Source organism: Thermococcus sp. MV11 (assembly GCF_012027285.1).
Lineage (GTDB): Archaea > Methanobacteriota_B > Thermococci > Thermococcales > Thermococcaceae > Thermococcus > Thermococcus cleftensis.
Genome location: NZ_SNUD01000002.1, coordinates 1 through 54,520, shown reverse-complemented (window position 1 = coordinate 54,520; position 54,520 = coordinate 1). Strand labels below are relative to the sequence as shown.

Here is a 54,520-nt window from a genome sequence, read left to right as displayed (position 1 = left end):
AAGTTCCTCGGTGGAAAGTTCTGAGGTGAGAAAGATGAGGGTCATTCAGACTGCTGGTAAGAGGAAGACGGCCATCGCGAGGGCCACCATAAGGGAAGGAAAGGGCAGAGTCAGGATCAACCACAGGCCGGTCGAGATCATTGAGCCGGAGATAGCGCGCTTCACCATAATGGAGCCGCTCGTCCTCGCTGGCGAGGAGATAGTCAGCAAGGTGGACATAGACGTCAAGGTCGAGGGCGGTGGCTTCATGGGTCAGGCCGAGGCCGCTAGGGTTGCCATAGCCAGGGCCCTCGTCGAGTGGACCAACGACATGAACCTCAAGGAAAAGTTTATGAAGTACGACAGAACCATGCTCGTTGGGGACAGCAGGAGAACCGAGCCGCACAAGCCCAACCGCTCCACCAAGGGTCCGAGGGCCAAGAGGCAGAAGTCCTACCGCTGACCGCTTTCCTTTAATATTCGAGAAGGTGATACGGGTGATAGTTCCCGTCAGGTGCTTCACGTGTGGGAAGGTCATAGGTGACAAGTACTACGAGTTCAAGGCCCGAGTTGAGAAGGGCGAGGACCCCGAGAAGGTCCTTGACGACCTCGGGATTGAGAGGTACTGCTGCAGGAGGACCCTCCTCAGCCACGTCGAACTCATCGATCACGCGATGCAGTACAGAGTGTATTAAAAACCGCACTTCTCGGGGGGCCGTGGGGTAGCTTGGTCTATCCTCCCGGCTTGGGGTGCCGGAGACCCGGGTTCAAATCCCGGCGGCCCCACCAAACATTTGCACTGGATTGGGTTGGAATGTGGAAGCAGGGGTGGTAGTCATGTTTAAGTATACCCGCTTTGAGAAGGCCCGTATCATTGGAGCCAGGGCCCTTCAGATAGCGATGGGTGCTCCGATACTCATCGACGTTCCAGAGGGAGTGACCCCGCTCGATGCCGCGATGCTCGAGTTTGAGAAGGGCATAATTCCGCTCACCGTAATAAGGCCGAGCTGATGAGAGATGACCGTGATAGAGAACGTAATCGGCAGGGTCGCGGTGCTCAGGGGGGGCAGGTATTCCGTCGAGGTGGACGTCATAACCAGCTCGGGCTTTGGAAGGTTTGCCGCGCCCATAGACGAGAACCCGAGCCTCTACATAGCCGAGGCTCACCGCGCTGTGAGCGAGGTTGATGAGATAATCGGGCCCGAGCTGATAGGCTTTGATGCGAGCGAGCAGGAGCTCATAGACAGCTACCTGTGGGAAATAGACGGCACCGAGAACTTCAGCCACATAGGGGCGAACACCGCCCTGGCGGTGTCGATCGCGGTTGCAAAGGCCGCGGCGAGCGTCAAGAAAATGCCCCTCTACAGCTACATCGGGGGCACCTTCACGACCGAGCTGCCCGTTCCCATACTGGAGGTTGGGAGCGGAGAGGGCTTTGACTACTACGTGATGGTCAGGGATTTGATGGAGATTACCGACGTCGTCGATGCCGCCAACAAGATCCTCGAGCACGCAGGGGACGGAACAGTGGAGGCATTTTCGAAGGCGACCGAGAAGGCGACCGACGAGCTAGGCCTTGAGGTTGCCCTTGGCCTCGTGCAGAAGGTTCCAATAGAGACCGAGAAAGTGCTGTCGATCGTCGAGGACAACAACGTTGCCTACATAAAGCCGATCGGGGAGGAAGAGCTGTTCCTCGAACTGATAGCCGGGACCCACGAAGTGTTCGTCGATGGTGAGTACCTCTTCCGCGAGAAGGATATACTCGACAGGCGCTACTACAACGCGCTCTCCATAAAACCCATAAACCTTGGCACTCTCACCGACTTATACAACCTCGTGAACGACGCCAAGTCGGAGAGGATCGTCCCAATCCTCGCGGAGGCTCGCTACGAGTCCTCCGACGAGGCCCTGGCCCACGTTGCTGTGGGCCTTCGCTGTCCGGCGATGGTGCTCCGCAAGGATTCCATCGCCAAGCTGAACGAGCTGATTCGCATAGCGGAAGATTTGGGTGAAAGGGGAAGGATAATAACCTTTGAAGGATAGAGGAGGTGTGAAGAATGGAGGAATACCTTGTTCCGCTCGACCAGTACCTTGCCGCCGGTGTCCACATCGGCACCCAGCAGAAGACCCAGGACATGAAGAAGTTCATATACCGCGTTAGGCAGGACGGTCTCTACGTCCTCGACGTCAGGAAGACCGATGAGAGGCTCCGCGTTGCCGGTAAGTTCCTCGCCAAGTTCGACCCGGAGAACATACTCGCCGTTAGCGTCAGGCTCTACGGCCAGAAGCCGGTCAAGAAGTTCGGCGACGTCACCGGCGCCCGCTCCATACCGGGACGTTTCCTCCCGGGAACAATGACCAACCCGCAGGTCAAGAACTTCTTTGAGCCCGACGTGCTCATCGTCACCGACCCGAGGGCAGACCACCAGGCCATGAAGGAGGCCATCGAGATCGGCATACCGATAGTGGCCCTCGTCGATACCGAGAACTTCCTCAGCTACGTTGACGTTGCTATCCCGACCAACAACAAGGGTAGGAAGGCCCTCGCTCTCATCTACTGGATCCTCGCGAGGGAGATACTCTACAACAGGAAGGAAATCGAGAGCAGGGAGGACTTCAAGGTTCCCGTTGAGGACTTTGAGATGAGGATCATCAGGACCTGAGGGGCTAAAGGTTTTTAACGTTCCCCTCTTTACACTCCCTCGCGCGGGGGTGCCCGAGCCTGGCCAAAGGGGCCGGACTTAAGATCCGGTGCCGCAGGGCTTCGCGGGTTCGAATCCCGTCCCCCGCACCAAAGCTTTAAAAGTCCGTTGCGGTAGGTGTGTTGGATTAAGATCATGAGGTGATCACGATGGCGAGATTCCCAGAGGCTGAGGCCAGAATCTTTAGGAAGTACATTTGCATGCGCTGCGGCGCTACCAACCCGTGGAAGGCCAAGAAGTGCAGGAAGTGCGGCTACAAGGGTCTCCGCCCGAAGGCTAGAGAGCCGCGCGGTGGAATGGGACGCTGATGTCTGCCCTCTTGGTTTTTCATTCTCGTCATTTTTCTCGTGTTCCTGTCATCAAGAATTGAAAGGATTCAGGCACGGGTTCACCTGGATCCCTTAAGCTTTGTCAGCATGTCCTCGAGAAAAGCTATGCCGTCCTCCAGGAGCTTTTCACCCGCTGGGGTGAGTTTGTAGTACTTCCTCGAGGGCTTCCCAGTCTGGCTCTCCTGCCACTCCGCCGTTACGTATCCTTCCTTCTCGAGCTTGTAGAGGACAACGTACGAGCTGACCGTTGCTGGTTCGAAATCAAAGGCTTCTCTTATCCTCTCCTTCAGCTCGTAGGCGTACATTGGTCTCTCCCGGAGGAGCCGGAGTATGTACAGCCAGAGCACCTCCTTCGTGATCTTGTTTCTGAGCCTCTCCATGGGCGTTGTCATGATCCCACCCTAACTTTTATGGTTTGCAAATATTTTGGCCCCATTTAATTTAAACGTTTTGGCAACAAGTTTTTATTCGGTGACGTACAAGAACCTCTAGGGTGGTAGAATGGAGTTCGACCTGAACGCCATGATGGGCGACGTTGGGGTTGGGGCACTTGTCGGTTTCATAACGGGCTTTGCCTTGAAGAAGCTGATGAAGCTGGCGATGGCGATAATTGGGGCGTATCTGCTGAGCCTCTTCTGGCTCGAGCAAAAGGGAGTTATAATAATAGACAAAGACAGACTGTTCAACCTCGCGGGGGACTGGAGCCACGAAATCCTGACCCTCGGTGAAAAGGTCATGGGTATTCTGCCGGGAACCGCCGCGTTCATGGGTGGCTTCTACCTCGGGTTCAAAAAAGGGTGAGGTCAGACCCTCCCCCTGTAAAGAATTTTCACGAGCTCCTCGGGAAGGCTCTCCCTCTTGATTTTTTCCTCTATGAGCCTCTTTTCCTTTTCGTAGTCCACTTCTATGAACTTGGTGTGGAGCGTGTCTATATCAACCAGAGCGAAAGTGGCTTTGTGGTTCTTGTCCGGTGGGTAGCCAATGCTTCCGGGGCAGATGACCCTTCCATACCTTGTCATGGCATTGACTGGGTACTTTGGTGACGCAACGAAGAGTACTTCATAGTCCTTGACGGGTCGCATTATGGTCTCGTAATAGCTCGTTGGCTGGTCTGGTAGTACTATCCCTTCAAAGGGATTGAGCGGGCTTCCGTAGACGCCAAAGATGTCGTTCTTACCGATCTTGTCCACGAGGTATATCGGAAGGTCCCTAAGGAACTCCCTGCCTTCATGTCCCAGCTTCTCCCAGGTGTATTTGAGGGCCTTCTTGATGTGGTCGGGATAGTCCAGCTTGTCTATGTAGTCCGGCCCCTCTGCGTGGGGGTCGCTCGCAGCTATCGCCTGGTCAAACTCACCGCGGATTACCTTGACGGTGTTGGCCTTGATGAGGTCGTCGAGCGTGTCGAGAACTTCCTTGGGATACGGGAACATGCCTACGACGTTGCCAATGATGTAGTACTTCTTGATCTCATACCCCTCCTCCTTGAGGACTTCTATCCTCTCGAGGGCCTTTGCTAGGGCCGGGAGGTTACCGTTTATGTTGGCCAGAACAGCGACGTACACCATGCCTTTCACCCCCTCTTTTTCTTACCTTGGTATACTAAAAGCTTCGAGGTATTTAAACGTTTCGGGGCTGGTGGAGGAAAGGCTTGGGAAAGATGGCGTCAAAAGGGAAGGCGTCCCTTCTTCCGTCTAACCCTCTTTTCCCTGCTCATGCTTTCCAGGTAGAGCAGAAGCGCGTCCTCTATCATGCCCATCACCTCCCTTTGCTTTTTATTGGTGGTTTCTGCCTCTTCTATGCCGTCGGGAAGTTCCGAGGGTAATTTGAAGGGCATTGGCCTCCGAAGGTACCGGCGGGACTTTTAGGCACTATTGCAATTGGGCACTGGGCCATTCTATGGGACAAACCTTGAGAAGTCCGAAGTCCAATTAAAGTCGATTTCTTTTGGGGGCTTTTTGTGAGTGTTTGTGCTTTTAATGGTCTTCTGGCCTTAGACTTCCACTACATGGATAGAGCACATTCAAGAGTCCCCACTTTCGTGGCTAGACTTTGGGAGAATCACAAGCTTTGATGAAACTTTTGCCAATCAAAAGTTCTATGGCGGACCGGCGGGGATTTGAACCCCGGACCTGCGGCTTAGGAGGCCGCCGCCCTATCCTAGCTAGGCTACCGGTCCACTGCCCGCTATTCCCTCCAAGGAAAGGGTATTTAAAGTTTACGGTCTACCCGCTAAGGGGGTGAGTGGTATGGACGAGTTGGACCTTAGGATACTGTCTCTCCTCCAGGAAAACGCCCGGCTCTCGTACCGCGAGATAGCAAGGGAACTCAAGATCGCGGTGGGCACGGTCTACAACCGCATAAAGAAGATGGAAGAGGAGGGTGTAATCAAAGGCTTTGCACCGATTCTCGACTACGAGAAGATAGGCTTTGGACTCACGGCGGTCATCGGCGTCAAAGCCCAGGGAAGGAGGATACTTGACATAGAGCGCGAACTGGCTGCCCACGATAGGGTGATGCTTGTCTACGACATAACCGGCGAGTTTGACATCGTCGTGGTCGCCAAGTTCATGGACAGGGCCGATATGAACCGCTTCGTGAAGTGGCTTCTTTCCCTGGAGGGCGTGGAAAAAACGAACACCAGCGTGGCGATGCAGGTTGTGAAGGAAGATACCCGGCTCAAGCTAACGGAGGACTAAAACCTCTTCGAGGAAGCGCCTTGCGAAGTCCTCAAAGCTCTCCACTGGGAGGAGGACCTCTTTCCCGTTCACCTTTCCCTCGAAAACCAGCTTTCTGGCCGTTATCTCGCGTATCTTCTTGAAGTCCGAGTTCTCCTTAACAGTTTTCTCCAGAACCCTGGTGAATTCCTCCTCACTGGCTGGCCTGACCACGCCCTCTATGACTATCTTTCTCCCGCACTCCTCCTCTGTGCAGGTGAATTTGAAGGGGAGGCCGGGCTCGACCTCCACCGGGACGGTCAGCCCAGCGGCGTTGTATATGAACACCCTCATCTGGATCACTCCAGCTTTATCAGGCTCTCCACTGGAATGCTGTACTCTTCCCTCAGCTTCTCCACGATGTCCCCGACGCTGATGAGGAAGAACATTCCGACTGGCTTCGCTCCAGCCTGCCTGCACATCTCTAGGAGGGCCCGCTGGGTCTCTCCGCTCCTGATGACATCGTCCACGATGAGGACGTTCTCGCCCTTCTTGAGCGCCCACTGGGGGAGGTACAGCGTCGTGACGCTTCCCGAGGCGCTCGGCACGTAGCTGACCTCGTAGAACTTCTCGACTCCTACCTCCTTCTTCTTCTTGGCGTAAACGACATCAACGTTCAGCTCCCTCGCCACGTGGACTCCGAGGGCTATTCCGTCCGTGGCGGCCGTTAGAACCTTGTCCACGTTCTTGTCCATGTACCTGCTAGCCACGTCTTCCGCTATGAGGCTCATCAAAGCAGTGTCGCTGAGGACGGGCATGTTGTCGAAGAACCCGTACTCGTCGAACTTTATCCTCTTCCTGACCTCCTCCTCTATGTTGATGTACGGGAGGAGTAGCTCGAGGAGCTCTTTCGTCCTCTCGGCACTTGGAAGGACCTTTCCCCTCACGTACCTGTTCAGCACGGTGATGGGGAGGCCGGTTATCTTGGAGAGCTCCTCGTAGGTGTAGGTCTTCTTGAGCAGCCTGAGCACCCTGACAAGTCTCAGCTTCTCCTGCACGGACTTCAGCTGACTCATGCTCTCACCTCCGGTGCCCCAGAATTAACAAGAAAATGTATAAATAGGTTTCGGTCACTCGAGGTCATTTACAACTTTCCTGCGGTACTCTTCCACAACGTCGCCGTATTCACGCAGAATGAACTCCTTGGTTACCGGCTCGCCCTCCGGGTGGTTGAGGCCGGGACAGAACGAGTCGAGCTTCACGTAGATTTCCATCTTCTTTCCGTGCTTGACGAAGACGAAGGGGTAAAGCCTGCACGCGAGGGGCCGATGGGAGTAAATTCTGCACCTCTTGGTCTCGGGGTCGAGAAAGACGCAGGCTTCATCGAAGGGACGCTTTTTAAGGGCGTAGCTGAGGAACTTGTCGCCGCGATAGAACATTTTATCGTAGTCCACGAATTCCCAGGCGCTGTAGCCGAGCTCCTCTATCCTTTCAATGTCTTCGTCCCTCACAGGGATCTCCAGCTCGTAGCAGCACCTTCCGCAGTTTTCGAGGCACTTAAATTTAAAGGCCGGGTCGTGCTCGACCTCGAAGGTCTCGAGGTCGATGGTCGCGACCCACCGTTTCTTCAACCCCTCACCCCCTGTAGGAGCTGGCTATCAATGTCTCGGTCATTTCGATGTTCTTTATCCTTCTGAGAACCTCATCGTGAAACTTGTCCAGTTCTTCTATGCTTCCGACTTCGACGCGGAGGATTAGGTCGTATTCCCCGTAAACCCTGTATATCTCCTTTATCCTTTCGTTGTTCTTGAGGGCCTCGTAGACCTTCTCTTCGGTTCCGGGCTTGACGACAACGAGGACAAAGGCCTCAATCATATCCCAAACCCTCCAAAGTTGAACTTCTTGGCCATCTTAGCCAGCTTTCTCTTGTCCATACTCTTGAACATCTTCTTCATTTGATTGTACTGGTTGAGCAGTTCCCTGACTTCAGCTGTGCTGGTTCCAGAGCCCCTGGCGATGCGCTTTATCCTTGAGTAGTTGATTATCTCGGGGTGTTCGAGCTCTTCCTCCGTCATCGAGTCCATTATCACCCTGTACCTCTTGAGCTTCTCCTCACCGACCTTGACCGCGTCGTCCGGGAGGGAGTAGCCGAGGCCCGGGATCATTTGGAGTATCTGCTTGAGAGGCCCCATCTTCTGCATTGCCTCAAGCTGGGCGTACATATCTTTGAGGTTGAACTTACCCTTGAGGAACTTTTCCAGGTCCTCTTCCTTGAACTCCTGCTGCTTCTGCAGCTCCTCAAGTTTCTCCAGAAGTCCCTCTATATCGCCCATTCCGAGTAGCCGCGAGACGAAGCGCTTGGGGTCGAAGGCTTCGAGGTCGTCTATCCTCTCGCCAACACCGATGAACTTTATCGGAGCGCCAGTTGCGGCGACGGCCGAGAGGGCTCCACCGCCTTTCGCGCTTCCGTCGAGCTTGGTGACTATTATGGAGCCTATCGGCGTGGCCTCCTTGAACGCCAAAGCCTGGTTGTAGGCCTGCTGGCCGATGGTTCCGTCTATGACGAGTATGACCTCGTGGGGCTTTATGGCCTCGCTTATCTGCCTCATCTCTTCAATGAGGCCTTTCTCCTCCTTGTGCCTTCCCGCGGAGTCCACGATTATTACATCGACGCCCTTTTCCCTGAAGTACTCCACCCCTTCCCTCGCGAGCTTAACGGCGTCCTTCTCCTCTGGATCACCGGCGACCTCTATGCCGTACGGTTCAAGGAGCTGTTTGAGCTGGTAGTACGCTCCGGGCCTCCAGGTGTCGGAGCAGACTACGCCGACCTTGTATCCCCTCTTCTGAAGGTGTCGCGCCAGCTTGGCCACACTCGTGGTCTTTCCGGAGCCCTGTATGCCGACGGTGAGCAGTACCGTTGGCTTCTCCTTTATCTCGAGGGGCTTTGCCTCCTTTCCGAGGAACTTTGTGAGCTCTTCGTAGACTATCTGGATTATGTGCTCCTTCTTTGAGACTCCAGCCGGTGGCTCCTCCTCAAGGGCCCTCTTCTCTATCGTTTTCGTTAGCTGGAGAACAAGCCGCACATTGACGTCCGCCTGAATGAGAGCCCTCTGTATGTCTCGCACTACCTCCTTTATCGTCGCCTCGTCCACGGTGCGCGAGCGGGCGAGCTTTTTAAGTGCGCTGTTGAGGGCTTTTCCAAGCTTTTCTAGGGCCATTTTCTCCCACCGTAGTGATGGCGTCTCCAAAGTTTATAAACGGTTGGGTTATCGGGAGTTCCCCGTCGAATGTTCTAATGTGCTCTTTTTTCAATATCTGGAATGAGAGAGCCGTTTTTATGGAACAACAGTGTTCATTCAGATACAAAATGGGACGGTACTGCTTTTTTAGCAGAATAACGGACTTTCGGAGGCATCTATGAAAATTTGGAGGCTGACAATCCTTTTAAACACATAAGGGGCTATATATAATCGGGAACAGCTGAAAGGGGGTGAGAGAGATGATACCTCTGGCCCACCTCTACAGCTACATGGTTGAGAGGGAGATGGAGAGGAGAAGGAGGAAGGCCATTCCCGAGGAGCTCGAGTACGTTGAGGGGCTGATGGAGTGATAAAATCGGTTTGTTGATTGATTTAATAAGCCACTTTTCTATTCTCCGTCGGTGGTGTTATGAGGATTCACTACAGGTAATGACCAATAATCAACGATGCTATTGGAAGGGCCCTGACGGATTCTATAGCTGAGTCTGCCCTCAAGGCGGAGTGTGCCCAAGCGCCGGGAGCTTGGGGTTCCAAGGGGCTCTCTGGTGTGCGCAAGGTTCAGTGATTAGACAATTGACGATATTATCTTTAACGAATGTCTATGGGAAAGCCTTTTATATTTTAAAGTGGTATAAGTTAGTGGTGACACCCATGACAACGGTGATTAAGAAAGATACTAAGAGATTTTTGAGGGAGTTAAAGACTCATTACGGCGATGTTTGGAGAATTCCACGCAGTAACTACCTGTCGAAGCCAGATTTCGTCGTTATCGACCCCAAGAGCGGCAGGAAAACCAAGGTGAGCTTCGTCTCCCTCGACGATGGACAGGTCGTTGGCGTCGTCTACGACGACCTCGGCTGAACTTTCGCTTTTTGCCTGATTCAGTCCGTTCTGTTTTGTCCGTTGGAAATCATTAAATACTTCCACATCGTAAATTTTCCGGTGGAAATAATGGCCGCTGACGTTTACCGTGAGGCCCTTCGTCTGGCCGCTGACATAAGGGACAAGTACCTCAGGGCGGTTACCTACGCTAAAATTGGCTACTACATGTACAAGGCCAGGAAACCAGAGTATGGGACGGCCTTCAAGTACGCCTTCAACGCCGCCTCCTCGATAGAGAACCCCGTTCTTATGGTCAGGGCGCTCTTGGAGATAGGCACCTACCTCTGGCTGACCGGCTCCAAGACGGCCAGGAAAGTCTTTGGGCAGGCTCACGACGCTATAGTTGAATTTCCTGACGCCGTCAGGGACGACCTTCTGAACGAGCTGGTGATGAGGCTTCTCGAGCTGGGCCTGGTGGACGATGCCCTGTTCTACGTCTCCGACATTAAGGACACCGTCAAGAGGAACGACCTCCTACTGAGGATCCTCAGGGTATACCTAAAGAGGGGGAACATGAGAAAGGCGGCCATGATAATAGGGCAGATCGACGAAGAGCCGTGGCACTCGATAGCGGCCATCGAGGCCATCAAGGAGCACCTGAAGCGCGAGGAATTTGGAAGCGCGATAAGAGTTCTGTCGGAGCTGAGGAGTGAGTATTGGCTGGGTGAAGCGATGAAGGAGGTCGCGATCTACCTAAAGACCTCAGACGTCCCAAAAGCTACCTATGAGAAGTTCGTTGACATAGCCCTGTCCCTTTCCGGGGAAGCGGGCTCGGACGTCCTCAACTCCCTCCTGATAGGTCTGGGCAGCCAGGGAGAACTGGAATTTGTAATGGGAATATTGAAGAAGCTGCCGGAGGAGCAGAGGTGGAAGGTTCTTGAGGGCATCGTGAGGGCTTCTGCCGACAAGGTTGATATCCTGAAGAGGCTCTTGGGGCTTCTTAAGGGTGAGGAGTACGAGCGCATGGCTGTCTTCGTGATGGACCAGCTCCTTTCCAGGCCCGTCGATGGGGGGTACGCCGAACTCGTTAAGTCGATAGGCGAGCGGACTAAGGAGGACGCCGTTCTGGTGAAGGTGGCGACGTATCTCTCCAAGCTGGGGGACTTTGAGAAGGCCTGGAAGTTTGCCTCCCGCGTCCGCGGCCACTACCTGCGCTCCCTCGCTTTTGGAAGCATCGCCGTGGCCAAGCTCAAGGCCGGTGACATCGATGGGGCGATAGATGCGGCCCTTGAGGTACGGGATCCCAAGTGGGGCTCCTGGCTTCTCAGCGAGATACTGACCAAGATACTGGAGCTTCAGGCTAAGGGTGAGGTTCTGGAGGACATACACGAGAGGGCGGAGTACCAGAAGAGTCTCTGGGAGGGGGGCTAACGTTTTAAGGCCCCCACCATTTCTTCTTCCAGGTGATACCATGCCAAGGATAGCAATTATTGGAGGCTCCGGAGTCTACGACCCCAAGCTGCTTGAGAACGTCAGGGAGGAGTTCGTGAGCACGCCCTACGGAAAGGTCCGGGTGAAGCTAGGTGAGTACGATGGGGAGGAAATAGCATTCCTGGCAAGGCACGGCGAGGGGCACAGTGTTCCTCCACACAAGATAAACTACCGCGCCAACATCTGGGCGCTCTATGAGCTCGGCGTCGAGAGGATCCTCTCGACCTCGGCAGTTGGCTCGCTCAACGAGCTGATGAAGCCCGGCGATTTCGTAATCCTGGATCAGCTCATGGACTTCACTAAAACTAGACACTACACCTTCTACGACGGTGAAGATAGCCCCCACGACAGGAAGTTCGTCGCCCACGTGGACTTCACCGATCCCTACTGTCCCGAGCTGAGGAAGGCCCTCATCACCGCTGCCAAGGAGCTCGGCTTTACGTATCACCCCACTGGAACCTACGCCTGCATGGAGGGTCCAAGGTTCGAGACGAAGGCCGAAATCAGGGCGCTCAAGATACTCGGTGCCGACGTCGTTGGCATGACCCAGTGTCCCGAAGCAGTTCTCGCCCGCGAGCTCGAGATGTGCTACGCCAGTGTGGCAATAGTTACGAACTTCGCAGCGGGTATAAGCAGGGAGAAGCTCACCCACACCGAGGTCGTCGAGCTGATGGCCAGGAAGAGCGAAGAGATTAAGTACCTCCTCATGAAGTCCATCAAGTACATTCCGAAGGAGAGGCACTGCGCCTGCAAGGACGCCCTGAAGGGCGCTACCGGAGACTGATGTCCTTCCCTGTTCTTTTCTCCCCTCAGAAGTGCTTACGTTTTGAACTCGAGGTTAAAGAAAGTGTTTAATAGTAGGCTGCCCTAATTCTTTCGGTGATGGAAATGAAGTACGACGTTGTGGTTATAGGGGCGAGCGCCGGGGGAATCACGACAGCCATCTCTGCCAGGAAGTTCTACCCGGACAAGAGCGTTCTCCTCATAAAGAGAGAGGAAGTGGGTATGATTCCGTGCGGCATTCCCTACATCTTCGGAACTCTCGGGGGCGTTGATGATGACATACTTCCCGTCGAGAAGTTCCTCGAGCCCCTCGGCGTCGAAATCCTCACTGATGAGGTCACGGAGATAGACCCGCGGGGGAAGCTCGTGAGAACCAAGTCGGGGAAGGAAATCCGCTGGGAGAAGCTCGTCATAGCGACTGGTTCGAAGCCGGCAAAGCCGGACTTCCCGGGAGGCGAGCTGGAGGGAGTCTACACCGTTCCGAAGGACTACCGCTACCTCAAGGAGCTCCGTGAGAGGGTTGAGGAAGCCCAGAGGGTCGTCATAGTTGGTGGAGGCTTCATAGCCCTCGAGGTCGGCGACGAGATAAGGAAGCTCGGCAAGGACGTCACGCTCGTTGTCAGGAGCAGATTGCTAAGGAGCTCCTTTGACCCCGAGTTCAGCGATATGGTAGAGGAGAGGCTTAAGGAGAGGGGCATCAATGTTGTCTACGGCCAGGTCGAGAGGCTTTTAGGCGATGGGAAGGTCGAGAAGGTCAGGCTCGTTGACGGAACCGAACTTCCCGCCGACCTCGTGATACTCTCCGTCGGCTACCGCCCCAACGTCGAGCTTGCCGTCAAGGCCGGGCTTAAGGTCACGCGCTACGGCATATGGACCGACGAGTACATGAGAACGTCTCACCCCGACATCTTCGCGGTCGGTGACTGCGTCGAGCACAGGGACTTCTTCACGGGTAAGCCATACCCCCTCATGCTCGCCTCGACGGCCACCTTTGAAGCCAGGATCGCCGGCGCGAACCTCTTCAAGCTCCAAATCGTGAGGGAGAACAGGAGGACGATAGGGGTCTACTCAACCCACATAGCCGGCCTCACCCTCGCGGCCGCTGGCTTGACCGAGGAAGCCGCCAAAAAGGAAGGCTTCGAGGTCATAGTCGGCTACGGAAAGGGCCCTGACAGGCACCCGGCGAAGTTCCCCGACACTTCGATGGTGACTGTTAAGCTGATCTTCTCCCGCGACCGGGGAGCGATCCTCGGTGCCCAGATAGCGGGCGGAAAGAGCGTTGGAGAGATGATAAATATCCTGGCCTTGGCGATACAGAAGAGGCTCACCGCCAGCGAGCTCTACACGCTCCAGATAGCGACGCACCCGCTCCTCACGGCTTCACCCGTTGGCTACCAGATCCTCCAGGCCGCGGAAGATGCTCTGGCAAAGCTTAGAACCTGAGGGGTCGTGCGAGTTCATCTCTTCTCTTCTTTTTGTTTTGGCCTTTTGGAAAAAGTTTGATCAAAGAATTCTCCTTTGTCAAACTGGCAGGAATCAAAGCGTGCATTCCAAAATCTGCCCGCGAATAGGGTTCAATATCAAAACCTGCCTCTTGGACTGTTTCACTTTTTATTCTGGCGTCCTTTGGACGCCTTGAGGAGAGTGAAACACTGTAAAACTGCCAATTGGAGAGTAAACCACTCAGAGACCAAGCACTCTTGGAATTGCACGCGAGTTTTCCGTCAACGCTTGCGCAGGCTTAAATTGAGGGTGTGGGGGCGTAGCCCCACTCCGGGGGTTTGAGAGTATAGGAGGCTTTTAAAAAAGCTTCACCAAAAGTTTGTAGCTCTTCGCGTTGCCGTGTTTGGGAAGTTTGGTTTTTCTCTTCTGAGGGTTTTATGAGGTTGGAAAGAACAGCCGTCCAAGTACCGGTTTATCTGTGGATTTGTTTCTCTTTGACGCCCTTTGGGCGTCTTTTAGGTAAATCCCTTCACAAGGAATCCGCGAGAGAGTTCTCCATCAAAATGTTGGTTTTGAAGTGAGAAAACCTCGTCAAGAATTGCACTTCAAGTAAGGAGCTACGAACCTTGATCAAACTTCGCGCAGGCGAAGTTTGTTAGAATGGTGCGGTGGCCGGGATTTGAACCCGGGCCAGCGGCGTGGCAGGCCGCTGTCCTAGACCAGGCTAGACTACCACCGCACTCCGCGGCCCGTTACATACTCACCTGCGGGTGATTTATAAATCTTTCGGTTCTCCCGAACGGTTAAATTTATAAAGCGTTTCCGAGAAGGGTTAGCGGGCAGTGCCCCGGTGGCCTAGTCTGGATAGGGCGCGAGGCTGCGGACCTCGAGGTCCGGGGTTCAAATCCCCGCCGGGGCGCCATAGAAACTTTTGCCAAACAAAAGTTTCATCAAAGCTGGTAGCTCCTTCTCAAAAGTTAAATTCTGTGAGATTTTCTCTTTGAATGACCAATTGAACTTTAGAACATTTCAATTGTCCTTTGAGCACGGTTTGACCTTTAAATCGACGCCTTCGGGCGTCATGGGGGAGAGTAAACCCTTTATCGGGGCTTACCTGACATGTTCTCACCTGAAAGATGGGCATTCAATGAGTAAAATCCTCCCTCCTGGGCCTTTTGACGGAGAGCTACTAACTTTCGGTGAAGCTCTTTCCTAAGCGTCTTCTGCAATGCTGGCGGAAGATTAGGTGTATTCTGATAGTTGCTCGTTTTTTTGGGTGGGTTTCTCATGAACTTGTTCTTTTGTGAGTGTTTCATTCCACAGGGCGCCCGAAGGGCACCAATAAGAGAAAAGAAATCTTCGCAAGACGTCTCCGGAAGAATATAACAAAACCAAAACCGGGTGTCAAATTCTTCTCAGCCCGGGGAACCAGACCTTCTTGCCTTTCTTCTCCTTCTCCTCGTCCCACTCGGCGAGTATCTTTACCGCCTCGCTTGCAACCAGCGCCGCTTCCCTCTCTCCGGCCTTTCCGAACTCGTTCGTAACGCGGTTGGCAAAGACAGCGCATACGCAGCCAGCTCTTAGACCGTAGATGTTTGCCAGTGTGAAAAGCGTCGCCGCTTCCATCTCGAAGTTGGTAACCCTTGCCTGCCTCAAGTCGTCGAGGATGTTTCTTGCGAAGCTCGGGAAGTAGCCGTTTAAGCCCGGCCTCCCCTGGCCGAGGTAGAAGCTGTCGGTTGAGGCCGTTATGCCGATGTGGTAGCGAACGCCCAGCGTTTCAGCGGCCTCGATGAGCGCTAAAGTGACCTCCAAGTCGGCCACCGCAGGGTACTCGACCCTTACGTACTGCTTTGACGTCCCCTCAAGCCTGACGGCCGCTTTAGCTATAATCAGGTCCCCGATTTCCATTCCGGGCTGGATTGCACCGGTCGAGCCGACTCTAATGAAGGTGTCAGCCCCTATCGCCGCTAACTCCTCAATCGCTATCGCCGTTGAGGGTCCGCCTATCCCTGTCGAGGTCACGCTTATCGGCACGCCTTTGTACTTACCCGTGTGCGTTCTGTACTCACGGTGGAAGGCTATCTCTTTGGCCTCGTCCCAGAGCGAGCTTATCTTCGGCACCCTCTCGGGGTCGCCGGGGAGGAGGACGTACCTTGCCACGTCGCCGGGCTTGCAGGCTATGTGGTATTGGTAGCCCTCTTCCGTCTGCGGCCTCTCAGCTGAAACGAACTTCTCTCCCATTGTGACCACCCATCGCCGTTGTGATACCGGTATAGACCTCTGACCTAAAAAAGCCTTGGGTGGTAGTATTCTTCGGAATCCTCTCAGCGTCCGGGACGGGTTGAAGGTATTTAAAGTTTGAAGCCCAGTACCTGTCGGAGGTGAGAGAATGACGGAGGTTCGGTATCCGGCTGTGGCTGGAAGCTTCTATCCCGCTGATGAAAGCCTCATCGAGATGCTGGAGGAGTTCTTCAATGACCTGGGAGAGGAGGGAAGTGAGAGAAGAATCACCGCTGGCGTTGCACCTCACGCGGGTTATATATTCTCCGGCTACACTGCATCGAGGACCTACAAGGCAATCTTTGAGGACGGTCTCCCAGAGACCTTCGTAATCCTCGGTCCAAACCACACCGGCCTTGGCTCGCCGATAGCTGTCTATCCCTCCGGCGAGTGGTTGACCCCGCTCGGAGAAATCGAAGTTGATGCGGAGATGGCGAAGGCGATAGCCAGGCTCTCGGGCATAGCCGATTTAGACGAGCTGGCCCACAAGTACGAGCACTCCATCGAGGTTCAAGTTCCCTTCATTCAGTATCTGGCCGAACTCGCCGGAAAGAAGGTCAGGATAGTCCCAATAACCCTCGGAATCCAGGACGAGGAGGTTTCGAGGGCCCTTGGGAGGGCAATCTTTGAAGCCTCGCAGGAGCTCGGCAGGGACGTTGTTGTTATAGCGAGCACGGACTTTATGCACTATGGAGCTATGTACGGCTACGTGCCCTTCCGCGTTAGGGCCGACGAGCTCCCCCACAGGATAAAGGAGTGGGACTTCCGGCTCGTCAGGAGAATCCTCGACTTCGACGTGGACGGCTTGTTTAGAGAGCTCCGTGAGATGAACCATACGATGTGTGGGCCGGGGGCTGTTGGAACCGCAATCGTTTACTCGCGCTCCGCTGGAGCGCTTGAGGCCGAGCTCCTCCGCTACACGACGAGCTACGAGGTGAGCCGTTCAACCGAGGCGGTTGTGGGCTACGCGAGCATCGTGATGAGAAGGTAAGACCAAAAGCCACATAAACTTTCACTCCTTTCACTCCGGGAGGGTTCAAAATGAGGGTTTTGGCTTCCGCTCCGGCGAAGATTATCCTGTTCGGCGAGCACAGCGTTGTCTATGGAAAGCCAGCGATAGCGGCCGCCATCGACCTGAGAACCTACGTGTGGGCAGAGTTCAACGATAATGGGGCAATACGGATAGAGGCGAAGGACATACGCGTCCCAGGTTTAACCGTTTCATTCTCCGAGGACGAGATTTACTTCGAGAGCGACTACGGCAAAGCCGCTGAGGTTCTCAGCTACGTCCGCCAGGCGATAGAACTGGTGAGAGAAGAGGCCGATGCTAACGGAAGGGGCATAACCGTCTCGATAACGTCCCAAATTCCAGTCGGTGCCGGCCTCGGTTCATCGGCGGCGGTGGCGGTGGCGACCATCGGGGCGGTCTCAAGGCTCCTCGGCCTCGAGCTGAGCAACGAGGAGGTAGGAAAGCTTGGCCACCAGGTTGAGCTCCTCGTTCAGGGGGCGTCGAGCGGAATAGACCCGACTGTCTCTGCCATTGGTGGCTTCATTCACTACGAGAAAGGGAAGTTCGAGCGTTTACCCTTCATGGAACTGCCCATCGTTGTCGGCTACACCGGCTCGAGCGGCTCAACGAAGGAACTCGTCGCGATGGTGAGGAGAACCTACGAGGAGATGCCTGAGGTCATCGAGCCGGTACTCGTGGCTATGGGTAAGATAGTCGAGAAGGCCCGGGACGTGCTCCTCTCGGAGCTTGACGAAGACGTCCGCTTTGCCCAGCTCGGAAGGCTGATGAACATAAACCACGGTCTCCTCGATGCCCTCGGAGTCTCGACTAAAAAGCTCAGCGAGCTGGTCTATGCCGCCAGGACCGCCGGAGCGCTGGGCGCTAAGATAACCGGCGCCGGCGGCGGTGGCTGCATGTACGCCCTTGCCCCGGAGAACCAGAGCGAAGTGGCAACGGCCATAACCATAGCCGGTGGAACGCCGATGATAACGCGCATAAGCGGGGAGGGGCTCAGGATAGAGGAGGTTCTGCCATGATAATCGTCAAGGTTGGGGGAAGCGTCTTCAGCGACAAGAAGGGTGAGCCGGAGAACTTTGAGGGTGAGACCGTCAGGAACATAGCGAGGGAGATCGCTTCCTTTTATCCCGACGAGAGCTTCATAGTCGTTCACGGGGGAGGGAGCTTTGGTCACCCGGAGGCGAAGAGGTACGGAATAAGGGAGGGCCTTCCCGGGAACTGGGAGAAGGCTCACCTCAGGAGGATAGGGTTTACAAGAACCCACCAGGCGATGCTTAGAGCTAACGCCAGCTTCATAGAGGCCTTCCTCAGGGAAAACCTTCCCGCCTTCTCGGTCTCGACCTCCTCAGTCTTCATCACCGAGAATGGAGAGGTTGCCTACGGTGACCTGGAGGTCATCGAGCGGCTCCTCGAGCTGAAGTTCATTCCTGTTCTCTTCGGCGACGTTTCGATCGACCTGGCGAAGGGCATCGACATACTTTCCGGCGACCAGATCATCACATACCTCGCCAAGATGCTCGAGCCAGACAAGGTTATATTCCTCATGGACGTCGATGGAATCTACGACGGAAAGCCCGGTGAGGGGGAGATGATTCAGGAGCTCCGGAAGGAGGAGATAGACTTCCTCCTAGAGAGGCTCCACTGCACCGCCGCGGGGACGGACGTCACCGGTGGCATCTGCAACAAGCTCCAGGAGGCCAAGAAGATAGCCGAGCACTCGGAGGTCTGGTTCGTGAACGGGAAGGTTTATGGAAGACTGAGCGGGGCAATAAGGGGCGACGGCTTCGGGACGAGAATAGCCTTGTAACGCCTTTCAAGCGTAAACCTTTTATTTTCTTCTGGATATCCCCATCGGGATCCGCGATGGTGAAAAAGACTCTGGCACTCATACTCGTGCTCGTCGTCTTCGGGTGGACGTTCCTAGGCATTGAAAGGGCCGCGGAACTGGGCCTGCTGAAGAACTTCATGGCCAGTTCCGATGAGCTTGGGATTAATGGTTCCCGTGTGGAGACGTCGAACGGATCGGCCTTTGTAGTCGAATGGCACCTCCAGAGGAAGCCCCTGGAGCGGCTCGTGAGCGGCCGCGACTCGATTTTTCTGTTCTATCCCTCAGGGGTCCATATATCCGGAGGCGTTTACCCTATCATAGGTGGCTTTCCAGGGGTGAACCTCACCGTTTACCCATCGGGAAGGCAGGTGAACGGGAGCGAGATTATTTACACCGTCTGGTACTACGACACCCCCGGCTGGGCCGTTCCGAAGGTTGAGATGGTGAGGGCGGTCTACCTCGTTCCCCCAAACGTGAGCGGCGGCAGGATAGAGGTTCCCATTAGGGCCACAAACTGGTCCCGCTGTTCGGTTATCCCCGTAATCCTCGCGTACTTCCACGACACCGGTGGAGAGGGGGTTAATCCGGATTACATCGACCTCCGGCCGGAGCTTCACCTCGGCCCAGACTATCCCGGCTTCGGCAACGGCACCCTGGAGGTGCTCTTTGACTTCAACACCTCCCACTGGGTCGAGATGTACCTCGGTGAGCGCGGCGGCTGGGTGGAGGTGAGGGTCTTCAACGCAACGTTGCCGTGTTCCTCCGCTGGCGGTTAATGAAGGCCCAAAAACCTCTTAACCTCCCGCCTCAACTTTCTCCGGTGGTTGAAATGGAGGCTTTTGATAGGGAGGAGCTAACTATCATCAGGAAGTTCGAGCACATAGAGCACTGCCTTAAGAGGAACGTCCAGGCCCACGTGAGCAACGGTTTTGAGGATGTCCACTTCGTCCATATGAGCCTGCCCGAGATGGACAAGGACGAGATCGATTTAAGCGTCGAATTTCTGGGAAGGAAGTTTGACTACCCGATTTTCATAGCAGGAATGACGGGAGGAACCAGGGGTTCCCAGCTCGCGGGAAGGATAAACAAGACTTTAGCGAAAGCTGCTCAGGAGCTGAACATACCGATGGGCGTCGGAAGCCAGAGGGCGATGATAAGGAGGCCGGAAACCTGGGAGAGCTACTACGTTCGCGACGTCGCTCCGGACGTCTTCCTCGTCGGCAACCTTGGCGCTCCCCAGTTCTCCGAGACTATCCCTGAGCGCTACGGCATCGAGGAGGCTTTGAAGGCCGTCGAGACTATTCAGGCGGACGCTCTTGCAATCCACATGAACCCGCTCCAGGAGAGCGTCCAGCCGGAGGGGGACACGCAGTACAGGGGTGTTTTGAAAGCTTTAGCCGAGCTCAAGGCCGAGTTCCCCTATCCGATTATAGCGAAGGAAACCGGTGCCGGCGTTTCAATGGAGGTAGCTATAAGGCTCGAGAGCATAGGCATAGACGCGATTGACGTCGGCGGCCTCGGAGGGACGAGCTGGAGCGCCGTCGAGTACTACCGCGCAAAGGACGAGATGGGTAGGAACCTGGCCCTTCGCTTCTGGGACTGGGGGATTAAGACGGCAATAAGCGTTGCAGAGGTCCGCTACTCAACGGATCTGCCAATTATCGCCACCGGCGGAATGCGCGACGGAATAACGATGGCCAAGGCCTTAGCCATGGGTGCCACCTTTGCCGGCGTCGCTTTACCGCTCCTCAAACCAGCGGTCAAGGGCGATGTCGAGGGGGTCATCAAAATCCTCAGGCGCTACATAGATGAGATAAGGAACGCCATGTTCCTCGTCGGGGCAAGGAACGTTGAGGAGCTCAGGACGGTTCCGCTCGTGGTTACGGGCTTCACGAGGGAGTGGCTCGAGCAGAGGATTGACCTGCCGGCGTACCTCAGGAACAGGTGATGGCTTTGAGGAGGCCTCTCCTTTTCCGCTTTGTCGAGTCCATCTGTGGTTCCTTCATCGTTGTCCCCACCGCCATAGTCTCCGCTTCGGCGCTGGGCTTTCTCTTCTCTACCCGGGAACGCACACCTTTTTAAACCCCTGTCCGCAACTAAGACCAACGCAGCCCCACGCCTCGGGAGAGGCCTGGGGAAGCAGGAGGAATAGACATGATAAAAATCTACACCATTAGCGGTTACGAGGAAGTCGGCAAGAATATGACCGCCGTCGGTTACTCCAATGACGGTAGGGAAGAGGTCGTCATAATCGACATGGGCATAAGGCTCGACCGCGTTCTCATTCATGAGGACGTGAACATTCAGCAGTTCCCCACCAAGGAGCTCCAGAAGCTCGGCGCCATTCCAGATGACTCGATCTTGAGGAACAAGAAGGTCGTCGCCATAACCTTCACCCACGGTCACCTCGACCACATCGGGGCCATCGGCAAGCTCGCCCCCCACTACCCGGACGTTCCGATCTACGGCACTCCCTACACGATAAAGCTCGCCAAGAGCGAGGTCAAGAGCGAGCAGTACTTCGAGGTCAAGAACCCGATGTACGAGACCCAGTTTGGTGAGATAGTCCAGGTGAGTGAGAACCTGGCGATAGAGTTCGTCCAGATAACTCACTCCATTCCCCAGGCGGCCATGGTGGTTGTTCACACGCCCGAGGGGGCGGTGGTTCACACGGGCGACTTCAAGTTCGACAACAACAACCCGCTCGGCGAGAGGCCTGACTACAAGCGCCTTAAGGAGCTCGGCAAGGAGGGCGTCAAGGTTCTCATTCCGGAATCAACGCGCGTCTCCGAGCCGACCAAAACGCCAAGTGAAGCGGTTGCCCAGATGCTCCTCGAGGACTTCTTCCTCTACGAGGGAATGGAGGCCGACGGGTTGATAGCGACCACCTTCGCCAGCCACATCTCCAGGCTCCAGGAGCTCATATGGATAGCCAACAAGATGGGCAGGCAGGCAGTTTTTGTCGGCCGCTCGCTGGCGAAGTACACCGGCATAGCCAAGCAGCTTGGGCTGATAAGAATGAAGGGTGCCCGCGCGGTGAGGAGCCCGAACGCCATAAGGAAGGTTCTCGCCGAGGTCTCAGGGGCAAGGGAGAACTACCTTCTCATCGTTACTGGCCACCAGGGCGAGCCGGGAGCGATACTTACCAGAATGGCCAACGGCGAGCTCTACGACATCGGGAAAAGGGACACGGTTGTTTTCTCAGCCGGAACGATACCGAACCCCCTCAACAGGGCACAGCGCTACGTCCTCGAGACGAAGCTCAAGATGAAGGGAGTCAGAATGATCAAGGATCTCCACGTCTCCGGCCACGCCAGCAGGGAGGACCACCGCTACCTCATAAGAATGCTCAATCCCGAGAACATCGTTCCCGCCCACGGTGAGTTCAGAATGCTCACCCACTACGCCGAACTGGCCGAGGAGGAGGGATACCTCATAGGCAGGGACGTCTTCGTGTCGAGGAACGGCTACAAGGTGGAGATTCCGTAGAGTTATACTGGATCTCTTTTCATAATTCTGTAACTACTTTTTGGTAGCTGGTGGTAGTGGCTGAAGTGCGTGGGTTTTTGTTACCCCAGAATAAGGGAATATTTATAAGTCATGCTAGTCAAAAATCTATTGCACCTTCACCACAAGTGGAACTCATGAGATACTGAAAATATCCTCTAACATTTGGCACCAAGAGCGGATTGAGGCAGCGGGGGACTGGTGGATATGAGGAAAACCATGGTGTCCATACTGCTAATTCTTGTTGTTTTTTCATCTGCGTGTATTGAAGACGTTGAGAACACCGACGCCTCGGGTACTTCAGCCCCTAGTGGCTCGGCAAACCCAACCTATCTACTAACTGAGGTGCCGTACGGAGTTATCGAACTCGATACCCTGGCCGAGTACGGAAACGTTACCGTGGTGCGGGCCACCTACGGCTACGTGATTTTTAGGAACGACACTAAAGTTTTCCTGAACGTTTCAGAGGCGTATTTCTTCCCGTGGGGGTTCGTGGTGGCTGAAACGGTTCCTGAGGTCAGGGGTATTCCCATTGTAAATGTCAGGATTGGCAGGACTTACGAGGAGGATTCCCGGAACATCACCGCCATGGTTGGGGTGACGAGAATAGAAGCGTACGATTATACGGGTCATCTTCTCTGGGTGCACGAACCCCAGCCTCCTTACATCTGGGAGATAACGCGAACCGATGACGGTGGAGAGGGCTACGAAAAAGGCGTGTCCTACCCGAGGATACTGATCTCGAATAGCAGTGAATACCTTTTCATAGCGGAACTCCCGAGGAGTTTTGGAAACATGGTATCCCTTCCGGTGTCTGCTGGAGACGTTTGCAATTACCTGTACGTCTACGGGGGTAACGGCTTGGTCGAGAGGTTTAATTTTTCTTCCTCCGGGAGATACCAGGTGAACAACGAGTTTCTCCTCTCTGCGGGTAACTACACAGTTTTCGGCTTTCAGATGCCCTACGAAGACGGTAGTCCGAACTATGGCGAGGTGTTGCTCTTCAATGGTTCCGAGGTCATCTTCAGGAGGAGGTTTGACCGGGATCCCGAGTGCCTGTGCGACGTGATTCACGGGTGGGCGAGGATATACCCCGGTGGCTGTGTGTACTTTGGGCTTCTTGAAGGAACCGGATTTTACTGCAGGGGCACTTTCAGATACATCAAAAAAGAAAACGGTTGAGCTTCGCAATTGGGCCCGTTGAAAACTTTTCTTCCTTTTTATTTGGTGTGATTATAGCAAAGCTCATAAAGGTTGAACCTTTTCCTCATTTGGTTACTTTCATCTCTCACGGGGTGATAGAATGGGCAGGTACGATGAGCTGTTCGCAAGGGTTAAGGAGCTGGCCAGAGACGTTGATGAGGTCATCTTTGAGCTTATCCCCGAGAAGGAGCCGAGGGCCCTCTATGAGGCGTCCAGACACTATCCGCTCGCCGGCGGAAAGCGCGTTAGGCCCTTCGTGGTTCTCCGTGCGGCGGAAGCCGTGGGCGGAGACCCAGAGAAGGCGCTCTATCCCGCGGCGGCGGTCGAGTTCATACACAACTACTCCCTAGTCCACGATGACATAATGGACATGGACGAGCTCCGCAGGGGAAGGCCCACAGTCCACAGGCTCTGGGGCGTGAACATGGCGATTCTGGCTGGAGACCTTCTCTTCAGCAAGGCCTTCGAGGCCATCGCTAGGGCCGGGGTGAGCCCCGAGAAGAAGGCAAGGATTCTTGACGTTCTCGTCAGGACCTCCAACATGCTCTGCGAGGGACAGGCCCTCGACATCGAGTTCGAGACCAGGGAGGAGGTTACGGTCGATGAGTACCTCAAGATGATAAGCGGCAAGACAGGGGCTCTCTTTGAGGGCTCCGCGGAGATAGGTGCGATAGTCGGGACCGATAACGAGGAGTACATAAAGGCCCTAGCCAGGTGGGGAATGAACGTCGGGGTAGCCTTCCAGATATGGGACGACGTTCTCGACTTGGTAGCAGATGAGGAGAAGCTCGGAAAGCCCGTCGGCAGCGACATTAGGAAGGGCAAGAAGACGCTGATAGTCAGCCACTTCTTCAGCAAGGCCAGCGAGGAGGACAAGGCCGAGTTCCTGAAGGTCTTCGGAAAGTACGCCGGCGACGCCAAGGGCGACGCCCTCATACACGATGAGAAAGTAAAGGAGGAAGTCGCTAAGGCCATTGAACTCCTCAGGAAGTACGGCAGCATAGACTACGCTGCGGAATACGCCAAGAACCTCGTGAAGGAAGCGAATGAGGCTTTAAAGATACTCCCCGAGAGCGAAGCCAGGAAGGATTTGGAGCTGCTCGCCGAGTTCCTCGTCGAGAGGGAGTTCTGATGGGGGAGCTGAGGCTCTCGGATTATTCCTCCGACGTCGTTATTCTCTCTTTTCTGCTACTCGTCGTTTCGGCCCTGGCGGTGCCGTGGCTGGAGGTCTCGATAGGTTCCTCGGTGATTTCCTTTACCTCCTTGTTCTACCTTGGGTGGTTCTCGTTCCGCTCCACGAAGGGCTGCATGCCTTGTTGCCAAAGTTTTTGGTGCCAAGGTTCGGTTCGGAATTACCACCTTTGGAAAGCTCATCGTTGCCCCTTTCATAGCCATTGAAACTCCCCTTCGCGCGAGGGAATACGCCGTTGTCTCGCTTGTCCCGCTCCTCCTATCGGCCACCTTCCTGTCCCTGGCCTGGCTCCTCCGTTCCAACTTCTGGGCTCTCGCCTATGTCTTCAACACGGCTGGCATGGCGGGTGATTTCCTCATGGTCCTTTCGCTCCTCAGAATGCACCCCGATGCGAAAGTCTTCGACGATGGAACGACCCTCCGCTCCGATGCAGATGTCCCCTCTCGTATCCAAGGTGGCTTTCAACTGCCCTGAAGGTCGCGATTCTTTTGCTTTTTCTCGTGGTAATAATCATGGGCCGCGTTGAAGTCGTCGTTGAGAATGGTTAGGCAAGTTTTATAACATCACTCCCCCTAATTATCCTCTGGTGAACAGCATGGGACAGTCCAAGTGGGGAGTTCTCATCATAATGAGCGCGGCGCTCTTCATCATGTTCATCGATACGACGATGATGAACGTCTCAATAAGCGCCCTCGTCGCCGACCTCAACACGACCGTGACGGGTGTCCAGAGCGCGATAACCCTCTACGCCCTTGTAATGGCGGCGTTTATGATAACAGGCGCGAAGCTGGCCGACATCTGGGGCACGAAGAAGGTCTTCTTCCGAGGGCTGGTCATCTACACGGTCGGAACACTCATGGCGGCCCTCGCTCCAAACCTCGCCGTTCTTCTCCTGGGGTGGTCAATCCTGGAGGGCATCGGCGCCTCGATGATGATGCCCGCGACGGTCACCTATATAACGAAGGAGTACACCGGCAAGGACAGGGCCTTCGCCTTCGGCGTCTGGGGCGGCGTCGGCGGGGCCGCCGCGGCATTCGGTCCGATAATAGGCGGTTTCTTCACGACCTACATCACCTGGCGTCTCGGCTTCTTCATGGAGGCCTTCATCGCCGCGGCGATATTCGCCTACATGAAGATACTCTCCGACTACAGGCCGGAGAAGGAGATGAATCTCGACGTGGTCGGAGCGGCCCTCGTTGGGATCGGCCTCTTCCTGCTCACACTTTCGGTCCTCATAATGGACCCGCTCTCCAACCCGCCGGTTCTGCTCCTCATGGTCGCCGGCCTGGTGGTGCTGGCGGCATTCTGGAAGTACGAGAAGCGCAGGAAGGAGCGGGGGCTGGACGTTCTCATAGACGTGGACATCTTCAAGTCCAAGGTCTTCACGGTGGCGAACCTCGTCAGCATTTTCTTCCAGATGACCCTGGCGGGCATAATGTTCACCGTGCCCGTCTTTGTCCAGCAGTACCTCCACTACAACGCCATTGAGACGGGTTTCGTCATAGTTCCGCTCTCGATAATGATGTTCATCTTCTCGATGAGCGGCCAGAGGTTCGCGAGGTACCTCACCCCCAAGCAGATAATCCAGCTCGGCATAGCCCTCACCTTCGTCGGCCTCTACCTCCTCCTCCGCGTTCTCAAGCCAGGGGTTGAAGGGAGCGACTTCGCCCTCGGCCTGGCCCTCTACGGAACGGGCTTCGGGCTGATATTCTCCCAGATAACCAACCTGGCAATGATGGGGGCGAAGCCGGAGCAGCAGGCGGACGCCTCCGGCGTCTTCAACGCCCAGAAGCAGTTCGGCCTGTCCCTCGGAACGGCCTTCATCGGTGCCGTCCTCGTCCTCGGCATAATCCACAGCATCGCGAGGCAGATATACGAGTCCGGAATAATCGAGGGGAGCAAGGAGCAGATAAAGGACGCCGTCATACAGTGGATACTCAAGATGCAGCAGGGCGAGCTGAACATCCCGCCCGAGTACCACGACATCGTGGTGAAGATGGTGAACACATCTTTCATAGACACGATGAAGGTGGCGGTAATCTTCATGATGGGGATCCTCGTCATCAGCGCCCTGCTCTCCTTCCTCCTGCCTAAGGGAGAGGCAGCGCCAGCGCCCGAGAGTGTTGAAGACGGGGAAAACGCGGAATGACTACTTCGCAAACAGCCAGCCGACTGGCGGGTGCTCCGCCCCTTTCTTCCATTCCTTGTAGGCTTTTTCCCACCGCTCCAAAAGCTCGACGCGCTTCTTCTTGTTTTCAATCTTTGCCATGTACTCCCTTGGGATATAAGCTAGGTAGTGCGGCAAAGCCGGCTCGAAGGTTCCGCTCTCGATTACCATTCCGCCAGCTCCCTCAACGAGCTCCCGGAGTTTCTCAAGCGTTGGATAGTGCAGGTCGTCCTTCTCGCCAAAGAGCGCCTCAAAGATACCCTCACGGGGGTTGTAGAGCTCAAGGTGTGCCTGACGCTCGTTGTTGGCTATGGGGGGACTCTCCGCTATGGAGACCTTCTCCGCGACCCGGAGCATCTCTGAGAAGACCCTAACCCATCGTTTTCTTATTTTTCAGGCTTCTAACTCCATGGACGAGAACGGCTAAATCGAAGGCCTTAAACGGAAAAGGCAGCCCCCTCGCGTCGGCCTTGAGCGGGATTATCCTGCGCTTTAAGCCAGCCGCAGAGGTTATCTCCTCGAAGAAGCGCCATCTGCTCATGTCCACGGCAACAACGCGGCCGGTTTCGCCGACGAGGTAGGCGAGCGGGACAGTCGTTAATGCGTGCGCACCACAGCCGATTTCAAGGACGTTCATGCCCGGGCTTTATCGGGGCGAACCTGAGAACCCTGAAGCGCTCGATCATTTCTAGATGAAGCCAATTTGGGTGAAGTGGGGGCTCGCTTCGGAGTGGAATTCTGGAGAGAACATCTTTCTTAAACGTTTCCTCGTCAGCGGGCATGGAAAACACCGAAAATGGCTAAAAGCCTTCCCTTTAAGGAGTTTTCTGAGAAAAGGTTTTACAGGGTGGGGTTGAATTAATGGCGGGTTGGGAATTTCCGTGGTTCTTAAAGGGAGTAAAGGATAAGACACTCTACGCGACTTTGTTGTCAATTGCACTGCCATGCAACTCTTTTACTCGGGCTTCTTTTGACCAATTCTAAAAGCAATATCTCACTCTGAATAAATCTATACTCTGAAAAAAAAGGAAGAATTTTTACTAAAAGTAAAAGGAAAAATTTATAAGGATAAGTTGCTTTAGAAGATACTGCAAACAACTTGGCGGAGGTAAACTCGGTGAAGTGGAAGCCCCTGATTGCAGTCCTTCTCGGACTGCTGATGGTTGGAATGGTTCTTGTAAGTGCGTCAGACACTGTGAAGCCTACCAAAACTTCCTCAATACCCTCTGATGGAATCTCGATATCTCCTCTTCCCGGCCATGAGAAAGGTATCATCATGAAAACGTTCACGGGCAAGCTAAGCCTACATCTGGCCGAGCAGTTCCTTCAGAAGTATTGGGATAGGCTGACACTCAGAATAAAGTTCGAGGAATTCGGTGACGCCACCTTCGTTGGAATCGCTCTGAGGCCCCTTCCTTCGGGCGCGTATGTACCGCTGTATTACTTCGGGTATGATAGTGATGACTTAGATGTCAAGACCCTTACGAAGGACTTCTATTCAGAGGTCAGTAAGTTTGAAAACACGCCCCTTGAAGTGAAAGGCGCCCTTTCAGACGAGCCTCCCCGGGCTTGGAAATACTTGGGGGCGATACTCTCGTTGAGGACCTCCCGGGAGATAGAGGTCGCCACTGCCCCCTGGATCGTCCGAAAGGCAACGGTTTACAACGGCGTTGGAGCCGAGTTTTGGGGCACCTACGGGGAGTGGGGTCAGTACGTCTACTACGTAGCCATAACCCATTCGGCGGAGGTTCCGTCTGATAGGGATCTTCCGTCGGACTTCAAGATTGCAGTCAAGGAGGTTAAAGACAGGGTTACGGTGTTGAATTCCGACGATGCGTTTATCGGGTACGGTAGCTTCAGACCCGATGATAGTGGTTCAACATCTCAATCCGCGGTGACCTGGGGGCTGAATCTTGATTTCGGTATTGATGCAACCGGGAGGCCACTTCCCACGGCTCAGGCGGGGTTTAGTGAAAGCCACACGACGGGACTGGGTTTCAAATGGTACACCCGTATCATCGACCCGAATTATGACGTTCAGTTCGAGTTCTACGACCTCAAGAAGAAGGGGCTGTTAACGAGCTCCCCTGCGTGGGGTCAGATTTTTGTTTCCCGTCCGGTCGTTTTGGTGCACGTCAAGCAGGGAACACCGTTTTACGAGGGCAAAATACGGGTGAGGGCGGACGCTACGTTTGTTTATGAGGCGCCCGTCGATTCGCCGTTTAGCGGAACTTACGTGGTGAAAAAAGACGTGGACGCTCCGCCCGTGGAGTTCACCGTGGAGATGTTCCCCTGGGAAGGAATGATTCAACTTCGAGATTAGAACACGGGAGGCGTCCTTTTCTTTACTTTTTGATGACCGTCACTTATTCGATTGAAAATAGAGGGGAAAGAAATAACGGCCTTTACTCAACAAACACCGCCGGCTTCATAGGCATCGCGGCCCTCTTCTTTCCTCCTTTGTCCTCCCCAGGGTTGATGATTATCTCGATGCCGAGCTCCTTCTCCATAAAGTCCTTGGCTTCCCTCAGGGCCTTTTCCTCGTCTATGCGTCTCACTTCAAAGGCCCTCTCCTTTATGAGCCTCTGTATCAGCTTGCTTATCTCCTTGCCGTGCTTCCTCATCTCCGGGTCCTTCATCAGCTCGGCCATAGCTGACTTGAAGTCCCTCTTCTCGGCGACGACTTCCACAACGCGCCACTTCCACTCTGGAGCCGTGTAGATGTAGGCCTTCTCTGCCTTCTCTATCTTCGCGACCTCGATTATCTCCCTGATGTCGTCGATGAGGGCCTTTATGAACTCCTCCTCAGCCTCGACCGTCTCGTTCCACCACTCCTCGACCGGCTCGGGCCAGGGAGCGAGGCTGACAAACCCTTCCCCGCCGAGCTTCTCCCAGAGCTCCTCGCTTATGTGCGGGGTGAACGGCGCCATGAGCCTTACCCAGATTTCCGCGAGCTTTCTGAGCACGTAGCGCTTTGCCTCGTCGTCCCTTCCCTCCGTCCTCCTCATGTACCAGCGCAGGTCGTTGAGGACTGAGTAAAAGGCCCACTGGACGGCGGTCCTCGTCCGGAACTCCTCAAGGGCTTTGGTCGTCCCCTCGATTGCCTTGTTGAGCCTGTGGAGCATCCAGCGGTCGATGCTCTTAAGCTCGGTCTCCTCGGCCTCGTAGCTTGCGAACTCGCTCACAAGCTCGTAGAACCTCTCGACCTGCCTGCGGAGCTTTCCGACCTCCTTCCTGCGCCAGTCGAAGTCGCTGTCGTGCTCGGCAAGGCCCATTATGTAGAGCCTCACCACATCGGCACCGTTCTCCTCGATTGCATCGATGAAGTTCAGCACGTTGCCCTTGCTCTTGCTCATCTTCTGGCCCTCGAGCGTCCCGAAGCCGTTCACCGCTATGCCCCTCGGCCAGTGCTCGCGCTTGAATATCGCCGTGTGGTTGAAGATGAAGAACGTCAGGTGGTTCGGTATCAGGTCCTTCGCCGAGCAGCGCCAGTCGAGCGGGTACCAGTACTCGAACTCCTCCTTCATTTCATGGATGATCTCCGCTGGAATCCCGGTCTTCTCGGCCAGCTCCTTCTCGCGCTTCTCGCTGAAGTCCTCGCGGAAGATGTAGTCGAAGAACTCCCTGTCGAGCTTCTCCGGATCGAGCCTGCCCTCTTCTCTCAGCCTGTTGATGTGCCTGCTTATCGTGTAGTAGGCCATGTATATCGTTGAGTCGCTCAGGCTCTCGATTACCCACTCCGGATCCCAGGGCAGGGGCGTTCCCAGGCCGACCTTCCTCGCGCAGGCCTTCTTGTCGAGCCACTCTATCACCGCCTCGAACTGTGCGCGCCTGCTCTCTGGGTAAATCGTCATGTTTGCCAAAGCTTCCCTCGCCTTCTCCTTCCACTCGGGGTTGCCGTAGTCGATGAACCACTGGTCGTGGATTATCTTGATGACGGCCTGGTTGCCGAAGCGCGAAATGACGGGCTTTTCCGCGAACTCGTACATTATCTCGGCGATGCCCTTCTCCTGGAGCTCCTTTGCTATCAGGTCCTTAACCTCCTGAACGGGCTTTCCAGCGTAGGGCTCTATCTTGAAGATGCCCTTGTGGTACTCGGCCTTGTAGATGTTCTTGGTGGCCTCTTCGAGCTTCTCAACGTCCCTCTGACTCTTCACCCCGAGCCTCTCAGCCTCTTCCACGGCGGGAAAGTCGCCGTAACCCTCAAGGCTTATCAACGAGATGTAGCTTATCTCCTCGACCACGCGCGGGTCTATGTCGTACTTGAGCAGGAGCTCGGTCTCCTTCTTTAAGTCTTCTAAAGCCACGTGGTCGAAGGGAGCGTGAGCCGGAACGCTCATGACAACCCCTGTCGCGTTATCCGGGTCAACGAACTCGGCCGGCAGGATTATGACCTCGTCGCCAGTTACGGGGTTCTTCACGTACTTGCCGATCAGCCTCTCGCCCCTGAACTCCTCGACGACCTCAATCTCCCTGTCCTGGAAGGAGAGCTTGTAAGCGGCTTCTTTGCTGATTATCCAGGTCTCCTCCCTTCCGTTGCGCCTGACTTTCGCCTTGACGTAAATCGCCTCTGGGTTCAGCCACATGTTGGTTACTCCGTAGACCGTCTCGGGCCTCAGCGTCGCCGCCGGCAGGTAGATCTCCTCGCCGTTTTCGTTGAGGATAAACTTGATGATGACGTACTCGAGAATCTGGACGTCCTCGCCCTCCATTATGTCGTGGTCGCCGAGGGGAGTGCCAACAACCGGGTCCCAGCGAACCCTGTGGGCGCCCTTGACGACCAGCCCCATGTCCCTGAGCGTCCAGAACTGCCACTCGATGAACTTGCTGAAGGGCGGGAAGAGGCTTGTGGTATGGAACTCCCTGCTCCAGTCAACGGAGAAGCCAGCCCGTATGAAAGTCTCCTTCGCGGCCTTCATGAAGTACTTGACTATCTCCCTAGGGTCCTCGAACTTCCAGAGGATTTCCTCGGGAACTTTGTAGACGTCGCGGTAGATGTGTATGGTCTTCGGGTCGCGGTTCTTTATGCGCTCTGCGATTCCAACAATCGGCGCCCCAGTTATGTGCCATGCCATCGGGAAGAGCACGTTGTAGCCCTGCATTCTCTTAAAGCGCGCTATGACGTCCGGAATCGTGTAGGTTCTCGCGTGGCCGACGTGGAGGTGGCCGGAGAGGTAGGGGAAGGCGACCGTTATGTAGAACTTCTTTTCCTTTGGTCTGGCCTCCCTGTCGGGCTCGAAAACCCTCTCCTCCAGCCAGCGTTTTTGCCATTTCTCCTCGATGGCCTTAAAGTCTAGTCCAGCCATGGCTATACCTCCTTGATTTTTCAAAAGAGCGGGAGTCAAGAATAGGGGGGTTATCGGTGAAATCAGGCACTGTAGTTCCAGCGGTGGAGAAGACACTCCCCCCTCATCGGCATCGGAGCGAGTAACGGCTTTGGGTATTTAAGGTTTTTGGAGATGGAACAACCTCTTCCGCTCCGAGGGCGAGTGTGAAAGAAGAATATCAAAGGAAAACTAGCTCCCTATCTGCCCTGGTGAGTCTCTTTCCCCTTCCATCGAGCACTACCACGTCGTCCTCTATGCGAACCCCTCCGAGGCTCGGGATATAAATTCCAGGCTCTATCGTGAAGGTCATGCCGTTTTCAAGGATAGTTTCCCCATCTGGGCCGATGTACGGCTCTTCATGGACGTCCAAGCCGAGCCCGTGCCCGGTTCTGTGGGTGAAGTACTCACCGTAGCCCGCTCTGGCTATGGCTTCCCTCGCGGCCCTATCGACCTCCTTTGCCTTTGTTCCCTCCCTGACCGCCCGGTAGGCGTTTTCCTGCGCCTCCTTGACGACCTCGTAGATCTCAACGAGCTTCTCGCTGGGCCTTCCAATGGCTATTGTCCTCGTTATGTCGGAGCAGTAGCCCCTCCACCTGGCCCCGTAATCGAGTATCACCATGTCCCCCTTTCTCAGCCTTCTCTCACCGGGCTCGTGGTGGGGGTTTGCCGCGTTCTCTCCGCTCGCAACTATCGGCTCGAAGGAAATCCCGTCGCTAAGTTCCCTAACGGCAAGTTCTATCTTCAACGCCAGCTCACGCTCGCGCATACCGAGCAGGTCCCAGCTCAGTATCTCATCGAAGATTCTATCTGCCGCCTTGGCCGCGTGCTTCATCATCTCTATCTCGTGCTTGTCCTTTCTCATGCGGAGCTCCCTCATGAGCGAGCTCAGGGGGTGGAACTCGAAGCGGCCCAGCTTTATGATGTTTATCAGCCAGTCGGCGCGCATCGTGTCCTCGATCAGCAACCTTCCCGATGACAGCTCCAGCTCCGCCAGAATCCAAGCGAGCTTGTGGTAGGGATTTTCACCGTCGCGCCAGAACGTGACCGGGAAGTTCCTCACGACGTTCTCGTAGAGGCCCGGGGCGAGGAGGTGGTAGTTCCCGTCGGCGCTCACGACGAGGACGGTCAATCTCTCCCCGGCCTCGTGAATCTTCAGCCCGGTGAGGTAGTAGAGGTTCGTTCCGGGGCTGATTACAGCTCCATCAAAGTTCTTCTCCTTCATGAGGGAGGCGAGTTTCTGAAGGCGCATTTCCATCACCGCACTGAGTACTCCGCAATCCTTAAAAACTCAACCTCGAACCTCGACCGACTGGGCGGGCTCAGCCCGCGGGATGTTCCGCACTGCGGAGAACCACAAACGTGGAAGGAGGGTGCAAGATGGGAATGTACAAGTACATTAGGGAAGCCTGGAAGAGCCCCAAGAAGAGCTACGTCGGGGAGCTTCTCAAGGTTAGAATGATAAAGTGGAGGAGAGAGCCGGTCGTCGTGAGGATCGAGAGGCCGACCAGGCTCGACCGCGCCAGGAGCCTCGGCTACCAGGCCAAGCAGGGCTACGTCATGGTTCGCGTTCGCGTGAGGAAGGGCGGAAGGAAGAGGCCCAGGTGGAAGGGCGGAAGGAAGCCGAGCAAGATGGGTATGGTCAAGTACAGCCCGAAGAAGAGCCTCCAGTGGATAGCCGAGGAGAAGGCCGCCAGAAAGTTCCCGAACCTTGAGGTCCTCAACTCCTACTGGGTCGGCGAGGACGGAATGTACAGGTGGTTTGAAGTCATAATGGTGGACCCGCACCACCCGGTCATCAAGGCTGACCCCAAGATCAACTGGATCACCGGCAAGGCCCACAAGGGTCGCGTCTTCCGCGGACTCACCAGCGCCGGCAGGAAGAGCCGCGGCCTGAGGAACAAGGGCAAGGGTGCCGAGAAGGTCAGGCCCAGCATAAGGGCCAACAAGGGCAAGGGCAAGTGATTTCCTCTAATCTTCTTCCGGTTTCTCAAGCTTTATCCTTTTGATTCCCAACTTGTCAAAGGCCTTGTCAGAGCTGATTATCGTCCCGCCGCACTTTGCCGCGTGGAGGGCATCGAAGGGATTTAGCCCGTGCTCCTTCATGTAGTAGGCCGCCCTGAGGTAGGCCTCATCTTCGATGTTCGTCATCGCCATGACTGCCGCCATGATCCTTACCGGGTCGAGGCTGAACCTCTTCGAGAGTATCAGGAGTTCCATTAATGTCGCCTCGGAGGTCGTTATCTGACCCCGGTACCTCTCGTAGATTTTCCTGGAGTTTTCCTTGAGCCAGTCGCTGGGTTTCAGCAGGGCAAGGAAAAGATCTGTATCTGCGTAGACCATCTCACCCACCCGCGAGCCTCTCCGCTTCCTTCAGGATTTCCCTCCTCAGCTCTTCGATCGGAACGTCGGGGAGGCCCTTCCCGAGCTCTTCGAGTTCCTTTACCGGATCATCGGGCTTTGGGACTATGAGTATGCCATCATCGACCCTGACCAGGTAAACCTCCCTCGGTAGGTTTTCCCTGAGCTCCTTGGGGAGGTACAGCCTTCCCCTTGAATCCACCCTTGCCAGCATTTTCCCACCATTAGCTGATTAGTGGGATTTTATTTAAGTTTTTCCCACCAACGCGCGCGGCGGTTACCTTTTAAAGCGCGGCATCGAATCAACCCCGGTGAGGGCGATGGGAAAGATTAGGGCACACCACGTCAGGATAACCACCTTCATTCAGGCAACCGAGGACGAGGACAAGGTTCTGGAGGCGATAGCGACCTTCATTCCCGATGAAATAGACGATGATGACGTTCTCTTCGACGTGGACGAGACCACTGGATTCTTCGGGAACCCAATTAAAGTGGTGAACGTCGAGATAAAGCGGAGCAGGGCGGTTAGGAAGTTCATCGACCACTTCAAGGAACTGCTGAGCGAGGAGGACAAACACTACATCATCGACAACCTTGATGAGAAGGTCGACGAGGAGGGCACCCTCTACGTCCGCTTTAACAAGCAGAAGGCCTATCTCGGTGAGCCGGAGATAGACGAGGGCGGCGACACCATACAGGTCAGGATAAAGGTCAAGGCCTTCCCGATGAGGAAGGAGGCAGTTGTGAAAGCCGTGAGGGAGTGGCTGGAGGAATGAGGGGAGAAGTGGAAGAGGTCTCCTTCTCGCGCGAGCACTTCATCGAGATGGACGTGAGGAGCGAAGAGGCGTACGAGCTGGCCAAGGAGTGGTTCGATGAAGTGGTTTTCACGAAAAAGCTGGTTCTCGAAAGCTCTCCGAACTGGGGTGAGCTCAAAGAGGAGCTCAGGCTTCTCCGCGAGAGGTATGGGAGGGTGGCCCTTCTCATAGTCACGAAAAAGCCCAGCCTAATCCGCGAGGTGAAGAACCGCAACTTAAAGGCCCTCATCTACGTCCAGGGCGGGGATATGAGGGTGAACCGCTTTGCGCTGGAGAGCGGCGTCGATGCCCTGATAAGCCCCTGGCTCGGGAGGAAGGATCCCGGCTTCGACCACGTCCTGGCGAGGATAGCGGCAAAGAGAGGGGTCGCGGTGGGCTTTTCGCTCGCTCCGCTTCTCCGCGCGAACCCCTACGAGAGGGTTCAGCTCCTCCGCTTCATGGCGAAGACCTGGGAGCTGGTCAGGAAGTACCGAGTTCCGCGCTTTCTCACGAGCTCCGCTGAAAGTAAATGGGAGGTTCGCTCGCCGAGGGACTTGATGAGCCTTGGGATAAACATCGGAATGGAACTGCCGGAGGCGAGGGCAAGTCTACACTTCTACCCGATAGCGATGCTGGAGGGGTTTACGGTCCCCACTGCCACCAGCCGTACCTGAGGACGAGGAACGCTATCCCGACCCCGAGAACCATCAGCACCAGTAGAACCGCGAGCAGCTTTTTTCTGTTTTGGATCTCCATGGGATCACCTTTCAATAACTCGGCTTGAGGGTTATAAAAACTTTCTGACTCTCTGTTTCCTTACCATCTATTGCGAAGGCGTTGGGTGTATAATCTGTCCCGGAAGTGTTATTAGGCCGGAGCGTCCAGTTATTCTGATGCCTTATGTTGCGCCTCGAGATCTACTGCGACGAGGGTGAAGGATCCAAGGTGTCCGAGGTTCTGGCCAAGTGGGGAGTTCAGTTTTACACCGAGGAAGTCAAGGGCAACGACCGCAGGATTCTGAAGTTCACGGCCCTCGTCCCGGATTTCGTGATAAACGATGTGGCCGACGACCTTATGAGGGCAATCGACCTCAGGAAGGCTCACTCATCGATAACCTGGGCGCCGGTGAGAGGGAAGTCGGTCAGGTACTCCAGCTCGGTCAGGACCCTTGAGAAGTACCGCCGGCGCTGGACCCTGGCGGACATTGAGGGGCTCATCGAGAGCGCCAATAGCGGGGCCAACATAGACCCCATTCAGCTGACTCTCGGCGCGGTTGCATCGATAATAGCCCTCTTTGGGCTGATAAACGACAGCATAGTGATGATAATCTCGGCAATGCTCCTGTCACCAATCCTAGGCCCCCTCTATGGCTTCTCGCTGAACATCGTCATGGGCAAGGGACGGGACGCACTCAACGCGGTCTATTCCATGCTCAAGTTCTTGGGCATCATCTTTCTCTCTGCCCTTCTGGCCGCCGCGGTGCTCAAGCTTCTCGGTGCGATGCCAGCCGAGCCCACCCACGAGATACTCGTCCGCGGCGAGTCGGGGCTGGTTTATATACTCCTCGCGGTAATCCTTGGTTATGCAGGAATAGTCGCCATAGTTAGCAGGGTTCCCGAGATTCTCGCGGGGGTTTCGATAGCGGCCGCTCTCGTTCCTCCAACGACGGTGGTTGGGATATCCCTCGCTATGGGCTGGTGGGAGGTCTTTGAAGGCTCCCTCGTCCTCACACTGGAGAATGTCCTCGGTCTGCTTCTAGGCTCCCTCCTCGCGCTTTATCTCCTGAACGTCTCTCCCAGGAGCTACTACGAGAAGAGGGCGGCTAAGATATACACCAGGAGAACCGGTGCGGTACTGGCGACAATGGTTATCCTTCTGGCCCTCCTTGAACTCCTCTCCGGCTAGGCCACTTCGGTCTGCTCGTAAACAGGCCTTCCCTTCCTGTACTTCATCAGCAGGCCGTAGAAGAACTCCTTGAGACTGGGGCTCATATCGTCGTCGAGGAGCAGGTCGGCCTTTCCCGTGTAATCCTTCTCCGCCCTGGTTACGAGGAAGGCTATGGCTGGCGTCAGTTGTTCGAGGAGGATTCTGACGAGTTCGGGATAGGCTTCCTCGTCAATCTCCTCGTCGGCCTCCATGGCGAGGTAAACGATGAAGCCCTTCATCTGGACCGCCAGCACAAACTCGCTCTCGCTAAGCTCGAAGAAGGAGAAGTTGTAGCTCTTCGAATCTACCTGGGCTATGAGGAGGCCCTTTATCGAGAGGGTCACGGGCTCGTCGTCTATCTCAAAAACGAGGTCTTTGGCTAGTTCACTCCTCGCTATCGCGTACAGCTTCCCTATTGGCATAGAAGCCACTTTCCGCCGAGGGATAAAAGGCTTTCGTTGGAGGGGAAGGTCACATTTTTAATGATTGGTCCCAAACATGGTACGGTGGTGGCATGAAGATTACCCGCTTTGGCGTTTCAGTTCCCGATGAACTCCTCCGGAAGTTCGACCGCATAATAGAGGAGAAGGGTTACGTGAACAGGAGCGAGGCCATTAGGGATATGATGAGGGACTTCATAATCCGGCACGAATGGGAAACTGGTGATGCTGAGGTTGCGGGAACGATAACGATGCTCTACAACCACGATGAGGCCGACGTCGTCAAGGAACTGCTCGATTTACAGCACGACTACTTACATGAGATAATCTCCAGTATCCACGTCCACATGGACGAGCACAACTGCCTGGAGGTCATCATCGTGAAGGGGAAGGCGAGCAGGATAAAGGAGATAGCCGACAGGCTGCTGAGCCTCAAGGGTGTTAAGCACGGAAAGCTCGTGATGACGGGAACCGGAAAGGAGTTGGTTTAGGGGGCGTTTCAATGAGGCTGGTGAGCTTTCTGGCTTCTCTTGTCGTTCTCGTTTCTTTTCCCCTGGTCTGGCTCAGGCCGCCCTCCGGAGACGTGACCTTCCTCGGGATCCTCGGCAGAGTCCTTCTACCTCAGGAGGGATTTGAGGGTGCCTTCTGGTGGCTCAACCCATCGAGTACAGGTTCGATATTCACCTTTGTCGTCTTCTTTGCCGGCATCTTTATGATACTCCTTGGGGTACTCTTCGGGATACTTGGCGGCCGACTGGGACCTGGCCTCGGCATCTTTGGAATGCTGATCTTTACCCTCGTCGTCTGGCACTTCTACGGAAACGACCTGCCCAATATCATCGGAGAGGGCTACCTGCTGGCCCTGGGCGGCTTCTTGGCTGGCGTTATGTTCGGTGGCGGAAGGTACCTTTAGCCCACCACCTCCACCACGTCGCCGTTTCCGGGCGGAAGGACGGCCATGAGATCCTCTTCCTTCACCCTGTAGCCCCACTTTTCGAGAATACGCTTTATCCTCTTCACCAGCTCGCTCTTCTTCAGTGAGCCGGGACGGATTACGATGTACCTCTTCGTGTGGGCCTTAATCGCTTCTACCGGCGCGCAGACGACGAAATCCTCCCCCTCGTAGTTTATCACACCCACCGCGAGCTTAAGAGGGAGTCCGTGGAGCCAGTTCCTCTTGCCGTAGACCATGAAGGCCCCCTTGCCGAGGTACTCGCCGCTCGGCGTCTGCTTGGTGACCTGGTTGGGGTAGGCCCAGTAGGCGTCTTCGCTGTAAACTCCCCTGCTCCAGGCCTTGCTCATCGAAACCGCGAACTGGCAGGCCTCGAAGATTGTCCTTTCGCCAGCCTTCTGGCCGTCCTTGATGACGACGTGGGGTGCTCCGTAAACGTTGGCGTGGCAGTAGAGGTCGTTCTCGCTCATGTGCCTCTTTATGAGAATCTCGTTGGTGCTCGCGTCCTTGCCCGCCAACACCAGAAAGCCCTCGCTCGAAATGAACCAGCGGAACTTCTCGAACCACTTCTTCTTTCTCCTCTCAATTCTCTTAACGTTGAGCTCCTTCTTCATCTCCTCCTCGATGAGCTTCTCCACCTCGTTCAGCTTCCTCTTCGTGTCCTCGTAGGCCTTCAGCGCCCCCTCGTACTTGTGCCTGAACTTCTTGGCCTTCTCGTAGTAGAGCTCGGCGTTCTCGCCTATGCTCCTGTTGAGGTAGAGCTTCACCTTCTTCTCCTCGAGCTCAATCGTTACAGATTTTTCCTTAGGGTTGATTCCCTTCACCATAAGCGCCGCCCTGTTGCCGGCCTTCTTACCCTCCTCGATGCGCTTCCTGAACTCCTCCCAGCCAAGCTTCTCTGTTGCTCTTCTGAACTCGTCCAAGAGCCTCTCCACCAGGGAATAGTTGGCGTAGATTAAGTCCCCTATCTCCTGGTTCTCCCGCATTGCCCCCTCAAAGCCCTTCAGCATCTCCTCCTGCTTCCTGAGCGTCATGAGAAGCTGTCTCTTCTTGTTTTCTAGCTTTCTCGTCCTCTCGATCTTGGCCTTCTCGATGGTTATCCTTCCGAAGTACTCGTCGAGGGCCTCGCTGAAGGTGTTAAAATACTTCTTCTCAAGCCCCTCGTAGATTTTTAGCTCGATTGGAACGACGTCGTGCATGTTGCCCTCCTTGAAGACTATGTTGGGCCTCGGCTCGTCGTTGAAGGTTTTCACCATAGCCTCGTAGACCTTCCTCAGGTCTTCGTCGCTGAGTTCCTTGACAGGCGTCGTTTTGGCAAAGCCTGCCCTTATCGAGATTTCCTCCGCGTACATGCCGCCCATGTTGAGCTTCCTGGCTAAGGCGCGCACGAGCTCAAGCTCCTCCTCGCGCATCAGCTCCAAAAACCGCTCAAAGCTCACCTCAAGCGGGTTCTCTCTCGCGGGGGGGTACTTGTATTCTGCCTTCGGCTTTATCGCCCTGTCCTTGTACTCCTCGTAGCGCAAAGCTGCAACGATTCTGTTCTCTGAATCCACGAGGATCACGTTCCCCCTCCGGAAGAGCTCGCCGATGAGGGTGTAGTCCCCAACGCGAATCTTTACAATCCTGTCGAAGCCGTGCTGTTCTATGGCGTCTATGAATCCGCCGCTGAGATGCTTCCTGAGGAGCATGGTGAAGCTTGACGGCTGCTTTGGAGCCTCCTTCACGTAGCTCGTGAGATGGAACCTCTTGCCGGCCTGGAGGATTAAGTCCGCCCTCCCTTCCCTCGTTCGGAGTTTTATCCTGATTTCGTCTCCGTCGTGGTAGACCTTATCAACGCGAGAGCCGACCAGCCACTGGAGTTCCCTCACGACGTAGCGGATATCAACTGAACTCATCTCCTCCTTCATTCTCCCACCCCTCCGGGGTTGGCGCTCCACCCTTTAAACCTAACCGGTGTCCGCAAGTGTTCACGGGGCCAACTCTGTTCTGGATAAGGTTAAATACTCCAAGCTCGATAACACTCCCGGTGATACACGATGAGAGGCCATTTCACATTCGTCCTGCACACCCACATACCCTACGTGCGAAAGCATGGAAAGTGGCCCTTCGGTGAGGAGTGGCTCTACGAGGCGATGAGCGAGACATACCTTCCCCTGCTCATGGAGTTCGAACGCCTCCGCTCCTCCGGAGTCAGGTTCCAGCTCGTGATTAACGTGACGCCCGTCCTGGCAGAGCAGCTGGCCGATGAGTACATCAAGGCCGAGTTCGAGAGGTACCTTCTCAGGAAGATTGAAGCCACCGAGGAGGACCTGAAATCGGGCAGGTACGACGGGAGGGCCGTCAAGGCCTCCCTCGACCACTTCAGGAAGGTCTACAACTACTGGAAGGCCATCAACGGGGACATAGTGGGCAAGCTCCGCGAGTTTCAGGATACCGGCTACATTGAGATAATAACATCAGCCGCGACGCACGGCTACCTCCCGCTCCTCGGCAGGGACGAGGCGATAAGGGCCCAGCTGGCCAACGGAGTGGCGACCTACGAGAAGCACTTCGGCAGGAGGCCGAGGGGAATATGGCTTCCCGAGTGCGCCTACCGGCCGGCCGGAGAGTGGGAACTGCCCGGTGGGAGGAGGGTTAAGAGGGCCGGCATAGAGAAGTTCCTGGAGGAGTTCGGCATCGAGTACTTCTTCGTCGAGAGCAACCTTATCGACAAGGGGCCGGTGACGGGGGGCTACGGTGAGATTCCCCTCCACGAGGGTGATAAGAGCACCCTCAGGCCCTACTGGATTAAAGGCTCCCGCGTGGCAGTCTTCGCCCGCAACAGGGAAACCGGCCATCAGGTCTGGAGCGCCCACTACGGTTACCCAGGCGACTTCTGGTACAGGGAGTTCCACAGAAAGGCGCCGAAGAGCGGTGGCCAGTACTGGCGCGTGACGGGCAAGGACGTTGAGCTGGGCGATAAAGACTTCTACGACCCCGAGAGGGCGATGGAACGCGTAGAGGAGCACGCGAGGCACTTCGTGGGCCTGGTCGAGGGGCTCCTGGCCGAGTTCGAGGAGGAGACGGGCGAGAAGGGCATAGTGGTCTCGCCCTACGACACCGAGCTCTTCGGCCACTGGTGGTTCGAGGGGGTCAAGTGGCTCGGCAGGGTTCTTGAGCTGATGGCGGAGAGGGGAATAGTCACCACGACGCTCTCCGCCTACCTCGACAACTACACCGGCGAGAGGTACGGGATTGAACTGCCCGAGGGCTCGTGGGGAGCTAACTCCGACCACTCCACCTGGTGGAACGCTGAGACGGAGTGGGCGTGGGAGCACGTCTACCGGGCCGAGGACAGAATGGTAGCGCTGGCGAGCAGGTACTACGGAAGGGACAGAACCACCGATAGAATCCTTGAACAGCTGGCGAGGGAGCTCTTGATCCTCGAAGCCAGCGACTGGGAGTTCCTCATAACCACTGGACAGGCGAGGGGGTACGCCGAGCGCAGAATACTGCTCCACAGCAGGGACTTCCACAGGCTGGCCAACGAGCTGGTGAGGTACGTGAGGACTGGGGATATCGACGTTAAGCTCCTTGAGGAGCTGGAGGAGAGGGACAACGCCTTCAGGCCGGTGGTGATGGCTCACTACGTGAGCGATAATCCCCCGGAGCTTGAGGAGTTCGTGGAGCCCCCAGAGGTTCCTCCGGAGAGAACTGAAGAGCCGGTCGAACGGTCGAGGGAAGTTGCTAAGAGGGCCTACGCCACGGAGGTGGTGAAGGAGGTGGCAGTCAGGCCCTCAAAAAAGGCCGTAAAGCGGGTGAAGTCCGGCGGGATTGAGAAGCGCAGGTTGGTGAGAAAGAAAGGCCCCGACAAAACCGGGAGCGACCTTCTCAGGATAAAGGGCATCGGGCCGAAGACGCTGGCAAAGCTTCAGCGCGCTGGGATACACACGATCGAGGATCTGAAGGGGGCCGACGTGGAGGAACTGGCCAGGAAAACCCGCATCTCACCGAAGAGGTTGAGGAAGTTCCTGGCCCAGATTTCCTGAATTTTACCCCTTTTATTCCGTTTCGAAAGTCTTTTCTGGAGTTTTGACAAATTATCTACGTGGTTGCCATGAAAAAGGTTGAGGCCATTATCCGGGGAAACGATTTCGACCGCGTGAAGAACGCCCTCAAGCAGGTGGGCATCGTGCCCCTGACAGCCTACCCCGTGCAGGGGAGGGGAGTCCAGGGAGGCGTTCCACCCTACGACCTCCTGCCCAAGATGAAGATAGAGCTGGTGGTGAAGGACAGGGACCTTGAGAAGGTGATTGACGTCATCGTCAGGAACGCGAGGAGCGGGACGCCGGGGGACGGGAAGATATTCGTTCTCCCAGTCGAGGAGGCCATAAGGATAAGAACGGAGGAGAGGGGAAACGAGGCCCTCTATTAGAGGAAAGCATGCCTGTGCTTGTAGAGTGTATAGCTGGCGTAGCCGAGGAGGATCAGGCTTGCGGCCCCCAAAACACCAATCGTTATGACAACGCCTTGGGCGAAGGAGATGCTCCTCCCAAAGGCCTCCGCTATCCTGGCCAGCTCGTCCGGATTGTTGAAGGCGTAAGCAGCGTACCTGATTGAGAAGGCACCCATAACCATCGGTATTGGCATCACGGCGAAGGAGAGCATCAGTCCGAGGCTTCCCCTCTTCCTCAGGCTGAGCATCGCGAGCAACGTCGGGATTATCAGTATGAGCGCAGTGACCGCGTAGACCGGCCCGAATATACCGGATATCAGGTAGAATGGCACCATTCCGGCCAGGAAGGCAAAGTATGCCCTGCGGAGAACCTTAACCTCGCCGGCGAAATCGTACGGGGCCACCTTGGAGTACTTGTTCATGAGGGCAACTTCCTTCATGTACTCCTTTTCTCCCATCTTATCGATGTACTTGTCGGTGGTGTTGTTCTTCAGCCTGACGGCTCTCTTGAGGAAGAAGTTGGCTAGCTCCTCGTTATCCACCGCCAGGTTATTGGAGAGCTGGAAGAAGTTCTCCCTCGCCTCGTGAATGAGCCTAAGGGCCTTTTGCTTGTTTTTGTCCGAGAGGTTTTTGAGTGAGTTTATCCTCTTCTCAACATCTTCTAACGTCTGCGCGACGTCTCGCAGAATCTCTGCGCTTTTCATCTGCACACCTCCCAAAGTTAAAAGAAAAGAAGGCTTTAAGCCTTTTGCTCCTTCTCGGCCTGCAGGAGCTTCGAAATGCTCCAGTACATCAATATAAAAATGGAGCCCCAGGCAAAGGCCATGAATGCAAGCGCACCTGCGTCCATCTCCACCACCTCAGACCTTTATGATGACCTCGTTCTTTGCCAGCTCCTCGCCGTACTTCTTCTTGATGGCCATGTACGCCTCCAGTGCACCGAGCACGAGGATTATCAGTATCACTATCCTGGCCCTGGTGATGAGGCTGACTATCTCCGGGGTGTAGTCGTAGCCGAGCACGTTCGTGACGTAGTACTCCGAGACAGTGAACGCTCCGTTATTGAGGTAGTCCCAGGTGTTTCCTCCGAGGAGGAACAGCATGAAGAGTGGCGCTATGTAGACGAGTATCGGCTTGTACCAGCCGGGCACCTTCATATAGGCTCCCTTGTGCAGCTCCTCCCAGAAGTTGTCGGGCTTGAAGAGCCACACTGCAACTATGACGTCGAAGAGGCCAAGCAGGACGAGGAAGTAGCTGCCGACCCACATGTCGAGCTCACTGAGGTAGGCGAGGGTGCTGTCGAGGGCGACCGGCAGTCCAAGCAGGAACAGGAACCCGAAGACCGCCCAGGTGCCTATCTTCCTGTCGAGGTGTATGTCTTCCTCGAGCATGGCGACGAGGTAGTTGTAGGTCGCTATCGCCGAGGTGAAGCCCGCGAACCAGAGGAGCAGGAACCACATCGCACCGAATATCTGGCCTCCCGGCATGTTCATGAAGACGTTCGGCAGGGCCATGTATGCCAGACCGACGCCGGCCTTGGTGGCGGCCTCTGGACCCATGTAAGCGAAGGCTATCGGTATGGCGAGTGAACCACCGAGTATGACCTCCGCGAACTCGTTGAGCGAGACCGTGGCGAGACCGCTGAGGGCGACGTCATCTTCCGGACCGAGGTAGCTGGCGTAGTTGTGGATGATACCCATACCGAGGGACAGCGTGAAGAATATCTGTCCCGCAGCTGCCAAGCTTATCTTGAAGAAGTTCTCGCTGAGGGTCTGGAAGTCCGGCTTCCATATGTACTCGAGACCCTTCACAGCGCTCCACTCGGGCTTGACCGGTGAGCCAAGGGTCAGCGCCCTGATGACGAGGAGTATCGCGAAGACGTAGAGCACCGGCATCATGACCTTGACCCAGCGCTCGATGCCCTTGCTGACGCCCTGTCCGACTGCTATTCCGAGGAACAGCATCGTCAGTCCCCAGAAGAGCAGCACCGACTTGGTGTCGGCGACGTAGTTGAGGAAGAACTGGACGGTGTCTTTTCCAAAGTACGCTCCCGTGAGGCTGTAGTAGGTGTAAGCTGCTGACCAGCCTATGATCTGGTAGTAATAGGAGCTGAGCAGTGCCGCCACGGAGAAGGCAAGCATTCCACCGATGACTCCGAATATCAACGCGGTCTTTGGCTTGACGCTTTCCCTGGCCATAAGGTAGAACATTGGCCCGATGGTACCGTGGCCATACTTGCCACCGTAGCGACCGGTGGTCCATTCGACCCACATCACCGGAATACCCAGCAGTACGAGAGCCAAGAAGTACGGTATCATGAAGGCCCCGCCGCCGTTACTGGCGAGCTGGTACGGGAACCTCCAGAAGTTACCGAGACCGATGGCATTTCCGGCCATGGCAAGAATCAAACCGATCTTAGTAGCCCATTGATCCCTCTGCTGTTCCACAACATTCACCCCCGTTCTTAAATGTATGGGTTACAAAACCCCATGTATGGGTGTGGGGCATTATGTATAAGGCAAGGCATTCTATAAAAAACTTTCTCCTGCCTTTTTTCGACGAAAGACGATTTACTCGACCGCAAAACTTTTCACATTGGCGTTTCGTCGTTTCTTTAATACGCCCGGGTAACGTAACCCATTTATTGGCATAATGACGACTATCGCTTGGATAACGACTCATTATGACAATGAAGCACCGCTGGGTTTCCGCAAAGTTTAATTTGCGTTGGTTCAACGTCCGTTGGCGCCCGATGATTGCAACGAGAGTGAGCTGATGGGGTGATGACCGACTTCTCGCTGAGGGCGCCGCCAGCCTGTTCTATGAAAGTTCATTGGTGCAATTTTATGTTCTTCAATGCATAGAAAATCTTAGATGTACATCGCTTTTTTCGTCTTAAGATTTCGGGAGAATTTTTCTTTTCGCCGAAAATTTCCGTATTTAACTTTTTGTTTGAAATTAACCGTTCTCCTGCCTCCTTTATCGAAAGGTTTATATATGCAAATGCCTAAGAGTACCTCGCAAATTACCGAAACCCGAGGTGGTAGAGATGGTCGAGATTGACCCCTTTGAGATGGCCGTTCAGCAGCTCGAGAGGGCTGCCCAGTTCATGGAGATAAGCGAGGAGGCCCTTGAGTGGCTCAAGAAGCCCATGAGGATTGTTGAGGTCAGCGTCCCGCTCGAGATGGACGACGGTTCTGTTAAGGTTTTCACCGGTTTCCGCGTTCAGCACAACTGGGCCCGCGGTCCGACCAAGGGTGGTATAAGGTGGCACCCGGCCGAGACCCTCAGCACCGTTAAGGCCCTCGCCACCTGGATGACCTGGAAGGTCGCCGTTGTTGACCTCCCCTACGGTGGAGGTAAGGGTGGTATCATCGTCAACCCGAAGGAGCTCAGCGAGAGGGAGAAGGAGAGGCTCGCTAGGAACTACATAAGGGCCATCTACGACGTCATCAGCCCGTACACCGACATTCCGGCCCCGGACGTTTACACCAACCCGCAGATCATGGCCTGGATGATGGACGAGTACGAGGCCATCAGCAGGAGGAAGGTCCCGAGCTTCGGCATCATCACCGGCAAGCCGCCCGGAGTCGGTGGTATCGTCGCCAGAATGGACGCCACCGCCAGGGGTGCCAGCTACACCGTTCGCGAGGCCGCGAAGGCCCTCAACATGGACCTCAAGGGCAAGACCATCGCCATCCAGGGTTACGGTAACGCCGGCTACTACATGGCCAAGATCATGAGCGAGGAGTACGGCATGAAGGTCGTCGCCGTCAGCGACAGCAAGGGCGGCATCTACAACCCCGATGGATTGAACGCCGACGAGGTCCTCGAGTGGAAGAAGAAGAACGGCAGCGTTAAGGACTTCCCAGGAGCCACCAACATCACCAACGAGGAGCTCCTCGAGCTTGAGGTTGACGTCCTCGCCCCGAGCGCCATCGAGGGCGTCATCACCAAGGAGAACGCCGACAACATCAAGGCCAAGATCGTCGCCGAGCTCGCCAACGGTCCGACCACCCCGGAGGCCGACGAGATACTCTACGAGAAGGGCGTCCTTATCATACCGGACTTCCTCTGTAACGCCGGTGGTGTCACCGTCAGCTACTTCGAGTGGGTCCAGAACATAACCGGCGACTACTGGGACCTCGAGACCACCAGGGCCAAGCTCGACAAGAAGATGACCAAGGCCTTCTGGGACGTCTACAACACCCACAAGGAGAAGGGCATCAACATGCGTGACGCCGCCTACGTCGTCGCCGTCCAGAGGGTCTACGACGCCATGAAGTGGCGCGGCTGGGTGAAGAAGTGATCTCTTCCCCTCTTTTTCTGTTGTTGACTCAAGTTTCCCCCCATTTCTCCTGGTAGAGTCTTTCTATGGCTTTCATCGCCGCCGCGACCATTATGCCCGTCAGCATCATGCCGAGAATGGGGAGTATTATCACAGCCAGAAACTTGGAAACGGGAGTTTTGGGTGTTATGTCCCCGTAGCCCACTGTGAAGGCCGAAACGAACGCAAGATAAACACCTTGCCAGATTGTCATTCTATCGACAAGTGATATGACAACCCCAATCAGGGCTATCAGGCCGAAGAGTCCGGCGAGTATGCTCCTAACGTAGTACAGGACCCTGAGGAATTCCTTGAAAAAAGTACTGAAGCCAACGAGCTCCCCGCTCATTAATCACACCTTTGCCCAGTACTCCTTTTCATCGACCATCGCCCTTACCATCTCGTCCTCGTCCCTGAACATCGTCCTACGCGAGGGGTTCTGCATGCCATAGAACTCCATGAATGGGCTAGGCCTCCTCTCGAAGGGGTAGTAGAGGTATATCGCCGCCAGCGTCCTGTAAGCCTCCGCCATCTCGCTGATAACCCCAGCCGAAACGCCCTCGGCGTAGTGATAGACAGCTATAGCTTTGCTCACATCGACGAGGTTGAAGTCCCTCTCGACGAGCTGTCTCCTTAGTATCTCCGTCGCCTGCTCTATGTCCCCCCTGTCCAGCTCGTCTACTTCGTTGCCGTCGATGAGGTGCTTTATCCTGATTTTCTTCACGCGCGGGTTCCTAGCTACCTGGTTGTCGTACTCCGCAACGACCCACCAGTCGTCAAGTGCCCCGGGGTCGAGAACCGTGAAGTGCTCGCTGAGCTTGGTGTAGAATCCCCTGACGCGGTGGTAGTACTCCTCCTCGTGGCCGGTCATCGGGTAGCTGAGGTAGACGAGGGGCTTCTCCTTCTCACTGAATATCAGGTCAAGGAAGACGCCGTACGGGTGCCTTATGCCGAACTGCAGGACGTAGCGGACGTTTATTCCCTCTTTCTTGAGCTCGTGTATCAGGGTCTTCACGTGGTTTATGGCATCTTCGCGCCACATGACCAGGGTGGTGAGCTTGATGTTCTCGGGGTTCTCTCCAAAGCGCTCGAACCACTCCGGGTCGTTGATTATCCTCCTCCTGACCGATAGCACGTCGTCGAGGACTATTATCACCCTGTCCGGCTTCAGGAGCTTCAGATTGCTGGTGGTGAACCCTATGACACTACCGCTTCCCCACCTGAAGAGGCTGGGCGTTGATACGAGGTGGTACCTCTTATCGCTCCCGTCTATCTCGCTCCTTATCCTCTCGAAGGCCTCGTCGCGTATCTCGTTCATCAGGTCCTGGTGATTTATGGCGAAATCGAGGACGTTCTTTCTCGTTATCTTGACGCCCTTCTCCTTGCCAACTTCCTTTATGTAGTCGAAGACGTGGTAGTAGGCGTAGCTCTCGCCATTGGCCTTCTCGAGAGCCTCGGTTATGTACTCGTCACGCCCGTTGAGCGGCGGCCCCGTGAGCAGGATAACTTCCTTCATTCTATCACCCTCCGTATCCAAGCGTACACTTCGGACGAAACCTTTAAATACTATTCCCCTAAACTGGCGTTGTAGAGGTTCTTCTATTCTAAAAACATACCAGCAGGGGTGTTGTAATTGACCGAAAAGCTAAAGGGAACGACTACGGTCGGCATTGTATGTAAGGACGGCGTCGTCCTAGCGGCTGACAGGAGAGCATCGCTCGGCAACATGGTGCTGTCTGAGAACGTCACCAAGGTCTTCTGGATAGATGACCACCTGGCCCTTGCCGGTGCCGGAAGCGTTGGGGATATTCTAAGCCTCGTCCGGCTTCTCCGCGCTGAGGCAAAGCTCTACCGCGCAAGGGTGGGCAAGGAGATGAGCGTTAAGGCTCTCGCGACCCTGACTTCTAACGTGCTTCATGGGAACCGCTTCATGCCCTACTTCGGGTGGTTTCTCATAGCGGGTCATGACGAGAAGCCCGGTCTTTATTCGATAGACATGGCGGGCGGCGTCACGGAAGACAAGTTCACAGCCGCCGGTTCCGGAATGGAATTCGCCTTCTCAATACTTGAAGAGAACTATCGGGAGGACATGCCCCTGGAGGGGGGCGTTAAGCTCGCTCTCAGGGCTATAAAGGCCGCCACCAGGAGGGACGTCTTCACGGGAGGTGGCGTCACCCTGGTTACCGTTACCCGCGAGGGGTACAGGGAGTGGAGCGATGAGGAAATAAAGGCCCTTCTGGAATGAGGTGGTACCAGTGATAAGGAGAGAGACGTTCGTTGATGACATACTGCGCGATATAAAAGCAGTTATAAGTCAGATGGTTCCCAGGGAGGCCAGGATAACCGAGGTGGAGTTCGAGGGACCTGAGCTGGTCATATACGTCAAGAACCCCGAGGCGATAATGAGGGACGGGGAGCTGATAAGGAACCTCGCCAAGGTTCTCAAGAAGCGCATAAGCGTCCGGCCCGACCCGGAGGTTCTTCTCCCGCCTGAAAGGGCTGAGGAGATGATAAAGGAGATCGTCCCGAAAGAGGCGGAGATAACCAACATCAGCTTCGACCCCTCCGTGGGAGAGGTCCTCATCGAGGCCAAGAAACCTGGCCTCGTCATCGGCAAGAACGGCGAGACGCTCCGTCTCATCACCCAGAAGGTCCACTGGGCGCCGAGGGTCGTCAGAACTCCACCGCTCCAGAGCCAGACGATATACTCGATAAGGCAGATACTCCAGGCCGAGGCCAAGGACAGGAGAAAGTTCCTCCGCCAGGCGGGCAGGAACATCTACCGCAAGCCGGAGGTCAAGAGCGAGTGGATCAGGATCACCGGTTTGGGAGGATTCCGCGAGGTCGGCAGGAGCGCCCTCCTAGTTCAGACCAACGAGAGCTACGTTCTGGTCGATTTTGGAGTGAACATAGCCGCGATGAAGGATCCGAAGAAGGCCTTCCCGCACTTCGACGCCCCGGAGTTTCGCTACGTCCTTGACGCCGGCCTTCTCGACGCCATAATCATAACCCACGCCCACCTCGACCACAGCGGAATGCTTCCCTACCTCTTCCGTTACAAGCTCTTCGACGGGCCTATCTACACAACTCCCCCGACGAGGGACTTGATGGTGCTCCTCCAGCAGGACTTCATCGAGATCCAGAAGATGAACGGCGTCGAGCCGCTCTACAGGCCGAGGGACATCAAGGAGGTCATAAAGCACACGATAACCCTCGACTACGGCGAGGTTAGGGATATAGCCCCTGACATGAGGCTCACCCTCCACAACGCCGGCCACATACTCGGCTCATCTATAGTGCACCTCCACATAGGCAACGGGCTTCACAACATAGCCATAACCGGCGACTTCAAGTTTATCCCCACGAGGCTCTTCGAGCCGGCCGTGAGCAGGTTCCCGCGCCTTGAGACCCTCGTCATGGAGTCCACCTACGGCGGGAGCAACGACTACCAGATGCCGCGTGAAGAGGCCGAGAAGAGGCTCATAGAGGTTATTCACCAGACGATAAGGCGCGGCGGCAAGGTTCTCATTCCTGCCATGGCCGTCGGTAGGGCCCAGGAGATAATGATGGTCCTCGAAGAATATGCGCGCGTCGGTGGAATAGAGGTTCCGATTTACCTCGACGGAATGATTTGGGAGGCCACCGCTATTCACACCGCCTATCCCGAGTACCTCAGCAGGCACCTCCGCGAGCAGATATTCCACGAGGGCTACAACCCGTTCCTCAACCCGATATTCAAGAGCGTCGCCAACAGCAGGGAGCGGCAGGACATCATAGACTCGGGCGAGCCGGCCATAATAATAGCCACCTCGGGCATGCTCGTCGGCGGGCCGAGCGTCGAGTACTTCAAGCAGCTCGCCCCGGACCCGAAAAACAGCATAGTCTTCGTCAGCTACCAGGCGGAGGGAACCCTTGGAAGACAGGTGCAGCGCGGTCTCCGCGAGATACCCCTCGTCGGAGAGGACGGAAAGACCGAGGTCGTGCCGGTGAACATGGAGGTTCACACGATAGACGGCTTCTCCGGCCACGCCGACAGGAGGGAGCTGATAAGCTACATCGCAAGGCTGAGGCCAAGGCCCGAGAGGGTTATAACCGTCCACGGCGAGGCCCACAAGTGTCTCGACCTCAGCACCAGCATACACAAGAAGTTTGGCATCTCGACGCGCGCCCCCAACAACCTCGACGCCATAAGGCTGAAGTGAGCGTGCCTGAGATGAGGGTTCGCTGTCCGGGCTGTGGGAGGCTTTACTCCTCCCTCATTCCTCCTACGTGCTCCTGTGGCGAGCCCCTTAGGATAACCTACGACTACGATTCCATCGACCCCTCCGCGTGGAGGGACAGAAAGCCCGGGGTGTGGAGGTACAGGGAGCTTCTACCAGAGGTTCACGAAGTAGTAAGCCTGAGCGAGGGCGGGACGCCTCTGCTGAGGGCAAAGCTTGGGGGCGAACTTGGGCTGAAGATATTCATCAAGGACGAGACGAGAAATCCGACTGGCTCTTTTCGCGACAGACTCATAACTGTGGCGGTTTCCTACGGCCTGCCCCACGCCGACAACGGCTTCGTCATAGCAAGCAACGGGAACGCCGCGGCCTCCCTCGCGGCCTATGCCTCACGGGCTGGAAGGCCTGCCTACGTCGTGGTTCCTAAGCTAATAGAGCAGGGAAAGCTCAACCAGATAGCGGCCCTCGGGGCCAAGGTTATACGCTACGGCGAAAGCGTGGACGAGGGCATAAGCTACGCCGAGGGCCTGGCGGAGGGGAAGGGACTGTACAACGTTACCCCAGAGAGCAACCTGGTCGGCCTGGAGGGGCAGAAAACGCTGGCCTTCGAGCTGTGGGAGGAGCTGGGCCCGACTCACGTGATAGTTCCAACCGGCAGTGGGAGCAACCTCTACAGCATCTACAAGGGCTTCGTGGAGCTGAGGGAAATAGGTGCCATCGAAGAGCTTCCCAGGCTGATCGCGGTTCAGGCCGAGAAGTGCTCTCCAATAGCAAGCGAAATCCTCGGCGTTGAACCAAGAGCCGAGCCGACTAAGGCCCTTGGCCTGTACGTGAAGAACCCCGTGATGAAGGAGCTCGCCCTCAAGGCCATAGACGAGAGCGGCGGAACCGCGGTTCTCGTGGGGGAGGACGAGCTTGACCTTGGCCAGAGACTCCTTGCCAAGGAAGGAATCTTCGCCGAGTACGCCTCGGCGGTTATAGTCCCTGCCCTCCTCAAGCTGGCTGAGGAAGACTACTTCGAACGCGACGACAGGATAGCCCTGGTCGTGACGAGCTCCGGCCTCAAGGGCCACTACTCCGAGAGCCGCGAGAGGTTCAGCGTTGGGGGAACCAAGCTGGAGATACTCAGACTGCTGAGCGAGAAGAGCATGTACGGTTACGAGATATGGGAGGCCCTGGAGAAGCCCCTCAAGTATCAGGCGGTTTATCAGCACCTCCGCGAGCTTGAAAGCATGGGGCTAATTGAGGAGACCCACAGGAGGGGCAGGAGGGTCTACTACGGGCTGACGGAGAGGGGAAGGAGGTTCCTCGAAACCCTCGGGTAGAAAGGTTTTAAAGCCCCTTTTAAAAGCTAATCGTAGGTGAAGAAGGTGAAGCTGTCCGTCGAGCATAAGTTCTCACTCACGGTTTACCTATGGGGGCTCATAACGGGGATAATCAGCGGAGTGGCGGCTGCTAAGTTCCAGTACGGCTGGCTGATAGGGCTCGCCCTCTACCTCGTCATAGACAAGTTCGTGCTCGCCGTGGTCAAGGAACTACCCCCCGATGTTCCCGAGGAGCGCGCCGTTCTCAGGAAGGCCTTCTGGGGCTGGGCGCTGTTCTGGCTCTACTTCACGATGCTCAGCTATTCGCTGATGATAGGCTTCACCCCCCAGTGCTACTCCAATCAGAGCCTGCTCTACCAGATGGTGACGAGCGGGAACGCCACCGTTCCCTGCAACGTGACTCCCGTGGGGTGATGATATGGAGGAACTGAAAAGGGCCGTCGCGAAGGAGGCCTTGAAGTTCATCGAGGACGACATGATAGTCGGCCTCGGCACAGGCTCCACCACCGCTTACTTCATCGAGTACCTGGGCAAGCTCATAATGGAGGGGGAGCTCGAGGACGTCTACGGCGTTCCAACCTCCCACCAGGCCAGGCTCCTGGCGATAGAGAACGGTGTTCCGGTTGTCGGCCTCGACGAGGTCGATGCCATAGACATAGCCGTCGATGGGGCTGACGAGGTGGATCCGAACCTCAACCTCATCAAAGGCCGCGGAGCGGCTCTAACCATGGAGAAGATCATTGAGTACCGCGCCGGAACTTTCCTTGTCCTCGTTGATGAGAGCAAGCTCGTCGAGAGGCTGGGTCAGAGAGTGCCCGTTCCGATAGAGGTCATTCCTGCGGCGTGGCGCGCGATAGCGGAGGAGATAGAGGTCTTCAACGCCACCGCTGAGCTGAGAATGGCAAGCAAAAAGGACGGTCCCGTCGTTACCGACAACGGCAACTTCATACTCGACGCGAGGTTCCACCGCATAGAGGACCCGCTCGACCTGGAGATAGAGCTTAACAACATTCCGGGCGTTGTGGAGAACGGCATCTTCGCGGACATCGCTGACATAGTTCTCGTCGGCACGAGGGAAGGCGTCAAGAGGCTCGAGCGCTGAGGCCTTTCTTTTCCAACCCCTGCCTGGTGGTTTTCCCTTCTGAAAACGCCTCCTTGGAATGAATCCATTTCTGCCCACAAAGGCAACCCGGGGAAAACACCCCAGAACGCGTTTTTCAGAGGAAATCTCCCATGCAGGTTTTTGATGAATCCTTCCAGCAAAGTTTCTTAACGTGATCGAGCCTTACTTCGGAGGTTTGCGAGTACAGAGCAAGCTTTAGGAAAGCTTGACCAAAAGTTCGTAGCTCCTTTTAAACGGCCTAATGCAGGGATTTTACCTGCAAGTGCTCGTTTCTAAAAGAGAACGTACTTGATGAACTCCCTCGCAAATGAATTTACTTCTCTCAACGCCCGTCGGGCGAAAGCAAGGGCTGAAAGGGGAGTGTGGGGGCGAAGCCCCCCGGAGTTTTAGAGAAAAATCGGGGTTGTGGGGCGTAGCCCCACTTCGGGGGTTTGAGAGTACAGAGAGATAAGGGGGCGGAGCCCCCTTGTCTTTCGTTGTGGTGCGGGGGCGGGGATTTGAACCCCGGAACCCCTGCGGGAGTGGATCTTGAGTCCACCGCCTTTGACCAGGCTCGGCAACCCCCGCGCACTGCGGGTCAAGGGAATAACCAGGTTCGAAGTTTATAAATTTATTTGTTCGCTCCA

The 54,520-nt window shown here is 55.6% G+C and carries 58 protein-coding genes and 6 tRNA genes (1 of these 64 cut by a window edge); 41 read left to right on the top strand and 23 right to left on the bottom strand.

From position 1 onward, the window contains the following. The 9 genes from rplM to E3E27_RS05540 all read left to right on the top strand — a co-directional run. On the top strand, positions 1-24 hold the final stretch of the coding sequence (gene rplM, locus E3E27_RS05580) for a 50S ribosomal protein L13 (RefSeq protein ID WP_014788436.1). 405 nt of this gene lie to the left of the window's left edge; 24 of the gene's 429 nt are visible here — the last part of the coding sequence; its start codon lies off the left edge, out of view; it ends in the stop codon at positions 22-24. A gap of 10 nt (positions 25-34) precedes the next feature. Next, positions 35-442, top strand: coding sequence for a 30S ribosomal protein S9 (locus tag E3E27_RS05575; RefSeq protein WP_014788435.1), 408 nt, complete (start codon positions 35-37; stop codon positions 440-442). Between the two features lie 34 nt (positions 443-476). Then, a complete protein-coding gene (locus tag E3E27_RS05570; protein WP_014788434.1) occupies positions 477-674 on the top strand; it encodes a DNA-directed RNA polymerase subunit N in 198 nt (65 codons plus the stop codon). 16 nt (positions 675-690) lie between these two features. Continuing rightward, a tRNA-Pro gene (locus E3E27_RS05565) sits at positions 691-768 on the top strand. Between the two features lie 48 nt (positions 769-816). Next, complete coding sequence (locus E3E27_RS05560; protein ID WP_014788433.1) at positions 817-990, top strand: DNA-directed RNA polymerase subunit K; 174 nt, start codon at positions 817-819, stop codon at positions 988-990. A gap of 6 nt (positions 991-996) precedes the next feature. Further along, positions 997-2,022, top strand: a complete 1,026-nt coding sequence (locus tag E3E27_RS05555) for a hypothetical protein (protein WP_167773821.1) — start codon at positions 997-999, stop codon at positions 2,020-2,022. A gap of 14 nt (positions 2,023-2,036) precedes the next feature. Further along, positions 2,037-2,642: a 30S ribosomal protein S2 gene (gene rpsB / locus E3E27_RS05550; RefSeq protein WP_014788431.1), complete on the top strand. Its 606-nt coding sequence runs from the start codon at positions 2,037-2,039 to the stop codon at positions 2,640-2,642. Between the two features lie 43 nt (positions 2,643-2,685). Beyond that, positions 2,686-2,773: transfer RNA gene (locus E3E27_RS05545), tRNA-Leu, on the top strand. Positions 2,774-2,830: 57 nt separating this feature from the next. Then, complete coding sequence (locus tag E3E27_RS05540) at positions 2,831-2,989, top strand: 50S ribosomal protein L40e (RefSeq protein WP_012571071.1); 159 nt, start codon at positions 2,831-2,833, stop codon at positions 2,987-2,989. Positions 2,990-3,069: 80 nt separating this feature from the next. Here the strand turns inward: E3E27_RS05540 and E3E27_RS05535 are convergent, their stop codons facing one another. After that, on the bottom strand, positions 3,070-3,402 hold the full coding sequence (locus E3E27_RS05535) for a PadR family transcriptional regulator (protein WP_014788430.1): 333 nt from the start codon (positions 3,400-3,402) through the stop codon (positions 3,070-3,072). A gap of 109 nt (positions 3,403-3,511) precedes the next feature. On the opposite strand from E3E27_RS05535, the gene E3E27_RS05530 reads away from it, so the two are divergent. Then, on the top strand, positions 3,512-3,811 hold the full coding sequence (locus E3E27_RS05530; RefSeq protein ID WP_014788429.1) for an FUN14 domain-containing protein: 300 nt from the start codon (positions 3,512-3,514) through the stop codon (positions 3,809-3,811). Between the two features lie 2 nt (positions 3,812-3,813). Here the strand turns inward: E3E27_RS05530 and E3E27_RS05525 are convergent, their stop codons facing one another. Together E3E27_RS05525 and E3E27_RS05520 are read right to left on the bottom strand one after the other, a co-directional pair. Then, positions 3,814-4,575 carry a metallophosphoesterase gene (locus E3E27_RS05525; protein WP_167773820.1) on the bottom strand — a complete coding sequence of 254 codons (762 nt, stop codon included), beginning with the start codon at positions 4,573-4,575 and terminating at the stop codon, positions 3,814-3,816. Between the two features lie 533 nt (positions 4,576-5,108). After that, positions 5,109-5,186, bottom strand: a tRNA-Arg gene (locus E3E27_RS05520). A gap of 70 nt (positions 5,187-5,256) precedes the next feature. On the opposite strand from E3E27_RS05520, the gene E3E27_RS05515 reads away from it, so the two are divergent. Then, positions 5,257-5,706 (top strand): Lrp/AsnC family transcriptional regulator, encoded by a 450-nt coding sequence (locus E3E27_RS05515; protein ID WP_167773819.1) that lies wholly within the window; start codon positions 5,257-5,259, stop codon positions 5,704-5,706. Here the strand turns inward: E3E27_RS05515 and E3E27_RS05510 are convergent. From E3E27_RS05510 to E3E27_RS05490, 5 genes are read right to left on the bottom strand one after another with little or no spacing between them, the layout of a single operon-like run. Then, a complete protein-coding gene (locus E3E27_RS05510) occupies positions 5,692-6,018 on the bottom strand; it encodes a hypothetical protein (protein WP_167773818.1) in 327 nt (108 codons plus the stop codon). The two genes, E3E27_RS05515 and E3E27_RS05510, sit on opposite strands and share 15 nt — an antisense overlap. A 5-nt stretch (positions 6,019-6,023) precedes the next feature. Continuing rightward, positions 6,024-6,740, bottom strand: coding sequence for a phosphoribosyltransferase family protein (locus tag E3E27_RS05505; RefSeq protein ID WP_014788425.1), 717 nt, complete (start codon positions 6,738-6,740; stop codon positions 6,024-6,026). Between the two features lie 54 nt (positions 6,741-6,794). Beyond that, complete coding sequence (locus tag E3E27_RS05500; RefSeq protein ID WP_167773817.1) at positions 6,795-7,295, bottom strand: YkgJ family cysteine cluster protein; 501 nt, start codon at positions 7,293-7,295, stop codon at positions 6,795-6,797. Between the two features lie 4 nt (positions 7,296-7,299). Then, entirely contained in the window at positions 7,300-7,539 is a 240-nt protein-coding gene (locus E3E27_RS05495; protein ID WP_014788423.1) for an Lrp/AsnC ligand binding domain-containing protein, read from the bottom strand. Continuing rightward, complete coding sequence (locus E3E27_RS05490; protein ID WP_167773816.1) at positions 7,536-8,882, bottom strand: signal recognition particle protein Srp54; 1,347 nt, start codon at positions 8,880-8,882, stop codon at positions 7,536-7,538. The genes E3E27_RS05495 and E3E27_RS05490 overlap by 4 nt, the downstream gene beginning before the upstream one ends. A 693-nt stretch (positions 8,883-9,575) precedes the next feature. On the opposite strand from E3E27_RS05490, the gene E3E27_RS05485 reads away from it, so the two are divergent. From E3E27_RS05485 to E3E27_RS05470, 4 genes are all read left to right on the top strand, one after another. After that, positions 9,576-9,785: a hypothetical protein gene (locus tag E3E27_RS05485; RefSeq protein WP_167774043.1), complete on the top strand. Its 210-nt coding sequence runs from the start codon at positions 9,576-9,578 to the stop codon at positions 9,783-9,785. A gap of 90 nt (positions 9,786-9,875) precedes the next feature. Then, positions 9,876-11,177, top strand: a complete 1,302-nt coding sequence (locus tag E3E27_RS05480) for a hypothetical protein (RefSeq protein WP_167774042.1) — start codon at positions 9,876-9,878, stop codon at positions 11,175-11,177. Between the two features lie 40 nt (positions 11,178-11,217). Further along, positions 11,218-12,021, top strand: a complete 804-nt coding sequence (mtnP, locus tag E3E27_RS05475) for an S-methyl-5'-thioadenosine phosphorylase (protein ID WP_167773815.1) — start codon at positions 11,218-11,220, stop codon at positions 12,019-12,021. A gap of 98 nt (positions 12,022-12,119) precedes the next feature. Further along, positions 12,120-13,463, top strand: coding sequence for an NAD(P)/FAD-dependent oxidoreductase (locus tag E3E27_RS05470; RefSeq protein ID WP_240910688.1), 1,344 nt, complete (start codon positions 12,120-12,122; stop codon positions 13,461-13,463). A 661-nt stretch (positions 13,464-14,124) separates the two neighbouring features. Here the strand turns inward: E3E27_RS05470 and E3E27_RS05465 are convergent. After that, a tRNA-Gly gene (locus E3E27_RS05465) sits at positions 14,125-14,202 on the bottom strand. A gap of 105 nt (positions 14,203-14,307) precedes the next feature. Between E3E27_RS05465 and E3E27_RS05460 the strand changes: the two genes are divergently transcribed. Then, positions 14,308-14,385, top strand: a tRNA-Arg gene (locus E3E27_RS05460). Positions 14,386-14,867: 482 nt separating this feature from the next. Here the strand turns inward: E3E27_RS05460 and udp are convergent. Further along, positions 14,868-15,704, bottom strand: a complete 837-nt coding sequence (gene udp, locus E3E27_RS05455; RefSeq protein WP_167773814.1) for a uridine phosphorylase — start codon at positions 15,702-15,704, stop codon at positions 14,868-14,870. Between the two features lie 148 nt (positions 15,705-15,852). Between udp and E3E27_RS05450 the strand changes: the two genes are divergently transcribed. The 10 genes from E3E27_RS05450 to E3E27_RS05405 all read left to right on the top strand — a co-directional run bounded on the left by E3E27_RS05450 (position 15,853) and on the right by E3E27_RS05405 (position 26,649). Continuing rightward, positions 15,853-16,734 (top strand): MEMO1 family protein, encoded by an 882-nt coding sequence (locus tag E3E27_RS05450; protein WP_167773813.1) that lies wholly within the window; start codon positions 15,853-15,855, stop codon positions 16,732-16,734. Between the two features lie 50 nt (positions 16,735-16,784). Continuing rightward, complete coding sequence (locus tag E3E27_RS05445; RefSeq protein ID WP_167773812.1) at positions 16,785-17,789, top strand: mevalonate kinase; 1,005 nt, start codon at positions 16,785-16,787, stop codon at positions 17,787-17,789. Continuing rightward, complete coding sequence (locus E3E27_RS05440; RefSeq protein WP_167773811.1) at positions 17,786-18,577, top strand: isopentenyl phosphate kinase; 792 nt, start codon at positions 17,786-17,788, stop codon at positions 18,575-18,577. Before E3E27_RS05445 ends, E3E27_RS05440 begins: the two co-directional genes overlap by 4 nt. A gap of 56 nt (positions 18,578-18,633) precedes the next feature. Beyond that, positions 18,634-19,374 carry a hypothetical protein gene (locus tag E3E27_RS05435; RefSeq protein WP_167773810.1) on the top strand — a complete coding sequence of 247 codons (741 nt, stop codon included), beginning with the start codon at positions 18,634-18,636 and terminating at the stop codon, positions 19,372-19,374. Positions 19,375-19,427: 53 nt separating this feature from the next. Continuing rightward, the gene (gene fni, locus E3E27_RS05430) at positions 19,428-20,546 is read left to right on the top strand and encodes a type 2 isopentenyl-diphosphate Delta-isomerase (protein ID WP_167774040.1); all 1,119 of its coding nucleotides are present in this window, start codon (positions 19,428-19,430) and stop codon (positions 20,544-20,546) included. A 206-nt stretch (positions 20,547-20,752) separates the two neighbouring features. Beyond that, positions 20,753-22,087: an RNase J family beta-CASP ribonuclease gene (locus E3E27_RS05425; protein ID WP_167773809.1), complete on the top strand. Its 1,335-nt coding sequence runs from the start codon at positions 20,753-20,755 to the stop codon at positions 22,085-22,087. A 225-nt stretch (positions 22,088-22,312) separates the two neighbouring features. Beyond that, complete coding sequence (locus tag E3E27_RS05420; RefSeq protein WP_167774039.1) at positions 22,313-23,287, top strand: hypothetical protein; 975 nt, start codon at positions 22,313-22,315, stop codon at positions 23,285-23,287. Between the two features lie 121 nt (positions 23,288-23,408). After that, positions 23,409-24,440, top strand: a complete 1,032-nt coding sequence (locus E3E27_RS05415; protein ID WP_167773808.1) for a polyprenyl synthetase family protein — start codon at positions 23,409-23,411, stop codon at positions 24,438-24,440. A gap of 141 nt (positions 24,441-24,581) precedes the next feature. Further along, entirely contained in the window at positions 24,582-24,974 is a 393-nt protein-coding gene (locus E3E27_RS05410; RefSeq protein WP_167773807.1) for a DUF3267 domain-containing protein, read from the top strand. Between the two features lie 121 nt (positions 24,975-25,095). Continuing rightward, positions 25,096-26,649 carry an MFS transporter gene (locus E3E27_RS05405; protein WP_167774038.1) on the top strand — a complete coding sequence of 518 codons (1,554 nt, stop codon included), beginning with the start codon at positions 25,096-25,098 and terminating at the stop codon, positions 26,647-26,649. Here E3E27_RS05405 and E3E27_RS10735 read toward each other — a convergent pair whose 3' ends face one another. Both E3E27_RS10735 and E3E27_RS10730 read right to left on the bottom strand, forming a co-directional pair. Further along, positions 26,650-27,024: a hypothetical protein gene (locus E3E27_RS10735; RefSeq protein ID WP_240910675.1), complete on the bottom strand. Its 375-nt coding sequence runs from the start codon at positions 27,022-27,024 to the stop codon at positions 26,650-26,652. Positions 27,025-27,037: 13 nt separating this feature from the next. Continuing rightward, entirely contained in the window at positions 27,038-27,304 is a 267-nt protein-coding gene (locus tag E3E27_RS10730) for a class I SAM-dependent methyltransferase (protein WP_240910674.1), read from the bottom strand. A gap of 480 nt (positions 27,305-27,784) precedes the next feature. Here E3E27_RS10730 and E3E27_RS05395 point away from each other — a divergent pair, with 480 nt between their 5' ends. Continuing rightward, positions 27,785-28,990 (top strand): hypothetical protein, encoded by a 1,206-nt coding sequence (locus E3E27_RS05395; protein WP_167773806.1) that lies wholly within the window; start codon positions 27,785-27,787, stop codon positions 28,988-28,990. An 82-nt stretch (positions 28,991-29,072) separates the two neighbouring features. Here the strand turns inward: E3E27_RS05395 and leuS are convergent, their stop codons facing one another. Next, complete coding sequence (leuS, locus tag E3E27_RS05390; protein ID WP_167773805.1) at positions 29,073-31,973, bottom strand: leucine--tRNA ligase; 2,901 nt, start codon at positions 31,971-31,973, stop codon at positions 29,073-29,075. 199 nt (positions 31,974-32,172) lie between these two features. Continuing rightward, complete coding sequence (locus E3E27_RS05385) at positions 32,173-33,243, bottom strand: Xaa-Pro peptidase family protein (protein WP_167774037.1); 1,071 nt, start codon at positions 33,241-33,243, stop codon at positions 32,173-32,175. A 128-nt stretch (positions 33,244-33,371) separates the two neighbouring features. Between E3E27_RS05385 and E3E27_RS05380 the strand changes: the two genes are divergently transcribed. Next, positions 33,372-33,956: a 50S ribosomal protein L15e gene (locus E3E27_RS05380; RefSeq protein WP_014788403.1), complete on the top strand. Its 585-nt coding sequence runs from the start codon at positions 33,372-33,374 to the stop codon at positions 33,954-33,956. A gap of 6 nt (positions 33,957-33,962) precedes the next feature. Here E3E27_RS05380 and E3E27_RS05375 read toward each other — a convergent pair whose 3' ends face one another. Both E3E27_RS05375 and E3E27_RS05370 read right to left on the bottom strand, forming a co-directional pair. After that, complete coding sequence (locus E3E27_RS05375) at positions 33,963-34,334, bottom strand: type II toxin-antitoxin system VapC family toxin (protein ID WP_167773804.1); 372 nt, start codon at positions 34,332-34,334, stop codon at positions 33,963-33,965. A gap of 1 nt (position 34,335) precedes the next feature. Then, positions 34,336-34,566 carry an AbrB/MazE/SpoVT family DNA-binding domain-containing protein gene (locus E3E27_RS05370; protein ID WP_014788401.1) on the bottom strand — a complete coding sequence of 77 codons (231 nt, stop codon included), beginning with the start codon at positions 34,564-34,566 and terminating at the stop codon, positions 34,336-34,338. Between the two features lie 106 nt (positions 34,567-34,672). On the opposite strand from E3E27_RS05370, the gene E3E27_RS05365 reads away from it, so the two are divergent. The 3 genes from E3E27_RS05365 (at position 34,673) to E3E27_RS05355 (ending at position 37,051) form a co-directional block, all read left to right on the top strand. After that, entirely contained in the window at positions 34,673-35,128 is a 456-nt protein-coding gene (locus E3E27_RS05365) for an RNA-binding protein (protein WP_167774036.1), read from the top strand. Continuing rightward, on the top strand, positions 35,125-35,820 hold the full coding sequence (locus E3E27_RS05360) for a Ribonuclease P protein component 3 (protein ID WP_048151842.1): 696 nt from the start codon (positions 35,125-35,127) through the stop codon (positions 35,818-35,820). Before E3E27_RS05365 ends, E3E27_RS05360 begins: the two co-directional genes overlap by 4 nt. Positions 35,821-36,046: 226 nt before the next feature. After that, complete coding sequence (locus E3E27_RS05355; RefSeq protein ID WP_167773803.1) at positions 36,047-37,051, top strand: TIGR00341 family protein; 1,005 nt, start codon at positions 36,047-36,049, stop codon at positions 37,049-37,051. Here E3E27_RS05355 and E3E27_RS05350 read toward each other — a convergent pair. Next, positions 37,048-37,494: a hypothetical protein gene (locus E3E27_RS05350; protein ID WP_014788397.1), complete on the bottom strand. Its 447-nt coding sequence runs from the start codon at positions 37,492-37,494 to the stop codon at positions 37,048-37,050. The genes E3E27_RS05355 and E3E27_RS05350 overlap by 4 nt on opposite strands. A gap of 92 nt (positions 37,495-37,586) precedes the next feature. On the opposite strand from E3E27_RS05350, the gene nikR reads away from it, so the two are divergent. Further along, positions 37,587-38,003 carry a nickel-responsive transcriptional regulator NikR gene (nikR, locus tag E3E27_RS05345; protein ID WP_014788396.1) on the top strand — a complete coding sequence of 139 codons (417 nt, stop codon included), beginning with the start codon at positions 37,587-37,589 and terminating at the stop codon, positions 38,001-38,003. Between the two features lie 11 nt (positions 38,004-38,014). Beyond that, a complete protein-coding gene (locus E3E27_RS05340; protein ID WP_014788395.1) occupies positions 38,015-38,425 on the top strand; it encodes a hypothetical protein in 411 nt (136 codons plus the stop codon). Here E3E27_RS05340 and rqcH read toward each other — a convergent pair. Continuing rightward, positions 38,422-40,371, bottom strand: coding sequence for a ribosome rescue protein RqcH (rqcH, locus tag E3E27_RS05335; RefSeq protein WP_167773802.1), 1,950 nt, complete (start codon positions 40,369-40,371; stop codon positions 38,422-38,424). The two genes, E3E27_RS05340 and rqcH, sit on opposite strands and share 4 nt — an antisense overlap. Positions 40,372-40,500: 129 nt before the next feature. On the opposite strand from rqcH, the gene E3E27_RS05330 reads away from it, so the two are divergent. After that, positions 40,501-42,492 (top strand): 1,4-alpha-glucan branching protein, encoded by a 1,992-nt coding sequence (locus tag E3E27_RS05330; protein ID WP_167773801.1) that lies wholly within the window; start codon positions 40,501-40,503, stop codon positions 42,490-42,492. A 68-nt stretch (positions 42,493-42,560) separates the two neighbouring features. Then, on the top strand, positions 42,561-42,878 hold the full coding sequence (locus E3E27_RS05325; protein ID WP_014788392.1) for a P-II family nitrogen regulator: 318 nt from the start codon (positions 42,561-42,563) through the stop codon (positions 42,876-42,878). Here E3E27_RS05325 and E3E27_RS05320 read toward each other — a convergent pair. Next, a complete protein-coding gene (locus E3E27_RS05320) occupies positions 42,875-43,603 on the bottom strand; it encodes a hypothetical protein (RefSeq protein ID WP_014788391.1) in 729 nt (242 codons plus the stop codon). The genes E3E27_RS05325 and E3E27_RS05320 overlap by 4 nt on opposite strands. Before the next feature lie 156 nt (positions 43,604-43,759). Continuing rightward, positions 43,760-45,346: a sodium-dependent transporter gene (locus tag E3E27_RS05315; RefSeq protein ID WP_371731559.1), complete on the bottom strand. Its 1,587-nt coding sequence runs from the start codon at positions 45,344-45,346 to the stop codon at positions 43,760-43,762. A gap of 602 nt (positions 45,347-45,948) precedes the next feature. On the opposite strand from E3E27_RS05315, the gene gdhA reads away from it, so the two are divergent. Beyond that, the gene (gdhA, locus tag E3E27_RS05310; protein WP_167773799.1) at positions 45,949-47,208 is read left to right on the top strand and encodes a glutamate dehydrogenase; all 1,260 of its coding nucleotides are present in this window, start codon (positions 45,949-45,951) and stop codon (positions 47,206-47,208) included. Between the two features lie 28 nt (positions 47,209-47,236). Here the strand turns inward: gdhA and E3E27_RS05305 are convergent, their stop codons facing one another. Together E3E27_RS05305 and E3E27_RS05300 are read right to left on the bottom strand one after the other, a co-directional pair. Further along, positions 47,237-47,575 carry a potassium channel family protein gene (locus E3E27_RS05305; protein ID WP_167773798.1) on the bottom strand — a complete coding sequence of 113 codons (339 nt, stop codon included), beginning with the start codon at positions 47,573-47,575 and terminating at the stop codon, positions 47,237-47,239. A gap of 3 nt (positions 47,576-47,578) precedes the next feature. Beyond that, a complete protein-coding gene (locus E3E27_RS05300) occupies positions 47,579-48,742 on the bottom strand; it encodes a hypothetical protein (protein WP_167773797.1) in 1,164 nt (387 codons plus the stop codon). A 117-nt stretch (positions 48,743-48,859) separates the two neighbouring features. On the opposite strand from E3E27_RS05300, the gene psmB reads away from it, so the two are divergent. The 5 genes from psmB to rpiA are packed head-to-tail and all read left to right on the top strand — an operon-like array spanning position 48,860 to position 53,873. Beyond that, positions 48,860-49,471 (top strand): archaeal proteasome endopeptidase complex subunit beta, encoded by a 612-nt coding sequence (gene psmB, locus E3E27_RS05295; RefSeq protein ID WP_014788386.1) that lies wholly within the window; start codon positions 48,860-48,862, stop codon positions 49,469-49,471. A gap of 10 nt (positions 49,472-49,481) precedes the next feature. Continuing rightward, the gene (locus E3E27_RS05290; protein WP_014788385.1) at positions 49,482-51,428 is read left to right on the top strand and encodes a beta-CASP ribonuclease aCPSF1; all 1,947 of its coding nucleotides are present in this window, start codon (positions 49,482-49,484) and stop codon (positions 51,426-51,428) included. An 11-nt stretch (positions 51,429-51,439) separates the two neighbouring features. After that, entirely contained in the window at positions 51,440-52,771 is a 1,332-nt protein-coding gene (locus tag E3E27_RS05285; protein ID WP_167774035.1) for a pyridoxal-phosphate dependent enzyme, read from the top strand. Positions 52,772-52,807: 36 nt separating this feature from the next. Beyond that, positions 52,808-53,185 carry a hypothetical protein gene (locus tag E3E27_RS05280; RefSeq protein WP_371731558.1) on the top strand — a complete coding sequence of 126 codons (378 nt, stop codon included), beginning with the start codon at positions 52,808-52,810 and terminating at the stop codon, positions 53,183-53,185. Between the two features lie 4 nt (positions 53,186-53,189). Beyond that, positions 53,190-53,873 carry a ribose-5-phosphate isomerase RpiA gene (gene rpiA / locus E3E27_RS05275; RefSeq protein WP_167773796.1) on the top strand — a complete coding sequence of 228 codons (684 nt, stop codon included), beginning with the start codon at positions 53,190-53,192 and terminating at the stop codon, positions 53,871-53,873. Between the two features lie 500 nt (positions 53,874-54,373). Here rpiA and E3E27_RS05270 read toward each other — a convergent pair. Further along, a tRNA-Leu gene (locus E3E27_RS05270) sits at positions 54,374-54,461 on the bottom strand. Positions 54,462-54,520: the final 59 nt, after the last annotated feature.

Excerpts from the sequence above, each read along its gene's own strand:
- E3E27_RS05575 (WP_014788435.1), top strand. The coding sequence starts at position 35 with ATGAGGGTCATTCAGACTGCTGGTAAGAGGAAGACGGCCATCGCGAGG.
- E3E27_RS05560 (WP_014788433.1), top strand. The coding sequence starts at position 817 with ATGTTTAAGTATACCCGCTTTGAGAAGGCCCGTATCATTGGAGCCAGG.
- E3E27_RS05555 (WP_167773821.1), top strand. The coding sequence starts at position 997 with ATGACCGTGATAGAGAACGTAATCGGCAGGGTCGCGGTGCTCAGGGGG.
- rpsB (WP_014788431.1), top strand. The coding sequence starts at position 2,037 with ATGGAGGAATACCTTGTTCCGCTCGACCAGTACCTTGCCGCCGGTGTC.
- E3E27_RS05540 (WP_012571071.1), top strand. The coding sequence starts at position 2,831 with ATGGCGAGATTCCCAGAGGCTGAGGCCAGAATCTTTAGGAAGTACATT.
- E3E27_RS05535 (WP_014788430.1), bottom strand. The coding sequence starts at position 3,402 with ATGACAACGCCCATGGAGAGGCTCAGAAACAAGATCACGAAGGAGGTG.
- E3E27_RS05530 (WP_014788429.1), top strand. The coding sequence starts at position 3,512 with ATGGAGTTCGACCTGAACGCCATGATGGGCGACGTTGGGGTTGGGGCA.
- E3E27_RS05525 (WP_167773820.1), bottom strand. The coding sequence starts at position 4,575 with ATGGTGTACGTCGCTGTTCTGGCCAACATAAACGGTAACCTCCCGGCC.
- E3E27_RS05515 (WP_167773819.1), top strand. The coding sequence starts at position 5,257 with ATGGACGAGTTGGACCTTAGGATACTGTCTCTCCTCCAGGAAAACGCC.
- E3E27_RS05510 (WP_167773818.1), bottom strand. The coding sequence starts at position 6,018 with ATGAGGGTGTTCATATACAACGCCGCTGGGCTGACCGTCCCGGTGGAG.
- E3E27_RS05505 (WP_014788425.1), bottom strand. The coding sequence starts at position 6,740 with ATGAGTCAGCTGAAGTCCGTGCAGGAGAAGCTGAGACTTGTCAGGGTG.
- E3E27_RS05495 (WP_014788423.1), bottom strand. The coding sequence starts at position 7,539 with ATGATTGAGGCCTTTGTCCTCGTTGTCGTCAAGCCCGGAACCGAAGAG.
- E3E27_RS05490 (WP_167773816.1), bottom strand. The coding sequence starts at position 8,882 with ATGGCCCTAGAAAAGCTTGGAAAAGCCCTCAACAGCGCACTTAAAAAG.
- E3E27_RS05485 (WP_167774043.1), top strand. The coding sequence starts at position 9,576 with ATGACAACGGTGATTAAGAAAGATACTAAGAGATTTTTGAGGGAGTTA.
- E3E27_RS05480 (WP_167774042.1), top strand. The coding sequence starts at position 9,876 with ATGGCCGCTGACGTTTACCGTGAGGCCCTTCGTCTGGCCGCTGACATA.
- mtnP (WP_167773815.1), top strand. The coding sequence starts at position 11,218 with ATGCCAAGGATAGCAATTATTGGAGGCTCCGGAGTCTACGACCCCAAG.
- E3E27_RS05470 (WP_240910688.1), top strand. The coding sequence starts at position 12,120 with ATGGAAATGAAGTACGACGTTGTGGTTATAGGGGCGAGCGCCGGGGGA.
- udp (WP_167773814.1), bottom strand. The coding sequence starts at position 15,704 with ATGGGAGAGAAGTTCGTTTCAGCTGAGAGGCCGCAGACGGAAGAGGGC.
- E3E27_RS05450 (WP_167773813.1), top strand. The coding sequence starts at position 15,853 with ATGACGGAGGTTCGGTATCCGGCTGTGGCTGGAAGCTTCTATCCCGCT.
- E3E27_RS05445 (WP_167773812.1), top strand. The coding sequence starts at position 16,785 with ATGAGGGTTTTGGCTTCCGCTCCGGCGAAGATTATCCTGTTCGGCGAG.
- E3E27_RS05440 (WP_167773811.1), top strand. The coding sequence starts at position 17,786 with ATGATAATCGTCAAGGTTGGGGGAAGCGTCTTCAGCGACAAGAAGGGT.
- E3E27_RS05435 (WP_167773810.1), top strand. The coding sequence starts at position 18,634 with ATGGTGAAAAAGACTCTGGCACTCATACTCGTGCTCGTCGTCTTCGGG.
- fni (WP_167774040.1), top strand. The coding sequence starts at position 19,428 with ATGGAGGCTTTTGATAGGGAGGAGCTAACTATCATCAGGAAGTTCGAG.
- E3E27_RS05425 (WP_167773809.1), top strand. The coding sequence starts at position 20,753 with ATGATAAAAATCTACACCATTAGCGGTTACGAGGAAGTCGGCAAGAAT.
- E3E27_RS05420 (WP_167774039.1), top strand. The coding sequence starts at position 22,313 with ATGAGGAAAACCATGGTGTCCATACTGCTAATTCTTGTTGTTTTTTCA.
- E3E27_RS05415 (WP_167773808.1), top strand. The coding sequence starts at position 23,409 with ATGGGCAGGTACGATGAGCTGTTCGCAAGGGTTAAGGAGCTGGCCAGA.
- E3E27_RS05405 (WP_167774038.1), top strand. The coding sequence starts at position 25,096 with ATGGGACAGTCCAAGTGGGGAGTTCTCATCATAATGAGCGCGGCGCTC.
- E3E27_RS10735 (WP_240910675.1), bottom strand. The coding sequence starts at position 27,024 with ATGCTCCGGGTCGCGGAGAAGGTCTCCATAGCGGAGAGTCCCCCCATA.
- E3E27_RS10730 (WP_240910674.1), bottom strand. The coding sequence starts at position 27,304 with ATGAACGTCCTTGAAATCGGCTGTGGTGCGCACGCATTAACGACTGTC.
- leuS (WP_167773805.1), bottom strand. The coding sequence starts at position 31,973 with ATGGCTGGACTAGACTTTAAGGCCATCGAGGAGAAATGGCAAAAACGC.
- E3E27_RS05385 (WP_167774037.1), bottom strand. The coding sequence starts at position 33,243 with ATGCGCCTTCAGAAACTCGCCTCCCTCATGAAGGAGAAGAACTTTGAT.
- E3E27_RS05380 (WP_014788403.1), top strand. The coding sequence starts at position 33,372 with ATGGGAATGTACAAGTACATTAGGGAAGCCTGGAAGAGCCCCAAGAAG.
- E3E27_RS05375 (WP_167773804.1), bottom strand. The coding sequence starts at position 34,334 with ATGGTCTACGCAGATACAGATCTTTTCCTTGCCCTGCTGAAACCCAGC.
- E3E27_RS05370 (WP_014788401.1), bottom strand. The coding sequence starts at position 34,566 with ATGCTGGCAAGGGTGGATTCAAGGGGAAGGCTGTACCTCCCCAAGGAG.
- E3E27_RS05365 (WP_167774036.1), top strand. The coding sequence starts at position 34,673 with ATGGGAAAGATTAGGGCACACCACGTCAGGATAACCACCTTCATTCAG.
- E3E27_RS05360 (WP_048151842.1), top strand. The coding sequence starts at position 35,125 with ATGAGGGGAGAAGTGGAAGAGGTCTCCTTCTCGCGCGAGCACTTCATC.
- E3E27_RS05355 (WP_167773803.1), top strand. The coding sequence starts at position 36,047 with ATGTTGCGCCTCGAGATCTACTGCGACGAGGGTGAAGGATCCAAGGTG.
- E3E27_RS05350 (WP_014788397.1), bottom strand. The coding sequence starts at position 37,494 with ATGCCAATAGGGAAGCTGTACGCGATAGCGAGGAGTGAACTAGCCAAA.
- nikR (WP_014788396.1), top strand. The coding sequence starts at position 37,587 with ATGAAGATTACCCGCTTTGGCGTTTCAGTTCCCGATGAACTCCTCCGG.
- E3E27_RS05340 (WP_014788395.1), top strand. The coding sequence starts at position 38,015 with ATGAGGCTGGTGAGCTTTCTGGCTTCTCTTGTCGTTCTCGTTTCTTTT.
- rqcH (WP_167773802.1), bottom strand. The coding sequence starts at position 40,371 with ATGAAGGAGGAGATGAGTTCAGTTGATATCCGCTACGTCGTGAGGGAA.
- E3E27_RS05330 (WP_167773801.1), top strand. The coding sequence starts at position 40,501 with ATGAGAGGCCATTTCACATTCGTCCTGCACACCCACATACCCTACGTG.
- E3E27_RS05325 (WP_014788392.1), top strand. The coding sequence starts at position 42,561 with ATGAAAAAGGTTGAGGCCATTATCCGGGGAAACGATTTCGACCGCGTG.
- E3E27_RS05320 (WP_014788391.1), bottom strand. The coding sequence starts at position 43,603 with ATGAAAAGCGCAGAGATTCTGCGAGACGTCGCGCAGACGTTAGAAGAT.
- gdhA (WP_167773799.1), top strand. The coding sequence starts at position 45,949 with ATGGTCGAGATTGACCCCTTTGAGATGGCCGTTCAGCAGCTCGAGAGG.
- E3E27_RS05305 (WP_167773798.1), bottom strand. The coding sequence starts at position 47,575 with ATGAGCGGGGAGCTCGTTGGCTTCAGTACTTTTTTCAAGGAATTCCTC.
- E3E27_RS05300 (WP_167773797.1), bottom strand. The coding sequence starts at position 48,742 with ATGAAGGAAGTTATCCTGCTCACGGGGCCGCCGCTCAACGGGCGTGAC.
- E3E27_RS05285 (WP_167774035.1), top strand. The coding sequence starts at position 51,440 with ATGAGGGTTCGCTGTCCGGGCTGTGGGAGGCTTTACTCCTCCCTCATT.
- rpiA (WP_167773796.1), top strand. The coding sequence starts at position 53,190 with ATGGAGGAACTGAAAAGGGCCGTCGCGAAGGAGGCCTTGAAGTTCATC.